Source organism: Thalassotalea marina, from assembly GCF_014656435.1.
In the GTDB taxonomy this organism is placed as follows: Bacteria; Pseudomonadota; Gammaproteobacteria; order Enterobacterales; family Alteromonadaceae; genus Thalassotalea_C; species Thalassotalea_C marina.
In genome coordinates this window covers 57,672-115,342 of record NZ_BNCK01000002.1, presented here as the reverse complement: position 1 = coordinate 115,342, position 57,671 = coordinate 57,672, and the positions used below count along the sequence as shown (strand labels likewise).

Here is a 57,671-nt window from a genome sequence, read left to right as displayed (position 1 = left end):
CACAGAAACAGACCATTGTTCATCGGAAAAACCTAGCTCAATGGCTGCATTAAATTCATCGTATGCTAGAGGCGCTTGAAAATGTTCGGCAAAGTCAAATGCACCAGCATTAGCGGAAATGTTTATTTGAAGCTTTTCATTTAACAGGTGTAATTCCCCAGACAATTGCTCAACACCAGGAATGCCCTGTTGGTATTGGGTGTTAACCCCACTAAACTTAGCGCTTGCTTGAAGTTTGTTATCGACTTGTTTGATAAAAATATTTTGCAAAACACCCTGAGGAGACAAGCCCTCTACTAAATCTAATGCAGCTTTCTCTTTGATAAACAAAGGTAAAAGATCAGTAACACCTGAAATATCAGCAGAGCTGATATAGCCATTAAAGCCAGATAATTGCTTATTAAACTCAACAGTTAGAGGTTGCCAAACATGCTCATCTGAAGTCACCATCAAGTCAGAGGTATAGCCACTGAGAGCGTTATTGGATGCTAAGTCTTTAATCACTAATTGCCCTGGTGATATAGCAAATAGTTTTTCAGCCTCTTGCCAAGTCCAAGTCACTTTGTTTTCACCCAAATCAACTAATAGTCGTTCAGCCTTACCTTTGGTAATGGTTAACCAAGCATTAAAGTTAATCGATGAATGAGTATCTTGCTGGTCTATAGCAAAAACGCGATCTAACCAAGGGGTAATGTCTAACTGATTAGCTTGAATATACAGCTGACCATGCATCTCTTTTAAGGTTTCGCCGGTGATATTTAAATCAAGTTGCAGGTTATTGGAGGTAACACCGTCGAGTACAACACTGCCTTTAGCTTTATGCTGTTTACCTTGATTGACCCAGAATAATTCATCAATCAAAAACGTTCGATCACCATTGGCGGTTTTAACAATAATTTGGCTGTTATCAACTGAAAACTTGCTGATTTGATGAAGGAAAAGTTTAGACACGTTATTAAGTAAATCAGAGTCGCCGCTACTTGTCGTAGATAACACATCGCGATCTAATAAAACTTTTACCCCATCTAAGGCAAAATCTTTAGTCACTAATTGACGTTGCTGTAAAGACCGCCAAAAGTCGAGTTGAACGTTAAAACCTGAAATAAAGACTTCTGTGCTGTCAGTTTGCAATACACTAACGTTTGAAGCGACAAGAATAGGACCAGAGCTTTGCCAACTCATGTTGAGAGAGCCTATGGCAATATCACTACCATAAGTTGAATTGATATAATCTTGCAGCTCAATGCGATAGTTATGGGCATACGGTAAAAACAAGCGCAAACCACTGATCAGTACAGCAAAAATCACTAATAAAATAGCGATTATTTTATATACTCTATTTAGCCAGCGATTTGAAACTTTAGACATACTCATAAAGTTACGCTTTCCTACCTTGTGGTTGTACGTTTAATCTAATGATCGATTACATCATAACTACGTCGAACTGTTCTTGATTATACAAGCTTTCTGTCTGAACTTTAATTTGCTTGCCAATAAACACTTCGAGCTCAGCTAAATTATGATATTCATCATTAACTAATGACTCACTCACTGCTGGTGATGCATAAACAATAAATTTATCGGCATCATAAGCACGGTTTACACGAACAATTTCTCGTAAAATTTCAAAACAAACCGTTTCAACCGTTTTTAAATGACCTCTACCATTACACACGGCACATTCGTCACATAAAATATGTTCTAAGCTTTCGCGCGTGCGTTTACGTGTCATTTCCACCAAGCCTAGAGCAGAAAACCCACTAATACTGTATTTAACTTTGTCTTTAGACATTGCCGAATCTAAGCTATGTAATACTCTATGTTTGTGATCTTCATTAGTCATATCTATAAAGTCGACAATGATTATACCACCTAAGTTCCTTAACCTAAGCTGACGGGCAATTGCCTGAGTTGCTTCAATGTTGGTGTTAAAAATCGTTTCTTCTAAATTCCTATGTCCAACAAAAGCCCCAGTATTAATGTCTATGGTGGTCATAGCCTCGGTCTGATCGATGATCAAATAGCCACCAGATTTTAATTCAATTTTTCGATGTAAAGCGCGCTGAATTTCATTTTCAACATCAAATAAGTCAAAAATAGGACGTTCACCAGGGTAATATTCCAAGACAGGAGTCAATTCAGGGACAAACTCTTGTGTGAACTCACCTAGCTGGTCAAAGGTCAGTTTGGAATCAACACGAATGCGCTCTAATGACACACCAACAAAGTCTCGGATCACCCTAAAGGCAAGTGATAAATCTTGATAAATGGCAACCTTGGTTTGTTTACGCTGTTTACGTTCAAGTACCTTAGCCCATACACGACATAAAAACTCAGCGTCATGTCTTAGCTCTTCGTCGCCTGCGCCTTCCGCGGCAGTACGCACGATAAAGCCATGATCATCTTCACAATAAGGCTGAACAATATCTCGTAATCGCTTGCGCTCTTCTATATCCTCAATGCGTTGAGAAATGCCAGCGTGGTTCGCATTTGGCATTAGTACTAAATAACGAGCTGCAATAGTTATATCGGTAGTGAGTCGAGCTCCTTTGGTCCCCAATGGGTCTTTAACCACTTGAACAACTATGTATTGTCCTTCATGCACCAAACTTCGAATATCTGGCACTTGTTCTGAGGATTGCTCTTCATTTAAAATCAGTTTGGAGTTGATATCAGAGGCATGTAAAAAAGCGGCTTTATCTAAATTAATATCGACAAACGCAGCCTGCATGCCGGGCAGCACTCGGATAACTTTACCTAAGTAAATATTACCCACTAACCCACGTTTTGCCTCTCTTTCGACGTGAACTTCTTGCAAAACACCATTTTCAATTAACGCGACGCGTGTCTCGCTAGGTGTCACATTAATCAGCAATTCACCACTCATGGTATTTCCCTGTTTTGTATTTAGACGTTTAAATGATGATGAACACCAAATTCTGCCAATAAATGTTTAGTTTCGACCAAAGGTAGCCCTACTACGGCAGAATAGCTGCCAATTATCGATTTAACAAATTGGCCTCCAATACCCTGAATGCCATATGCACCAGCTTTATCTTGCGGTTCACCTGATTGCCAATACTGGACAATATCTTGTTCTGTGAGTGTATCAAATTGCACTTTGGTTGAAACAACTAAGCTTTTACTTAATGTTCCTTTTACTACTGCAATTGCCGTATGCACTAAATGTTCGTTGCCCGATAGCATAGATAAATACTCTTGGCATTGTGCAAAACTTTCAGGTTTTCCTAAGATATGCCCATCAAAGGCGACACAAGTATCTGAACCAAGTACCGTAATATTTTGCTCTTGGTTGATAGCGATACAACGGGCTTTTTCTACGGCAAGGCGCTCTACGTATGAAGCAGGAGATTCATTTGCCATCACTGACTCATCGATATCAGGGCTTAAACAAGTGAAATCGTAGCCCATATCAACTAAAAACTGCTTTCTTCTAGGTGATTGAGAAGCCAATACTAAACGGCAAGATTGAGTCATAACAGCTCCGTTTATTTAATACTAAAATGTCGACGAATTTTTCTAAGCAATAAAAATGCCCATGGCCACAATACAATGGTTGTCAGTACAGGATATAAATAACTAGGTAAAAACACTACGTCTGTCAGCAAACGTTGTGACCAAAATACTAATAGATGGTACAACGCTGATACCACACCAACAATAAGCGCTTGTTGCCAAAGGGAAAAGTTTCTAATTTTCTGAAAATTCCCTACAACGATGTAAACACACAGCGCCATCGCTGCGGCGTGGATACCTAAAATAGAGCCTAGTAATACATCAAGTAAAAACCCCATAAACCAAGCAGTAATAACATTGACTCTGCTTGGCAGCGCCAAACTCCAATAAAGTAACACAACGAGCACCCAGTCAGGGCGAAACGCATCAACACTTAACGGCAATGGCATTATGGTCGCCACTAACGCCACTAACAAAGTGAATATGATCATTATGCCATTATGAGCCAGCATTATTATCTCCTTCAGGCTCTGCTAAATCTTCTTTAGACGAGAAAATTGACGTAGGCTTTTCTGGCCACAACAACAACATATAACGTAAGCGATCGATATCTGCGGTTGGTTTACTTTGTACTTGAGCAAAAGGTCTTGATTCGTCTGTACGCACCGCTCTTACTTCTGCAACTGGATAGCCTTCTGGAAACTTTCCACCCAAGCCTGAAGTCACTAACAGATCACCTTCTTTAATGTCTGTTGTATGAGGAACAAAGTTATGAGTTAAGCGATCAATTGTTCCGGTGCCATTTGCTAATAACCTTACACCGTTGCGTTTGATTCGCACAGGAATAGATTGAGTCACATCAGTAATTAAAATCACGCGGCTAGAAATGGTCCCCACATGCAATACTTGGCCAACAATACCTTTTTCGGCGATAACGGGTTGGCCTTCAAATATTCCATCGTTAGCCCCACGGTTTATCACTACCTGGTGTGAATAGGGATCGGTATCAACTGAGATGATCTCAGCGACCATTTTTTTGGCATCTTTGCGTACAGGTGAAGCGAGCAAAGCGCGAAGCCGCTCATTTTCTTGCTTGATAATTTCAAGCTGCATAGCCTGTTCTTTAAAAATCAGTTCGTTAGATTTTAGCTGTTGGTTTTCTTCAATCAACTGGCGACGAGTCGCAATATTTTCCACCGCCCAATCGATCGCTTGTTTAGGTGTAGAAGCAATATACTGCAACGGACTGACCATAGATTGCAAATAGCCGCGAATAAACTCAAAGCTATTCATTTTATGGTCAAAAAATATTAAAAGCGCAGAACAAAACAGCACCAAAACGAGTCGGTGCTGTGCAGAAGGTCCATGTTTAAAAATAGGATTCATCGAGAATTAGCTTCTCAGGGTAAACAACATAAAATTCCTAGTTTTAGATAACTTGAAACCAAGGCTAAACATTGGCTCAAGTTATCACCAAGGGTTATTCGTAGGCGAAAAGATCTCCACCGTGCATGTCTATCATCTCAAGGGCTTTACCGCCACCACGCGCTACACAGGTTAGTGGATCATCAGCAACAACAACTGGAATACCCGTTTCTTCCATTAATAAGCGATCTAAGTCTTTTAATAAAGCGCCACCGCCAGTTAATACCATGCCACGCTCTGAAATATCAGACGCTAGTTCTGGTGGAGATTGCTCAAGTGCCACCATAATCGCGCTAACAATACCCGTTAATGGCTCTTGCAATGCTTCTAAAATTTCGTTGCTATTTAAAGTAAAACTGCGAGGAACACCTTCAGCAAGGTTTCGACCACGAACTTCAATTTCCACCAGCTCTTCACCAGGGTAAGCCGAACCAATTTCATGTTTGATTCGTTCAGCTGTCGCTTCACCAATTAAGCTACCGAAGTTTCTGCGAACGTAGTTGATAATTGCGTCGTCAAACTTATCACCACCGATACGAACTGAAGAAGAGTACACGACACCGTTTAATGAAATAATACCAACTTCTGTAGTACCACCACCGATATCAACCACCATAGAACCTGTCGCTTCAGATACTGGCATGCCAGCACCAATAGCCGCAGCCATAGGCTCATCAATAAGATACACTTCACGCGCACCAGCACCTAATGCAGATTCACGGATAGCACGGCGTTCAACTTGTGTAGAACCACAAGGAACACAAACTAAAACACGAGGACTTGGGCGTAAGAAGTTGTTGCTGTGCACTTGTTTGATAAAGTATTGCAACATTTTTTCCGTGACGAAGAAGTTCGCGATAACACCATCTTTCATCGGACGAATCGCTTCGATATTGCCAGGTGTACGACCTAGCATTTGTTTTGCTGCTGTACCTACTGCAGCAACACTTTTTGAACCGCCTGAGCGATCTTGACGAATAGCAACTACTGAAGGTTCGTTAAGTACAATGCCTTGTTCTTTGACATAAATAAGGGTGTTGGCTGTTCCCAAATCGATTGATAGATCATTGGAAAACATACCGCGTAATTTTTTAAACATGTGGTCTCTATGTCCTTGCTACCTGACGACAACAAATATTGTTGTAGCATAAAGCGATTTTTTTTCTAATTGCCGCTAATCATAACCCAGACTTTACAAGATGTGATGCCCGAAACCGAAAAAAATGGCAGTTTTTTTACATTTTTTTCGGTATTTAGTTAAAAAGTCGTTAATTGCCTACTTCACGCCAAGAAATTATGCGGTCATTGCCGCGAAATAAACCAAATTGCAACTCACTTATTGGGTTGTCAGTAAAATTAGAGTTCCCTTGCCAATCATATTGCAGCCATTCTGGGACTTGGTATTCAAACTTGAGCTTTGGGGTATTATTCTCGCCAGCAGCATCAAATATAACCTTGTTAACAAGCCTACCTTGATCAAACTGAGTATTGGTACGAATGGTTGCGCCCTTAGTGTTGCCATAATTAAAACTATTCAGTTCAACTAGACGATATTCGCCATCAGCTAATCCACCACTGTAAATCGCTCCTGATTTTCTTCCTGTTGGAGAACTGATTTCGATCAACGCGGTACAGTTATCTAATTCATTTGTCTGCCAAGTGGTGCCATCCCAAAACTCCACTTGCATATTAACTGGCAACACTGACGTTTCAGGGCCATAGGCATTTTCAATCACCCAGCGGCCAAAACGAATTTTGCTATCTGTTGTACTAAAAGCTTTTGCAGTAGGTGTGCCCACCTCGGTCAACATATCAAGGCTTTTTAGCGCAACGCCATCTGAATCAACAACTTTGATGCCAAAGCGCATTTGATCAAAGGGGCCGTCCACTTCACTCGCTTTTCGAGTAAACATGCCAATGTTATCAACCACACTCTTGTACTCGCCTTGAGACCAGCCACCGTCAAAGCCAATTAGCCGTTCTGTAGGTGCGTTACGATTAATATTATCTTGGTTATTTTCTGCAACGAGGGTCACGGTTGATTTAATATAATCTCCAACATAATTTTTGGTTATTCCGGGGGTATTAAAGCCGTTTTCCGCAATCACTCGGTAACCTAGTTCTAACATTGGTTGCGACATATAGGTCATATCACCGCAAGCATTTTTTACCTCCGTCACCAAAGGCATGGACTTTAGATCTAGCGTAAAATGGTCAGGGGTAAACCGCCCAATAATCTGCTTACCAAAAGCCACAGATCCAGATGTATTATCTTTAACATAGAGTTTTACAACCCCTACTTCACTGTACGTTGCTTCAGCACTATTGCCTGAGCTAGTGTATTTTCCGCCCGTCATTTCGTATGTTTTTGGAAAGGAGTCTGAAACAACAAAAGCACCAACCTGACTTCTCAGGGCAATGCCATTGAAGGCAACTAAATCTCCTTCACGGGTTGAGCCAGCTGCTCCCACGGGGTCAAGTGGTCCAATTCGCTCAAGAGCAAGGCCAATTTGCCGAGTAAAGCTTGGCGTTTGCGTATCCTGAGCGTTTACCGCCGTTATAGTTAAATCAAAAGGTTTACCGGCTGCATGAATATTACTCCCTGTATGATCTGCACTGTCGAGGGAGTTACCACCTGAATTAGCTTCAATAATAAATTTGTCAGGTCTAACGTATAAACCTTGTGAGCCAGTTAAAGTAACAGCAGGGTTTTCAAGTGTTGCTGGAATTGTATGTGTTGCATGTAAAACAATGTCTGTCGCATCGTAATATATATTGGTTGGTAACTCAGCAAAGGATTGAGCATTAAAAGAAAGTGGTATCGAGGTATAACCATTGCCAAGCGTGCTAATTTCTTGACCATCAATAGTGTATTTTAAACTGCCACTAGGTACTTGTACGGCAAATCCAATATCTCTTTGTCCAGCGCCAGTGAAGTATGGCTGGCATGCACCTGTGCCATCATCTTTTACCGCTTGAATATTAACATTTGGACTGCCCATAGCTGCACCTGCTACTTCCATTGGACTGCCATTAACCATGTTAAATCCTGAGATGGTAAATCCAGCGTTATCAAATTTAAGATTACAATCACTAACATTGCCGTTATTACATCGATAACCATTAGCTGCTGCTACGCCAGCATTATTGATAGATAACGTCGCTATTTCAGGCACGGTATATTTGAGGTCGACTGATGTGTTACCGGAAAAATTAACAGGAATTGTTACACTATGCCCACTGGCTCCTGTGGCGACTAAATTAAGCGATACTGCGTCTGTCGACTCTGTACAACTTGTACCAAAACTATTGGTGCATGCTTGAATGGTAATTTGTTCTGATGCACAAGTTAAACCATGGCCATCATGGGTAATTAAGTAGTGATCAACTGCTGGCGCAACTGCACCGCCACAAAAGCCATGTCCGGTGATATTATCTGCATCACCGCTGTTGTATACAAAAACACCGTCTTTATCTACAGATAAAGAACCACTGGCTGAAACAGATCCAGTTATATAGTTATCTTTATCTATCGATATTGAACCTCCAGCATAAATATGAGCATTTATCACAGAATCTTTAGCTATCGAAATACTGCCTGCTGCAATAATCATTACATTAGAAGGTGCTCCCCCCGCATTGATTCTCGTCTCTTTGGGTATAGAGACACTGCCAGCAAAATACAATACTGCTGTACCACTTCCCGAAAAACGAACAACAGCCCCTTTTGACAGCCCCCAGCTAATATGTTCGTAAACTCCATCGCTAATATTAGTTGCTCTAAATGAGCCTGAAGGCGACACTCCAGGATTAGAAGGTACGGTAAAGTTATTTATTGGAGAACAAGTTCCACCGTTACAACGGGTATTTTTGCCAATAGACGTAGAGCCTTTGGCACTAAATGTTGTAGGTCCTGGAAAAACTGCCGAACAGGAGGGACCACTATCGGGTATTGTTGGCGTTGTAGCGAACTCACAAAAGTCATGTGGGTTAAAACTGCTATTAGACGCTTCAAAGTTCAGTGTTACATCTTCATCAATTTCTAGTTCACCTGAAGTAACAGTTAAGCCACCATTAATGGTCACATTTTCTTCAATCTCGACCTCTTCCGTGTCAGCATAAATATAAGCATTAATGATCGCGCCTTCACCTATTTCTAAAGAACCATTGTATACAACAATCAATAAACTACTTGGATCTCCCCCCACGTTAATACGTGCATTTTCTGGAATTTCTATTTCATTGCCTTGAGCATTGAAATAGAGCACGGCAGTGCCACTTACCACTGACACAGAGTTAACACTGCTGTGCCAGGAGCGATAAGCGTTATAAGAATAATCCTGAACAGAGTTAAGATAAAACGTTCCCAAATTTACGGTGTTGCTAGGCAAAGTAGGGCTTCGTTTGTTGTTTATTGCTACTAATGCACAATTTGATGAGCCATTACACCTTACGCTGTCTTCTATTTCGACATCAATACTTCCTAAACCGGCGATTGGTCTGGGACCAGGGAAAAAGTCACTACATTGGTTGGCATAAAGCATCGATGTGCTAATTACCATCAGCAAAAATGTTAAGACAATTTTAGTTTTCATATGTCACTTCTACTTTGCCTATGTCAATCTTAGTTACTAGATATTGCATAATGAAAATTACAATAAATATAGCGCTACTTTATATCCTGAGCTTGTACTTCTATTTCTCTAGCCACTTGAATACGCCAAGGCCTAGCGCCGACAGTACAACTCCCTTGGCTGGTCACAAGATAATAATCAGTTTTATTTAAACAGGTAATTGCTGCCTGGCACCCTTCTAACCCATTTATATGGTTAAAAGAGATTACCGGAAGGTTGTCACGACATTCAGCACTGCCACTTCCGCTTAATGGAAACAGTTTTTGCAAGTGTAGTTGCATACCACTTTGCGCCGCTTGGAATGCACGTGTCCCCACAACTTCATAAACAACACTTTGCGCACTTGTGCTATTCATTCTAACCAGTGCGACGCCTAATAAACTTAACACAATGATAATAAAAATAGCGATAACTAACGAACTGCCTCGGTGTTTACTGTACTTATCTTTAAGGAACATTAGGCACCTGAATTTCTGACGTTATTGAAATAGGTTCATCATTTGCTTCATTAACAAAATTTAGCATAAACCTTACCAAACCATTACGCTGTAAACTGGTTTCAATGACTTCCACACTAGAAGTAGGCATAGAAGTGTTAATATTAACCGCCAATTTATCAGCTAACGTAATACCATTACGAGTTAAGGTCGTGCCAACAAAACAAAATGTAGTTTGTGTATTAATAAAATACATGCGCCTGGTTGGTGAATCTGCTGTAAATTGCACTAAACCAAGTGATTCCGTTTCTAGATTTAGCTGCCAAATTGTTAAACTGGTATTTAAATCATTAATACCGCCGCTTTGTTTAATACGAAACTTCTTACCACTGTCATTATCATAGTCACTAGCATTAAGGCCATAAACTACAGCATGTGTAGCGTCTAAAAATCGGTCGTCATAACCATCAAAATTTTTAATGGTAACGCTACTTCTTGCGGCTTCTGGCTCAACAGGAATATCGATATACGCAGCGACCGCGACAATAGGATAAAAACTTAAACATTGGTTGCCACTGATGGTTTCTAACTTTAACGAATTAGGTGCAGCGTGACGAATTTCCCGCTTTAATCGCTCTAACACGAAGCGCGCGCCTGATATGAGTTGATCACGTTCCTTTGCATCTAAATACATACGTGTGCTGTATTGCATAAAACTAGTGGCACCAACCGCAACGATGCCTAAAATAATAATCACAGTGACCATTTCAATCAGAGTAAAGCCTTTTACATGTCGCTTTTTACCGCTTTTCACCATCAAAAATTACTCCTGTAAGTAGCAAAGACAAAAGTCGCTTCAAGTGGTGTTTTAACCGTTACCGTGATCAATTTAGCTGTGTATCTGTTGTCATCTGTATCACCAGCTTCCAAGGTATTACCGTCTAAATCACTGTCATTACCGACAGTCACTAAAACTTGGTAGCCATCAATCGTTTGTTCAAAGCCGTTGTAGTCATCAACATCATCATATTGCGAACGATTTGACTCTCCTGACTCACTTCCCATGTTCGAGCTGCAGTCAAGTTGGCACCGCTCGATACCGCCTGACATATCAGAACGGTCGTCAAATGCTCTATTTTGAATTTCACTCAACAATGACTGGGCTATTTCTGACGCTTTAACTTGCTGTACCAAGTCGGCACTTTGCTTATTTGCTGGTGCAATTAAAGAAGTTAATACCGCAAAAGCGATACTGAGTACAACAATGCCGACAATAGTTTCAATTAAGGTAAAGCCATTAATTTTGTTCAGCATAAATGTATCCTTGCGCATTCACTTTTACGGTTATTTTTGGCTCATCTGTGGTTGCGTCATTGTTAATCTCGATGGAAACATCACAAGGTGCAGAACAACCGGTAGCTATTGGTTGTCCCATAGCGTTAAAGCGCAGATACCAAGGTGTTGTAGTGTTAGGTGAAAAACTGATTTGATGAGCATCATCGACAATAACACTGGTGTGTCCATCAACGCCCGCCCCATATATATCTTGGTCAGCTAATATATTGGGGTGACAACTATCAATGCCAGAGGCTCTGTCTTTTAATAAGCCAATACGTTTATTTTCAATTATTAATGATTTACACAAATCAAACGCTTGTTGCATGGCTTTAAGTTGCACCGCTCGTAAGGTCACTATCAATTCGTCTTTGTAGGTATACTCTTCAAAACCGCGAGAACTAAACCAACGTGGAATTACAGTCGCTGATAGTATTGCCAATATAATGATCACCACAACTAGCTCTATCATGGTAAAACCTTTAATGTGCCGATAACTCATCGCCCTACTCCAAACATTGGTTGAAACCAACGACAGCAGGCGAGCTACTGGTAGCGGCAAAGTAATGCACAATGCAGCTATCATTGATTGTTGTTGGTTGGGGTGAACGTTCTTTAAAATAGAACAACATGGCTAGATTGTCTGACGACTTACTGTGCTTAAAATAGTTCACATCCAATCGAAAATAGCCATCCTGCCACAATGTAATATCAGATAATGGATAGCCGTATGATATTGGCACAAGTTTACCATCAACCAAAACAGATGCGTTTTGTTCTTGGTGTAAGTCTTTTGCTAAGGCCTTGTTATAAATCAGTGTTCTACTGCTTTCGATACCGCTTTTTAAACCCGTTAATGTGGCATTTTTCGCATCTAGCTGTAATGAGACAAACTTGGGAATAGCGACAATGGCCAATATGCCAATCACAACAATCACTATCACTAGTTCTATCAAGGTAAAGCCGCGTGCCGCCATCTGATCACTCAATGCCACAAGTATAGTTATCAGCATATGATATTTTTGAATAAAAAACCATGTTAAAACAAGGTGGTTGCGGGTTTAACTTGTACTTGTCGCCAAAGCCACTTACCCTAAAGAAAATTTTAAGCCTAAATCTACCGTGACCCTTTTTCGAAGCCTGAAAATAAGCCTTGTCCTCTACTTTGTGTTCGGCATGAATTTATTATTACCCACCATGGGTGGCTCAGGTTTGTATTTGTCTTTTAATATCACCAGTTGGCTAATGGTGGTGTTAATAATCACCTTAGGTTTTATCCAAGTAGCTAAACAAAAAACCGTTATTTACCACAAAAGTTTTGTTTGGTTATCGCTTGGCACAGTCCTGTTGTTGGTGCCTTTTCTGTATAACGCACCTTTTCAAGACCACATGGTGTTGCGCATACTGGCAGTAGTTGGCGGCATTATGTTGTTTTTTACTTGTTGCCAGTTTAAACAGCTTCGAGATAACCCAACACAGATTTTATGGCTGGTATTGATTGCAGCTACCATTCAAATCACCATAAGTTTTGGACAAATATTTTGGCCTAATCATGCCTTATATGCTTGGTTTAACCCTGACGTTCAAAAACCATTTGGCCTGTTTTTGCAGCCAAATGTCATGGCCACCTTTTTAACAACAACAATTGGTATTGGAATTTATTTGCTATCAGAAAAACGATATAGCAGGAAAATAACGACATGGATTTTTTTACTACTGGCTAGCGCAGCATTTATTTTGCCGTTGTTAGATTCTCTTTCTGGGTGGTTAAGTTTAGTGCTTGTTACTGTGTTGTTATTGCCTAAAACTTTTCGATACAACAAGACAATGGCATCTATGCAGTTTTTGGTATTGCTAGTTTGTTTATTGCTAAGCCAAACATTTTTCGTTAAATCACAGCAGCAAACGCCCATTAGCCAAGATAACAATATTTCAGTACGCCAAGATATTTACCTGACAACATTAAAGATGATCGCGGATAAACCTTTTCAAGGCTATGGATACGGTAGCTTTGAACGCGCTTATTTAGACTATTACAATGCGATGAAAGTTGAGCAGCCAATGTTAAACCCACCTCTGCTCAAGCTAAATCATCCACACAACGAAATATTATACTGGGTGGTGGAAGGTGGCATAGCCGCTGCGTTAGCGATGATATGTTTTGTCATCGCTTACTTTACATTATTTAACACTGACAGCCGTTTCTGTTGGCCACAGGTGTTAGCGTTGTTAGGCCTAGTTAGCCCAATAGTTTTTCATGCCATGGTGGAAATACCGTTTGATAGCGCAGCTAGTCATTGGCACTTACTGATATTTTTGCTGTTTTTTACCTTAGTAACGGGCAATCAAAGTTTAAAAAGCCAAACCTTACCATCAGGTATATTGCCGGTTACTGGAGCGCTATTAACCGCGGGCTTTTTTGTGCCTTTTTTATTAACCACAATGCACACACTTTTAATTATTGTTAAACATGAAGTAAGCGGTTTTCAAAAAATAGAAACCTTTAAAGAGATAATAAACCCGCTACCATTACGCGAACGAATGTTACTTCATGTAAATACGCATAAATACCTAAAAGGAATTAAAGAAAAAAAACCAGAGTTACTAGTCCAATATATTCAATGGGCAAAACAGCAACTAAGATTTAAACCTCGGATTGAGATTTATCGAGACTTGCTTTTGTGTTTAAAAATTCTTCAACGCGAAAGTGAATATCAAGCATATTTGAACGAAGCTCAAAAGACCTATCCGAATGAACTCCACTGGCTTGCAACAAAAAATAAAACTATTAATTAAAAAAGCCACGTTTAAGCGTGGCTTTTTCGACGAGTATGTCCTACTAAAAACTTAATCACAATTTGTAATATTACTATCGATGACAGGTCGAATGCCTACACCATTTACATTAGTAAGGTTATAAATTACTTGGCAAGTGGTAGCTGTTGCAGCGTTTTTGTGACTTGCAGTCCAAATGTTGGTTGTAGTTGCTGAGACAAAATCACCATCATTTGAAAAATCGACTTGCAACAATCTGCCAATCTCATCATTTGCTGGCCATCCATATACAAGATCGATATCGCCAACACCTGCGATGTTAACCGTTCCAGTCACTCCAGTTTGCCCTTGAACTAACGCTTTGGCGTATGTTAAATCAGCCGCTGAGTTAACCGAGGCTTCTAAGCCTTCTACAACAGCACCTTTTGCATCGCTAGTTAAATCAATAAACTTTGGCGCAGCGGTAGCCGCTAAAATGCCAAGTATGACAATTACGACGACTAATTCTATTAAGGTAAAACCTTTTTGTTTGCTAAGTGATTTCATGTGTACATCCTTCAATTTTATTTAATTCTAGTTGTTTATTGTTATTTCAACAAAGCTGTTAGCCGGCTGATAAGTAAAGAAGTTGGCCGCTGAATCAATGCCTGTCGCAGTATAATTACCGTTAGTATCTTTTGGCATGGTCTCTTTTAAATAATAAACACATAAGCTGGTAGCATTACTGCCTGTTTTTGCCACGTAGTATTGCATTGACTTGTCTGTGTTTAATGTTGAAATGTCTGAAGTTGTTTTTGGCGGCTGTTGTAAAATACTATTCCAAATATCAACGCAATTTCCCGCATCAAATCCAGTACCTAAACCTGCGCCATCGCCAGAAACAGCTGTAGATGCAACCACATAACCAGGTCGTACTAAATTGGTGGCAGTGTTATTCTCTGTGGTAAGTAACAATTCAGTACCATCGTAACTTACAACATTTAGACCTGAAGAATTTTTTGGTCGACCTTCGGCTTCCCACTGAGCACGAGCTAATGAAACGGCAGTGGCAAAGCCTCCCGCCATACCTTCAATATTGGCTTCTTTAGCTTGATCTGTTAAATCCAAAAATTTGGGGATTGCTGTCACGGCTAAAAAGCCAAGGATAACAACAACTATTACCAATTCAATAAGCGTAAAACCCGATTGCTTTTTCATACCAACCTCAAACAAGATCTATTAAGTTCAATTTTTTATGTATTCAATAATGAGTCATCGACTCTATGTTTCAAATTATAACGTCGCTAAACGCACGACTTATCACATTTTTCTTATCGACTACCTTCTACTTTACCTGTAGTTGGGAAATAGTCAAAGTATTGTCCCGACGGTAATTGGTACCGACAAAAAACTGATTCAATTCGCTGCTCGTTATTTACTTCGATTGCAGCAACTACTTGGTTCATAAATGTTAAATCTGGCTGCATTATTGCCTGCCATGTTTTGACACAATGTCCCTGTTCAGGAGAGTAATCAACCCAGCCTTTTTCATTTACTCTTATCTGTAATGTTTTACCCTTAGGTGTTACAACCTTAGGCTGATTTTCCATAAACCACTGCGCTCTTATCGAGGTGACTTTACTACTAAAGGTATTTGCCAATGACTCAAAACCAACCTGAGTAATTTCCCCTTCTTGCCGAAACGCGTAATAGATAAAGATTGCCATTAAGCCAGCCACCATAGTAATAATCACTATGTTTTCACCCATGGATTTTTCGCGTTTATTTGTTTGTCCTTGCCTTGTCATCATCACCCCTTAAAGGCTGACATCATATCCCACATTGGTGTAAATATACCTAGCGCTAATACCAATACCATAGCAGCTACAATGGCGATTAAAATAGGTTCAATTTTCGCCGTCAAGGTTGATAAATCGTAATCAACTTCTCGTTCGTAATATTCACCTACTTCCTCGAGCAATTCATCAACACGCCCGGTTTCTTCGCCAACTGCGATCATTTGTAATACCAAAGGGGTAAACAGTGTGCTAGCAACAGCCGAACGCAATAAACTTTCACCACTTTCAATTGCACTTCTCATGGCGACAATCTTTTTTGCCATATAGGTATTATCAACAGCCTCTGATACCAGCGTTAAACCTGTTGTCATAGGCACACCGGCTTTTAACACAATAGCAAAACTGTGTGAAAATCGCGCTAGAATAGAGCGTTCAATAATGGAGCCGACTATGGGTAAGCGGGTTTTGAGTTTGTCCCAATTTAACTTACCTTTTTCTGTTCGAACATAAGCACGGATACCAAATACCAAGGCTAATATGCCAATTAACATATGCGGCCAATAATCAAGAAAAAAGTTGGAGCTAGCAATAAGCGCTCGTGTTGCCCACGGCAGTTCTGCGCCCAATTTAGAAAACATATCAGCAAAAGTGGGAATAACAAAAATGTTCAGGATGACCACCGCAGCGGCAATAGCTATCAAAACAAAAGACGGATAACGCAAAGCGGTTTTAATGCGCTTTCTGGTTTCTTGCTCGCGCTCAAAATAAGAGGCTAACTTGGCAAACGCTTCTTCAAGTTGTCCAGTATTTTCACCAACATGAATTAACGATACAAACAGCGGCGAAAAAAACCTTGGGTGCTGATTCAATGCAGATGAGAGAGCATAACCACCTTCAAGCTGTGCAGCTACTTGGTGTAAAACCTCTTTTAATTTGGCGTTACTGCTTGAATCTGCCATGCCGTGGATAGAGCGCAATATGGGAACACCTGATCGCACCAATGCATACATTTGTCGGCAAAATACAATTAATTCATCCAAGGAAACTGGCGCGCTGCCAAATAATTCAGCAAGGTCGATACCAGCAACATCACCTGCTGCACCTGATGTTTTTTTAGCTGGCTCAATTTTTAATGGAATAATCTGTTGGCGTGACAATTGTTCAGCGACCGCCCCTGCGTTCGCTGCTTCAATTTTGCCCTTTATTTGGGCTCCAGCACTGTCTCTACCAACAAAATCAAATGAAGCCATCGTTATCCGCTTACTTCAACCATTTCAACAAGTCGCAACACTTCTTCAACACTAGTAACCCCCTGACAAGCGTACTCATAAGCGGCAAGTGCTAATGGCTTAAAGTGAGGATGTGCTTTAGCATGTTGAGTAAATGCTTCAGCATCATCTCTTTTAAGTGCTGCCATCATAGGTTCATTAAGTTCTAATAACTCAAAAACACCAATTCGCCCTTTATATCCAGTATAGTGGCAAGACTGACAACCTTTACCATTTTTAAAGCTCGCTTGTTCAGCGCCGTCGCCAGCCAGATGGGTTAACCAAATTTTTTCCTGACTACTTGGCTGATAATCTTCCGAGCATTTATCACAAACACGGCGTACTAACCGCTGGGCAATTACCGCCCTTAACGAACTTCCGACAAGAAAGCCTGCGGCCCCCATATCAATAAGCCTTAAGGCACTGGTGATAGCGTCGTTGGTATGCAGTGTAGATAACACTAAGTGACCAGTTAATGCACCACGAAGGCCAATTTCAACGGTTTCCTGGTCTCGCATCTCCCCCACCATGATAATGTCGGGATCTTGTCGTAGTGAAGTTCGAAGTACACTGGAAAAACTCAGGTTAATTTTACTGTTAACCTGTACTTGGTTAACCCTTGGTAAGCGATATTCCACAGGGTCTTCTACCGTAATAATTTTTTTGGTCGATTGATTAAGCTCACTGAGCGCGCCGTACAAGGTGGTTGTTTTACCACTACCCGTAGGCCCTGTTACCAACACCATACCGTGTGGTCGAGTGATCTGATGGCGCACACGCTCACACAAGTCAGCTGGCATACCCGTTTCGTCTAGTGATAATAAACCTTCGGTTTGATCCAATAAACGCATAACCACCGACTCACCATGTTGCACTGGCATAGTCGACATACGCACATCAATGTTGTGACCTTTTAACTGCAAGTTAAAACGACCATCTTGTGGTAAACGTTTTTCAGAAATATCTAAACCAGCCATTAGTTTTAATCGTAACACCATGGCTGCTGCGATTTTGCTCTCTTTTAAAATGTTTTCTTGCAAAACACCATCGATACGTTGCCTGATCCTTAACAGTTTTTCATCAGGTTCAATATGAACGTCAGATGCTCGCATTTGAATGGCATCTTCAAATACTGACTGCAATAATTTACCAACCGTTGCATCACCACCTTCATCTAAAAAGGTATTACTGAGTTCAAAGTCGGAAGACTGTTCGTACTCTTCTTCCAATTGGCTGGCAAATGATTCTATATCTGCCGTTCGACGATACAGGCCATCAAATGCTTCAAATAGCTGAGACTCCATTACTACCGCAAGTTTAATTCTGCGCGGCGCTAACAGGTCTTCAAGCTGATCTAAGCCACTTAAATCGGCAGGGTCGCTCATGCCAATCAATACGGAGTCAGTATCGTATTCAATAATAATGGCGCGTAATCGACGAGCATGTATCTCAGGCAACAGGCTAGCAACTTCGGTCGGGATCCTACGCTGGCTTAAATCTAAAAATGGCACATCCAATTGCTGAGCTAAAAACTCCAACAATTGATGTTCAGATAAATAACCAAGCTCAATTAACGTTGCACCTAGCTTTCGACCTGTCGATTTTTGACTATTAAGCGCCTGCATCAATTGTTCATTAGAAATGATATGTTCATGCACTAAAAGGTCGCCCAAGCGCATTTTTAATTTAGGTGCTGCCATGGCTGTTATTCTCCTAATGCCGTCAATCGCTGACGGATAAATTGTTGTGCATTGTCAGATAAGCTTGATGTCGCCAATGCCTGACGATAAGACTGCTTGGCTTGTTGAAATTCACCTTGGCTGTCTAAAGATGCGCCATAACCGAGCCACCATTTGCCTTTTGTTGGCTCTAAAGTAGTAAGCTTTTTAAAGGCGTCTGCAGCAATATCATGCTGTTTATTTTGTTGTGCTGCTGCAGCTAACACAGATTGATAATCAACTGACTCAGTGTGTGATAATGGCAATAAACTATTTACGGCTTGGCTTACATTATTTTCTTTTAAATAAATTCTCGCTTTCATCAAACGAAATTCAGCATATTCAGGCATTAAAGCAATGCCCTGTGTCAATAAATTGTGTGCAGCACTGTAGTCTTGTCGGCCAAACCAAAGGGCTGCTAACTGCTTGCGCGCGATATTGTGACTAGCATCAACCAGTAAAACTTCTTCTAACAAAGCTTCTGCTCGCGATGTATTACCTTCATTGATATTGACTTCGACACGACGCATTTTCTGCGCCACCAATTCTTCAGGCGTTAATTTTTTATGGGAAATGCTTAATGAAGATTCTTCTTGCTGAGGTTCCACCTTGCTAATAACTTTATCTTCTGTTGGCGCTGACTTTACCGCGACTTGCTGATCTTCTTTAACAGGCACAGTAACCGTTTGAGCTGGCGTAACAACTGTTGTATCTACTGTTTTGTTATTTGCATTCGCCACGTTAGTTTGTTCTGTGCTTTCTGAACTAACGGGCGTATTTTGCTCGATTTGTTCGAGGTCAGTTTTAGCACCCCTTATATCTTTTGGCTTTGTTGTCTTGGGTGCTACAGCGTTTTGTACTGTTTCGCTTACTTTAGGTTCAGTTGTAGTACCCGAAGTGGAGTTAGATTCTTGGTTAATTTTTGAAACTAGCGCAGATTCGCTATTTGTTGTCGCCCGATTAGCTTCAACTTTTTGAGTCATCAGTTGCCATGCGATCACTAACAGCACCAGCAAAATGAGCGCAAGGAAGATTAACGTTAAGCGATTTTTATTACTACTTTTTGGCTGAACGCCCCCAGAGCGTACACCTGTTGGAGATTGTTCGGCTTGACGTCCATCCAGATCTTTTAGCATTTGGTTGATGACACTCATAGCATTTTTCCTAATAAAAGTGCTCCAATCATCGTTAGCCCTAAAATACTAACCAGCAGCCATTTTTGCTGCAAAAATGAATAATGATTAGACGTTGCCTCAGTATCTTCAACCGCTAAGTTAAGATGTTTATTGGTAATTTCATAGGTGCCTTGACCATAACTTAGCATCATCATTTTGTGGCACAAAATATTGACCACGCGCGGGATCCCTTTTGAAATGCGAGCAATTTGCTGGCATAGCTTTGCATCAAACAATTTAGCACCTTTGTAGCCTGCAACCTGAAGCCTATGCTCAATATAATGACCAACTTCCTCAGCATTCATTGCTCTTAATCGATAAGAAAATGTAATTCGTTGTTTTAGTTGCCTAAATTGTTCTTCACTTAGTCGTTGGTCTAATTCAGGCTGAGCAAATAATACTACCTGTAGTAATTTGCGTGTTTCGGTTTCTAAATTAGTAAACAAGCGTAATGCTTCTAAACTTTCCGCTGGTAGCGCTTGTGCTTCATCTAAAATTAGCACCACGGAGTGACCCGCTTGATGTAGCTCTAATAATTTGTGTTGGATGCGCTGTGTCAACAATTGTGCCGACATTCTTTGAGCTTGTTTAACCCCTAATTCACAAGCGACAGCTCGGCGTAACTCATCTGGCTGTAAATAAGGATTAGGAATATAGGCTGTAACAAAATGCGCAGGAATTTCGTTTAATAACTTTCTACACAGCAAGGTTTTACCTGTGCCAACTTCACCAACAACTTTTAAAAAGCCTTCTCCTGATTGAAGTGCAGTCATCAGCACTTCAAATGCCTCATAATGTGGTGCCAACCCCAAATAAAAACTGGTATTTGGAGTTAAGGTAAAAGGAAGCTCTTTCAGACCAAAATGGTAAAGGTACATGAATCACCTATTGACCTGATTCGTCCCCTTCCGGGAACCATTGTCTGAGCAATTGACGAGCATCTTGTAGTTGGTTCTTCCAAGTATCTTGGCCTATGACAACAGGCTTTAACATAATCACCAACTCTTTTTTCTGAGTTTTTTGAGCTTTGTTTTTAAATAGCTCCCCCATAAATGGAATATCACCTAATAATGGCGTTTTAGATTCCATATCCATTTTGGTTGTTTCAATTAGGCCACCAATAACGACAATTTCGCCAGACTTGGCACGTACAATGGTATCGGATTCTCGAACGCTGCTTTGTGCCAGTGGCAACGCGTAGTCTTGATCGCCTAACCTAATAGTTTTAACTTGCTCATCGGTTAATGTTACCGACGGGTGCACATGTAAAATAACTTCGCCTTCGGCATCAATTTGTGGTGTTACATCTAACGCAATACCAGAAAAGAATGGTGCTAACTCTACTTGAGGTGTGGTAGTCGTTGCTGTGCCTGTTGTTGTAGTGCTTGAAACTTCAGTGACGTAGTATTCGTCTTCACCTACTTTTATTACCGCTTTTTGATTGTTAGTGGCGGTAATTCTTGGGCTTGAAAGTACCTGAACATTCCCTTGAGATGAAAGTAGTTTGATCACGCCGGAAAAGTCGGCATTGGTAAACGCTAAACTTGTCACGCCGCCAATAGTAGCAGAAATGTCATTTCCACTAATACCACCGTTTGATGAGAATGAAAAATCAGTGCTGCCAATATGCCCCAATACGTTGCCCCATTGAATGCCTTGTTGATAATCATCGTTTAAAGTAACTTCCAGTATTTTCGCTTCAATTATTACTTGGCGACGCAACTGATTTTGGGTGTCTTCTATAAACTTTTTAATTGATGCAATCTCGTCAGGTAAAGCTCTTACCGTAACCAATCCTGCCTGCGGAGAAACAATTACCGAACGACCACCATCATCACCTATTAACGCGGTTAATGTTTCCTCTAATTCCTTCCAAAAATCTGACTCATTTTCGGTATAAATGTTTGTGCCACTATTGCCACGCTGGTTATTGTTATTATTGCCGCTGTTATTATTGTTATTTGATCTGTTGTTATTGGCACTATTACGATTACCATTATTACCACTGCCGTTATTTGGATCATTTTCAGAAACGCCGCCAGAGTTAATACTCGTACTTGATGAACCAAACCTTTTAACAAACAAGTAGTTCAGTGGAATAGTTTCGGTTCTTATTCCAGCAGGGAAAACCTTGATAACCTTACCTTGCTGGCGAATGTCATAACCATATAAACTCTGCACCACATCGAGTGCTTCATCCAAAGTGACGTCTTTTAAATTTAAGCTGATGCCACCACTGACATTCGGATGTAACACCACACTGTAAGCTGAATCCTCAACGAGTGAAACAAAGAAAGTATGTACATCAACATTACGTGCAGCTATGTCTAAACGACGTTCAGATAATAAACCTTCTCTGGCCTTACTTAAATTTTGTGCAACCAACTCCTGCTGAATAGAAGATGGCAATTCTGTTAATGGTTGAGGTGCTGCTTTGGATTCAGAATCAGCGATAGCTTTGTCTAAAGCAGAAGTTACATGAGTTGGCTGTGGTGGTACTGACTGACAACTAGCTAACAAAGCCACTGTAGCGCTGGCGAGTATAGTTTTAACTTGATGTGTTACGGTAATCTTATTTTTCATTTTGCGCATTCACCACTTGTGTAAACATGGACAGTTTAAGCTCGTTGTCATCCGACACTAACAAAACATAGCTATTGGTAATCTTTGATACCTGATACTGCCCAATTTGGTCGCCCTGCTTTAACAGCTTATCATTAACCACCGCTGTTAACCGCTCCCCTGATTTTATAATACTTTGTAATTCTAATTTTTTATTTTTGTTGTTAAGCACTGAGCCCGCTGCTATTCGATTGCTTTGCAATAAAGGGCGTGTTGGATCAGTTGAACCATAAGCTACATTAACTAAGCTGACAGCACAAAATAAGATCATAAATTTAAACACCCATAAACTCCTTACGTGTACTCAAACTATATAAGGTTATCTCTAACTCACCTTTTGGGTAGTGCTTTATTTCATAGTCAAATGTTTGCCAAAAAAATGTCCATTTCATCTGCTCAAGTTGAGTAAGGTAATCTCTTAAAGAGAAATAACCACCAGATAGAGTGAGTTTCATACCATGTTTATACAAGGTCAGCGTTTCTTGTTCTGTTGATTTAGCTTTATCGTCAGTATTTTTTTGTTCTCCAAGCTCGATAATTTGGGGAGCAAACATTTCAAACTCAACCAAGTTAACCTTTGCACTTGCATCAAGCAGTTCTATTAACGCACCGCGCATTTGAATTGGGTTAATTAAGTCGGACGCCAACAACATAAGATTAGCATCGACTTGCCCCATACGTTGTTGATGTAAAGCAATTTGTTGACGAATGGTTTCATTTGGATCGTTATTTAACGCCTGTTCTAGTATAGCAATACTGGCTTTTTTCGATTTTATTGTTGTAGTAAGTGAAGCCTTTTCACTGTTTAATTTGTCGATATTTTGTGAGTTCGGCTCAATGACAAAATTAAACAGGATAAAAACAATCGCAATTACCCCAGTTGCAAATATTAGAAATTGCTCCCTTGGGGTAACTGTTTGAAACTTTTCACTTAACTGTTGCCATTGTTGCATCACTTGTCCGACTCCTTGTTGCTTTTATCGGTACTGACAACAAACTCTGTGTGATTATTTTCGTTTTCTTTTAAGCTTAGATGCCCAAACGTTTGACCTGACAAAAACGTTGAAGACTCAAAACCCGCTAGCCATTGTGGAACACTCGCAGGCTCTTTTGCTACACCAGAAAAGCGATATAAATCTCCACTCATAGTAATTCTTTCTAAGCTAATATCGTTAGAATGTAATTGAGCCAGTTCACTCATCGCTTGCGAAAAACCTGAAGCTCTAACTGAAGATGAATCCGTTAATTGCTTGTGTAACGCCTCTTTGTTATTTAACAATAGTTTTAATGTAGCGAGCTGTTCAAGTAACAAAGGGTCAGCCTTGTTATTAGCGACCTGCTGTTCCAAAATTTGTTGCTGACTAACTAACTGTTCTTGTTGTTGCTTTAATAAGCTCACATCTTGTGTTAGTCGATCGGCAGTGATTTGACTCCAAATACTCCAAACCAACATCAAAGCAAAAAGAAACAACCAAAACGCCACGACCTTAGTTAACGTAATCAAAGGTTGCTTTGGAATTAACTCAGGTTGAAGTAAATTAATGGTTAGCTTAGTCACGAGCTCACCTCACCTGATATTTTCATTCGTGTTGCACCAATTGCCGCGGCAAAGCTACGGTATTGCTCAAATCCCTCGGGCATACTGAATATATTAACTGGCACATTAGAGTTTTCTGCCAAGCGTCTTGCAATGTAGCTTTCGCTTTCTATAGGCAATAAAACATCAATTTGTTGAATCGGCGCTTGTTTAAGTTGGCGTTCAAAATAATCAGCAGAGCGTTGTATTTCAATACTTAATGTATCAATTGTGCCCATATCTAATTCAACTTCACTTTTATTGCCAATAGTGGCCATACCGCGCAATCGACGTTGGAAAAACAAGCGCCCTTGCTTAACAATTAAGATCAGCATGTCTTCATTAGGCTGTTGACACAATAATAGTTTTGCGTGTTCTTCTGCCGGCACAATGCTAGCAAATGCAAACTCTTCTATGGAAATAGCCTCAACAAAAACGTCACCTTGAGAGAGTTCTGCTAACCAAGGTTGTATTTCTTGTTTGTTGGCACACACCACATTAATTTTTTCTTGGCCACTAATATTGAGTACACCGTCATAATAGTCAGTGATCATATTTTCTGGTGATATTGTTACCAGGTCTTTAACCTGCCAACGTAAAGCGGTGTTAAGCTCTTCTGCAGGTAGAGCAGGTTTATCAAGTTGTACAATTTGATTATATTTCGAAGATAATATGAGATGGCACAGCCCAGACAATGACTGATGTTTTAAACGATTAAAGCTGGCTTCATAATCGCCATCTAGAACATCAACACTACCACATTCCACCTTATAGCCCTTTCCAATTGAGCAAAAGTGAATGCTGTTTTGTAGCATACTAACCCCTATTACTCCTTCGGGTTTCGCAGGCTTAATTAGACTTTTAAAACGTGAAATTATTGACATTAATCGTTATTATTATTGAGTAAAAATTTAACGGCCTAATTTTATTATCCCTGAATGTCGCCGAACCGCAAGTTTTTTAACCGAATTTCAATAGTTAATCCCATTTAAGTGGGGCGAAATCAATAAAAGGTTAATAATGTAACTTTCTTGTGTGCCTATGTTCAGTTATCTGTAGGACTATTGCCTCTCAATGACACTCTCCCCTGTTGAACAGCTTAATTCCCCCTTGTTTAATAAACATGATGTCAGCGTTTTTGTAAAACGTGACGACCTAATACACCCAATAATCTCCGGTAACAAGTGGCGTAAACTGCAATACAATTTAGCCGAAGCAAAAAAACTAGGTTACAAAGGTGTGATAAGCTTTGGTGGTGCCTATTCAAATCACTTACATGCCCTCGCTTTTGCCTGTCATCAGCAAGGGTTAACCGCAAAGCTCATCATTCGAGGCGAACCTAGTTATGCTCAAAACTACACCTTACGATGTGCTAAACATTGGGGCGCACACCTTTTGTTTGTTGACAGAGCAACCTATAGGCGCAGAACTGACCCAGAGTTTAGAGCTCAGCTTTCAAATGATTATCCCGAATTGATGTTGATTCCCGAAGGTGGCACTAACAGTCTAGCGTTACGCGGCGTTCGAGAGGTAATGACAGAACTAGAAACTCAACAAACGTTTGATACTATCATGACACCGGTGGGCAGCGCAGGAACTTTATCGGGCCTTATCTGTGGCGCCAAGGGCCAGCAAGTGTTAGGAGTAGCAGTATTAAAACAAGCCCAGTATCTTGTTGATGAAATTCAATCTCTACTAAAAACACAAAAATGTAGTTACAACAATTGGCAATTGTTAACTGATTATCATCAGGGAGGATACGCCAAGTTTTCACAACAAGATTTAACCCGAATTCAAAATTTTATGAAAGAAACAGGCTTGCCACTTGAGCCCATCTATTCTGGTAAAATGATCTGTGCTTTTCTAACACTACTTGAGCAAGGCTTCTTTAACAAAGGTCACAGGATAATGTTGTTACATACTGGTGGCTTGCAGGGGCTTTACGGCTTGGCCGAACAGAACCGAATCAAGGCAGATGAATGGCCTTTGCCACATGAGATACCGGCTCGGTAAAGTAATGTCCTTGTCCACCTTCAACACCTAATTTTATCAAGGTACTCCACTGTTCAAACCGTTCAACACCTAAAGCATAAATTGCGATATTTTGCTGTTGACATAACAAAGCGATACTTCTGACAAAAATTTGGTTCTCTACGCTCTTGTCAATATCGTGGACGATACTTGCATGTAACTTGATGAAATTTATCGGACAGTGTTTTAGGTACTCTGCCGCTGAAATATATTGTCCAACTTTATCAATCAACAGCCGCACACCTAGTTGATTTAGCGTATTCATGATTGTTGCAAGTTGTCCGACATTATTGACTAAATGGTATTCAGTAATTTCGAATATTAATTGCGAAGCTACATTGTGATATTTAGCTAAAATATCTAAAAGTTTTGGAATAAATTTTTCATCCAGCAACGATTCTATTGATACATTAACGCTGCAGTCATCTCGCATATGTTTATCATAAGACAGCAAACGACAAACTTGCTCAATCAGTATAAGATCTATCTGTTTAATCAGCCCACATTTGACCGCCATTGGAATAAATACACGAGCATTAACTAAGGTTCCGTCAACATCTCTAACCTTTGCCAAAACTTCGTGATGCAGTGGGTTGTGGGATTTTGTCGATACTACGGGTTGAAAAAATAATACAAAGGCATTGTGACTTATTGCTTTTTCTAAAAAAGTCCGCCATTGCAAAGAACCTTTTGCAGTAACATGTTCAACTTCACCTGGTTCATACATAAACCACTGCGAAGGGCCTTGCAATTGCGCAGTACGAAGTGCCATATCTGCTTCTGACTTTATCTGATAGCTATTTTCATCATTAGAGAAGTAGCTTACCCCAATATGAACAAAACACTCCTTTTCTATGCCGATAGGCAAAGGAATACTCGATATAGCTTTAACTAAGCGCCCTGCTAACCGTTCCGCCTCAGTAAAATATATTCCGGGAATAATGAGCGCTAATTCGTAGTCACAACGCCTTGCGATGTATGCGCCCGAGATCTTTTCAGTATGTTTACTAATGTTTGAAATAACTTGCTTTAATAGTTGTTTAACGTGCAAGTCACCATATAAGGCCTGTATTTGATCTGTTTCATTTAACTGAATAAAAAATACCGCCCCTTGGATATCCTCTTCTTTGAGTAACGCCTCTAATCGATTATTAAAAAATTCTCTATTGCCAATACCTGTTGCCGGATCGATAAACACTTGACTACGTATTTCCTGATCGAAGGTAAAATCTACATTTTGTGAAGATTGCCAGTCTTCTATTAACTTATTAATTGTTGTAGCGACTATACCTTCGGATTGAACAGGCTGGAAACTGCCGCATATCGAGCTCATATAAGCCCAATTTTCAAGCATTAGCTGATGAGCTAAAATCGGTTGAATATGTTTGGAATAAACTAAGTAGGCGCCGAGATTAATTACACCAATGATAAAGAACATCAATGCTATCGAATATCGATCGATAAAAGCGCAAATAACGGCTAAGACGCTACAGACAGCAACTAACACAAACAGCAAACGCGGTACCCAAGTAAAAAGCCGTTCTATTGGCGAAGACATTGTTAGTTAATTTTCTGTAAAGTGATAAAGCAAAGTGTAGTCAAAAATAGTAAATAATGTATTTTTGCAAGCAATAAAAAAGCGCCACGCCAATAAAGGCAGTGACGCTTATTTCAATTAACAGAAATCTTACGCTTCAGCGATAACGATTACTTTAATTGAAGTGTCTACATCAGTGTGTAAGTGAATAGCGATTTCGAATTCACCTGTTTCACGGATGCTACCTAAAGGTAAACGTACTTCAGCTTTAGCAACTTCAACGCCAGCTTCAGTGATCGCATCAGCGATGTCACGAGTACCGATAGAACCGAATAGCTTACCTTCGTCACCTGCTTTAGAAGCAATTGTAACTTCAGCTAATTCAGTGATTTTAGCAGCACGTGCTTGTGCAGCTGCTAAGTCTTCAGCTAGTTTTTTCTCTAAGTCAGCGCGACGAGCTTCAAAGTGCTCAACGTTAGCTTTAGAAGCAAAAACTGCTTTGCCTTGTGGTAACAAGAAGTTACGAGCGTAGCCAGACTTAACTGTAACCTTGTCACCAAGGCCGCCTAATTTAGCGATTTTGTCTAGAAGGATTACTTCCATCTTAGTGCCCCTTTAGGTTACTTGTGTAAATCAGTGTAAGGTAATAATGCTAAGTAACGTGCACGCTTGATCGCACGACCAAGTTGACGTTGATATTTAGCACTTGTACCAGTGATACGGCTAGGAACAATTTTACCACTTTCAGTGATATAGTTTTTTAACGTAGCGATATCTTTGTAATCGATTTCGCTAGCGCCTTCCGCTGAGAAGCGGCAGAACTTACGACGTCTAAAAAAACGAGACATGGATTTCTCCTAATTAATTTTTTCTAACTGTGAGGCATGCACTACAAGAAGAGAATTACCATTTCTTGATTCGTGGCGGTTTAAAAATCCCGACACTTTAATTACATGTCCCACAACAAATTCACGCGTTAATTGTGATAGTTCACCTGTTGCCACCACTTGAATACGAACAAATGCTTGTCTATTTAAGCCTGCCTCTTGTTGAATCGACCTATGGTCAATTACAAATTGGCAATGTTCAATCCCCGCAGGGCTGATTGAATATTCTGGTTGTTTAACCAATTCTCCAATCAAAATTAGGCAATTACTTACCACAGATTACTTATTCTTCGCTTGCAGCTTCTTCAGTAGTTTCAGCTTCAGCAGGAGTTTCAGCAACCTCTTTCTTAGCATCGCGACGGTCATCTTTAGCAGCAGCCATAGGTGATGCTTCAGTTACCGCGCCTTTTGTACGCATGATCATGTTACGTAGAACAACGTCGTTATAACGGAAAGAAGTTTCTAGTTCATCAATAACTGCTTGTGGCGCTTCTACGTTTAATAAAACATAGTGTGCTTTGTGCAATTTGTTGATTGGGTATGCTAATTGACGACGACCCCAGTCTTCTAAACGGTGGATCTTGCCTTCTGCGCCACTGATTAAGTCAGTGTAACGCTGAATCATACCAGGTACTTGTTCACTCTGATCAGGGTGAACCATAAATACGATTTCGTAATGACGCATTACGAGCTCCTTACGGTTGTAGCCTCTTATCTGGCTCAGCCCAGTACCAGTATTAAGGCAAGGAACAAAAAAGTTCAGGCTGATTTAAGGTCGCGTATTGTAGGGAATTTAACCAAGGAAGGCAAGCAGAAAAACACGCGCCATAGCATTGAATTTATCTCGCTTGATAAAAGTTTAAATAAACTGAGTTTGAACCTTGGTGATCTTTATCGCTAAAGGCGATAGGAAAGTCATTTTCGTTATTATTAAATTTCTTAATTTTTTTTAGATAACAGTCAGTTGTCATATTGTCTATGCACTTAGCCGCAACTTTTGCAAACAAATACGCATTTAAATATCCTTCTAATTGCACCCGATCGGTACTAGAAAAACCAGCTGCTAGCATATCTTTTCTAAATTCCTGGCAATATACAAAGTCACATACCATGGGATCAGGAAATACTTCGGTAACTAATACATTGGCAGGCTCTTTAATGCGATTAAATAGATCTTTACTAGATATAAAAGAAACGGTAGTAAAAAAAGGCCTAAACCCTTTTTTATTTGCCTTGTTTATTAATGTCGCAAACGGCTGATATGTTCCAACAAACGCAATTGCCTCAACCTGTTGCTCTAGCAAAATTTGTAATGCAGTCTCTATATCTAGCGTATTTCTGCGATAACGAGTAGTTACTACAGGTGTCAACCCATAACTATTTAATGCGTCTAAGTACCCTTGCTCCACTGAGTAGCCAAACTGGTCGGCTTGTATTAATAGCCCAATTTTTGAAATTTTCTTTTCTTGTACTAAATATTCAATTTGTACTTTTGCTTCTTGAAAATAACTCGCACGAAGGTTAAAAATATTTGACGATGGTGGAAATCGCAAAAACTCTGCGCCGGTGAAAGGTGTTAAAAAAGGAAGCTTTAGCCTTTTTAACATTGGAAATATGGCATGAGTTGTAGGAGTGCCTACATAATTAAACAAAGCAAAAACGTCTTTGTTCGCAACAAATTGTTGCGTGTTTTGTAGCGTATTAAACGGCTCATAACTATCATCTAAGCGATGTAATTTAACTTCGTAGCCGGGTAAGAGTTGCTGCTTATTCACTTTATTAAAATAAACTAAACTTCCCTGATTCAATCGTGTACCTAATTGGGAAGCAGGGCCTGATGTAGCGTTTGATACTGCTAACACCAGCTCTTTGTGTGACTTTTTAGCAACGGCAACACCACACATAAAAATCAATGCAAATAAAATACTGAAATACAACAACGGTTTATGCATATTGGGTATTAAACAAAGTCTGACACATTTATTATTTACCTATTGCTCCCACCAGTTCTTCGCTCGATTGTTCAGAGTCATTAAAACACTTCAACTATCACGCCTATATACTCAGGAAATATGCAGGTAAATTTAGCTTAACTACGCTAATGACTATTAACTAAAAATATCAACCATCAGCCACTCTTATCACATCATAGCATGCTATATTCATAAGTAGATGTTTTTATCATCTAATAATTAAAGTGTAGCACTTAGAATTTCTCAAATTTTTTTATGTTCTACTCTAAAAGCCACTGCGCTCTATTTAGGCACATAAAATAAATGATGACTTTTATGCCCCAAATAAAATGCTTTAAACGCACAAACGTATTGTTAACATGCATTTGCTTAACTTGTTTGCCTTTGTGTTTATACGCCGAGAATATAAGGGTATTAGGAGCACAGTCAAAAGAGGATGTGGGACATAGCTACTTTATTGAATTGCTACAACTCATCATTGATAAAAGTAGCGCTAAATATGGCGCCGCAGATCTAACGGTTATCAATATTGCCAACACTACCCATGGTAGGAGCTTAATATTGTTAGAACGTGGAGCAGTAGATGTTTTTTGGGCAGGAACCAACACCCAAAGAGAAGCTCGATTTATTCCTGTTAGAATTCCTCTATTTTTTGGTTTGCTGGGTTATAGAGTATCCATTATTCATCAAGAAAATCTTCAAAAGTTCGATACACTAAAACAACACCCAGAACAGTTAAAACAACTAGTTGCCTGTCAGGGTGAGCACTGGCCTGACTCTGATATTTTAACTGCGAATGATTACAAGGTGATGCGTGTGTCGAGATTTGAGCTCATGTTTACCATGTTAGCTAACCAACGATGTGATTATTTTCCCAGAGCTATTTTTGAGGGATATGGGGAATTAGAAATCGCTAAAAAAACCTATCCTAATCTAATAATGTATGATCAGGTCATTTTACATTATCAATTCCCAATATATTATTTTGTTAATCAAAAACGTCCTGATCTCGCAGCAAGACTAGAATACGGTTTGCAACAAGCAATAAAAGAGGGGGCACTGCTAAGCTTAATGCAACATCATGAAATGACTAAATCTCTTTTCCCTTTAAGCCAGTGGAACAACAAAAGTTATATCGAATTAAAAAACAAGGATTTACCAAAAGAAACACCAGTAAATGATGTTTCTTTGTGGATTAATCTACATGATATAGGCTCGGAGAAAAATTAACGACGCTGCCTAACAATTTCAAACAAACAAATACCAGAAGCTACCGAAACATTTAAACTCGATACACTACCCGCCATGGGTAACTTCACTAGTTGGTCGCAATGTTCTCTTGTTAACCGACGCATTCCTTTACCTTCAGCTCCCATTACCAACGCCATAGGACCATCGAGTTTAACATCGTAAAGACAGGTTTCTGTTTCTCCTGCAGTACCAATGATCCAAACCCCTAATTGCTGTAACTGCTTCATTGTTCGCGCTAAATTTGTCACCTGAACCAGAGGAACAGTTTCTGCAGCACCAACGGCAACTTTTCTCACCGTCGCGGTTAAGCGAGCAGCATTATCTTTTGGCACTATTATCGCCTGAACACCAGCGGCATCGGCATTACGCAAACAAGCGCCCAAATTATGAGGATCTGTTACACCGTCCAAAATGAGTAAAAATGGCAACTCACCTCTGTCGTGAGCACTGGCCAATATATCTTCGATGTCATTTTCAGAATAAGTTTTCCCAGGTGTTACACGAGCCAATACCCCTTGATGCTGTTCACCTTTGCTCTTTTCATCCAATACTTTTCGTTGCACGAGTTGACAGGGAATACCATATTTTCGAGCTAAATTGATGATGGGCATTAAACGCTCATCATCTCTGCCCTTTAATAAAAACAATTCAATAAAACGCTCAGGCGCTCTCTTGATAAGCTCATTGATTGCGTGAATACCAAATACTATTTCTTCGTGTTTTGCCATGAATGTTTAACCTTTACCTTTAGCACGCTTACGAGCATTTTTTCCTGGTCTCGATTTTTTAACCGATTTCTTTTTCTTTTTACTCGAATCATCTGTTTTTTGTGAGTTTTTCCGTAAACCTTTTTTAGCATTTTTTCCGTGAGGTTTACCTTGCTGCTCTTTGAATTTTATAGGTTTAGCACTGGAAATTTTGGCGTTTTCTCCAGATAGCACTAGGTCTATTTTCTTTTCATCCAAATTAACCGCTGCCACTTTGACTTCTAAAACGTCACCGACGCGAAAAACATTTCCCGTTTTTTCACCACTTAAGCACATTCTTACATCATCAAAGTGGTAAAAATCTCTACCTAACGAGGTGATATGAATCAGTCCTTCAATGTGTAAATCCTGCAAACGAACAAACAAACCAAAGTTAGTGACTGTTGACACCACACCTGTAAACAAGTCACCAACGTGATCTTGCATAAATTCGCACTTAAGCCAATCTGCGACATCACGAGTGGCGTCATCTGCTCTACGCTCTGTCATTGAGCAATGCTCACCTAATTCAAAAATGGCAGCTTCATCATATAAATGTTGACCGACATAGGCATCCGTATTTTCGCCTTGTTCTATCGCTTGCTGGTGCAAAATTGCTTTAATAACACGGTGAATCACTAAATCAGGGTAACGACGAATTGGTGAGGTAAAATGGCTATAAGACTCTAACGCCAAACCAAAATGCCCAATATTATCACTTTGATAAACCGCTTGTTTCATTGAGCGTAACAACATGGTTTGGATCAATTCTTGATCAGGACGCTCGGCAATTGCTGCAATTATATCGCTGTAGGTACTAGGCTCTGGAGAACCATCTTCATTCTTTAACAGTGGTATGTGCACACCAAGTTCAGCTAAATATGAAGTAAATGCGGCAAACTTTTCTTCACTTGGCTTGTCATGTACACGAAATAATCCCGGCTTTTTATGTTTTTCAACAAATTTAGCAGTCGCCACGTTGGCTAAAATCATGCACTCTTCAATGATTTTATGTGCATCATTTCTTATAAGTGGCTCTATTGATTCTATTTTTCGCTGTTCATTAAATATAAACTTGGTTTCTTGAGTTTCGAACGCAATTGCACCACGGTTGGTGCGAGCAGCCATTAACGACAAATACAATTGGTAAAGGTGTTCTAAATCAGGAACAAGTGATTGGTACTGGGTTTTAAGCTCTTCATCACCCGCTAATATTGCCGCTACTTTGGTGTAAGTAAATCTTGCGTGAGAACGCATCACCGCAGGATAAAACTTACTTCCTGATAACTTGCCTGAGGCGCTTATTGTCATTTCGCAGACCATACATAGTCGATCTACATCAGGATTTAGCGAACACAAACCGTTGGACAGCTTTTCAGGTAACATTGGAATAACTTGGCTAGGAAAATAAACCGAATTTCCTCGAGAAATAGCCTCATTATCTAACGCTGTTCCTGGGCGCACATAATAACTAACATCGGCTATAGCAACCCATAAACGCCAGCCACCTGACTTTTTCGGTTGACAATAAACCGCGTCATCAAAATCTCGTGCATCTTCGCCATCTATAGTGACTAGAGGTAAGTGCCGAATATCTTGGCGTACTAATTTAGGCTCTTCTTCCACTTCATCAGCAATGAGTGACGTTTCTTCGATAACCGCTGTTGGCCATTGATGTGGCAAGTCATGTTCACGCAAGGCAATTTCAATTTCCATACCTGGCGCCATGTGTTCACCAAGTACTTCAACGACCTTACCCACAGCATTACTTCGCTTACTTGGTCTTTGTACTATATCTACCAACACGATTTGGCCGTGCCGTGCACCACCTCGCGCTTTGGGATCAATTAAAATATCTTGTTTTATTTTACTGTCTTCTGGGACAACAAATAATATATTGTGCTCAACAAAGAATCGGCCAACAATACCTTGTTTTCTCGGCTCAATAACATCAAGAATTTTAATTTCCTGTCGACCTTTTCGATCCGATCGATCAACGACAATTGCTTCAACAATATCGCCATGAAACACGCGTTGCATCTCATGGGATGAAACATACAAGTCTTTTACTGGCGGCGAACCAGCTGGAACATCAGGAGTAAAAAAGCCAAAACCATCGCGATGACCGATAATTTTTCCCGTCAAAATATGATTTTTAGGCGCAATAGCATATTGCTTGAACTTGTTAAATATCAGCTGACCTTCATTTTCCATTGCGCGTAAACGCCGTTTAAGCCCAACAATATGTTCTTCTTTTTGATATTTAAATGTTTTGCACAGTGCTTTAAATGTCATCGGAGTCACTGATTTCTCAATCACTTCTAATAACATTTCCCGACTGGCAACAGGATGTTCGTACTTGTCCGCTTCGCGGTTTTGATATGGATCTTTAATGAGCGTTATTCTTTTGTTAGAGCCTTTGTTTGATTATATCTTACTTCCTCAGCAACACGTCAAATTTCTGTGAAAGTTTAATGATTTTTATCGACAAAATACTAAAACTTTCCTTCTTTAGCAGCGGTTACTACCCGTTCCGGCATTTTTTCAGCCAAGCCAGTTAATAAAAGAGAAATTTTCTGATGGGTCTTTTTGTCGTCTGTGACTGAGTGATGTAGTTGAGAATAAAGTTCGGGATAATCTAACGGACTACCAAAACCTTGATTGTATATTTCCGCTAGACGAATTTGAGCCTTCAAATTGTTCAAACTTGCCGCCTCTTTGAGGAAAATAATTGCCTCTCTTAAATCCTTTTGCATAAATTTTCCAATATGGTAGTAACGACCCAATTGCTCCAAAGCTTCAGGTAAACCCTGTTCAGCAGCTTCACGCATGTAATGAATACCTAAAGGAATGTTTTTCTTTACACATACACCATAGGCCAACATATCTCCCCACAAAAATTGAAAACCTGGTTTATTGGTTATTGTTGCGCGTGCTTCAATGTCTTGAACCAGTTGGCATTCATCTATAACGATCTGACTTAAATGCTTATTTTCTTTAATTAAATCAAGTAAAACATCATCAGTATAAACTTGTACCGCTTTTAACTTATCTGCATGTGCTTGCTGCAAGTTTAAAGCTAAAATAAACAATGCAAAGAAAAGTGAACGCATATGTAATGACCCAGTAGTGCTAAAAATAAACTCAAAGATTAGTTTGCTATAATGTTATCGGCATAGTGTCAAAAATCTATAGCCATTGGTATTGGTTCGCTGCAAAATTAGTACCAAAATTGCCACTTAGATTAGTTGCATATCAGCCAATAAAAGCTTATACAGTTTAATCCATTTACCACTCACTTGGGTCTAAGCGCAGTATGATACAAGAGCTAAGTATTACAGACTTAAAGGTGGGTCATTTTGTGATAAAAATTGCCAAACAAAAAGGCAAATATCACTTAACCCACGCAGATTACATCAAAAGCGATCTAGTCATTAAAAACCTAATCGCCAAGGGTGTAGAGTCGGTCATGGTGGATTTAGAAAAATCTAAACTAGCAAAAACATCTACAACAACTAAAAAGAAATCTATCATCGCAGATGTTTATGAAGCCAAGAAACTATTTGATGAATCTAAAGAAATCCAAAGAAAAGTATTTGCTGACGCGGTCAACGGACGCCCTTTAGACCTTGAAGCTATCACGGCTATTACTGAAAGCACACTCAAAGAAATATTTCGTAATTCAGATGCACTTGCTTGTGTCATCAATATCAGAAATAAAGACGACTACTTGTTAGAGCATTCAGTCTCAGTTTCGGTGCTAATCACTATCTTTGCTAAGTATTTGCAAATCGATAAACATATTGTAAAACAACTGGCAATCGGCGGCTTTTTGCATGATGTAGGCAAGATCATGATACCCGAGGAAGTGCTAAACAAACCAGACAAACTGACAGTAGAAGAGTTTGAGCTGATGAAGTCACATGTTGTACACTCAATTGACACTATTAAAGCAACACCCGGTATCTCAGATATCAGCTTGGAAGTCGCGGCACTGCATCACGAAAAGCTTGATGGCAAAGGCTACCCCTATAATATCCCAGGTGATCAAATATCAAAATATGGCCGTATCATAGCTATTTGTGACATATTTGATGCACTGACGGCAGCCCGCTGTTACAAAGATGGATACGATCACGGTAAGGCATTTGGCATCTTGCGAAGTCTGGTCGAAAAAAATCATTTAGACGGCCCTCTGGTCGAGTCATTTATTAACTGTATGGGGGCCTATCCTCTGGGTTCACTGGTCGAGTTAAACTCTCGCAAAATTGCATTTGTTGAACAGCACAATCGACAAGAACCCTCAAAACCTGTTGTGAAGTCTTTTTATAATGCAGCAAGTAAAGAATACTACGACGACGTCCAACTCATCGATCTTTCAGTTGAAAATGACTATATAGTGAAAGGTGTTAGCGCTGACGAATTATCATTAGATATGAATAAGGTCATTGAATTTCTGTTAAAGCAAGGTTAGTAGTCGTTACTAAAAGCTGACAACAGACTTCAAAAAAAAGAGCACCTTAGTTTGTGCTCTTTTTTGTTGATATTTCGCTAATGCTTATGCTGCATTCCTTATTTGTTTCAAACGACTAAACAAAGATGTTTTTTCCTCTTTCGCTTGATACTCCCTATTTTTATCTCTTAGAGCGATTAAACAAGGCGTTAATACCAAAGTCAGTAGTGTCGCAAATGCCAAACCACCAGCAACAACAGTAGCTAACTGTGTCCACCATTGAGTTGATGGTGCACCAACAACAGCAGTTCGATTAAAGAAGTCTAAATTTACCTGCATCACCATAGGCAATAGGCCTAAAATGGTGGTAACCGTAGTTAACATTACAGGCCTTAAACGCTGCGCACCGGTACGCAGTATGGCATCTATAGTGTCGTGGCCTTCTTTTCGTAACACGTTGTAGGTATCTATAAGGACGATATTATTATTTACTACAATACCCGCTAACGAAATTACGCCAATTCCCCCCATGATAATACCAAACGGTTTTTGCACCAGTACGAGGGCAAAAAAGACTCCTATGGTAGAGAAGATAACCGCACTCAGTATAAGAAACGCTTGATAGAAGCTATTAAATTGTGTGACCAGAATTATCGCCATAACAAACAAAGCAATACCAAACGCATTAACTAGAAACTCTTCTGATTCTTGCTGATCTTCATTTTGACCTTTAATTTGTACATCAACTCTAGGGTCAATTCCAAGCTCGGGAAATTTTTCTTGTAATGCCGGCAACTCAGTATTTAATTGAGCCCCGGTAACTAAGTTCGCCTGAATAGTAATAACACGTTTACCATCTGTTCTATGAATCGTATCCACTTTAGGTGCAGGAACACGCTCAACAAAACTACTAATAGGTACCAACCCTTTATTGGTTTTAATGCGCAAAGTGTCTAATCGGCCAATACTGCGCTTGTCTTCAGGAAACCTCACTCGAATATCAAGTTCGTCATCAACATCATCTGGACGATACTCACCAAGCTTTAGACCGTTTGTCACCATTTGTACGGTGGCACCTACAACAGCAGCATCAGCACCATAGGTAGCGGCTTTTGCCCTATCAATATTAAGCTGCCATTCTATACCTGGTTTAGGCGCAGAATCTTCAATATCGGTAAATTTACCTGATAATACCAAAGCATCACGGATCGACTTAACTGAACCATCAAGCAATTCAGGAAAACGAGAACTCAGTTCAATAACCAAGTCTTTGCCACTTTGCGGTCCGTCTTCGTTTTTCCTTGCTTCAATTTCAACGCCGGCAAGGTCAGCGGTTTTTTGGTGAATTTCAGCAATAATTTCGTCGGCTTTTCGTCTAAATTGCCAATTAACAAAATTCACTTGAAACGAGCCAACAATATCGTTGCCACCACTAAGGTTGTATAACGTTTTAATCCCTTTTACATCTAACACTCGTTGTTCAATATCTCGCATGATGGCATCTTTTTCATTCACAGATAAATCACCATGAGAGCGGACCACCATAGTGGCGCTGTTTGGTTCAACATCTGGAAAATACACAACGCCCAAACCAGAGGCGCCGTATAGCCACATGATGAAAATTGACATCACAACAGTTCCACCCAACACTTTCCACGGGTGTTTAATAGCTCGACTTAATAAACGGATATATTTTCCTGTAAAACCAGTCAGTAAAGTTAAGTCTCCTTGTTCAGCTTGCATCACTTGTTGCTGTTCTTTTTCACTGATAGGGCGAGGTTTGCCAAACACAGTACCTAGAGTCGGTACAAAAACCAGTGCCATTGCAAGAGAAGCTGTAAGAACGGCAATCAAGGTGATAGGAAGGTATTTCATAAACTCTCCCATCATGCCAGGCCAAAACATCAATGGAGCAAACGCAGCAAGAGTTGTTGCCGTGGATGCGATGATTGGCCACGCCATGCGCTTAGCGGCTAATCCATAAGCTTGTTTTTTAGATTTGCCTTCGCTCATTTCGCGGTCGGCAAATTCGGTAACAACAATAGCACCATCAACCAACATACCAACTGCCATGATCAAGCCAAATAACACGACGATATTGACAGTAAGACCTGATATAGCAAGCACCAAAATGCCAGTTAAGAAAGCACCTGGAATTGCAAATCCGACCAACATAGCCGTTCTCGCACCCAGCGCAGCAATAACGACAATAACAACCAACAATACAGCGGATAAAACGTTATTTTGCAAATCACTTAATGTGTCTTTAACATCAACCGATTGATCGCCCACGTAATCTACTACAACCTGCTCAGGCCATCGTTGCTGTTTTTCGTTTATCAGTTGTTTCACTTTATCAACGGTAAAGATAATGTTTTCGCCTGGGCGTTTTTTTACCTCTAATGAAATTGAGCGCTGGCCATTTAACCGAGCATAAGTTGTAGGATCTTTGTATGATCTTCTAACAATCGATACATCTTCAAATGTGATGACTCTGTCACCATCAGCCTTAATTGGCAATTCTAGTAAATCTTCAACAGTTTCAAATACCGAAGGTACTTTGATGGCAAAACGCCCTTTCCCCGTATCCATAGTTCCTGCTGGAACTAAACGATTGTTTCTTTCTACTAGGTTATAAATATCATTTTGATCAAGCCCGTAGCTTTCCATCAACAAAGGATCAACGATGATTTCAACCATATCTTCTCGATCACCACCGACATCAACTTCTAGCACCTCTTTCATGCCTTCAATGTCATCTTTAAGATCACGAGCAAGAGTTAGCAACCCTCTTTCAGTGACGGGGCCAGATAAAATCACGGTAACTGCTGGTACTTGATTTGCCATTGTTACTTCATGTACTTCAGGTTCTTCGGTTTCAGACGGAAGTTTTGCTTTTGCTAACGTTACTTTATCGCGAACATCAGCAAGTGCCTCTTTAGGATCTAAGCCAGCAAGAAATTCTAAGGTAACTGAAGCATGCCCTTCACTGGCATTGGCAGTCATTTCTTTTATTCCCGCTATCGATTTAAGTTCCTTTTCCATTGGACGAACAAGCATACGCTCGGCATCCTCCGGCGAAATACCATCATGCACCATAGAAACATAGATCATGGGAATAGTGATGTCGGGATTAGATTCTTTAGCGATATTATTGTAAGTAACCGCACCTGAAATTAATAAAAGTGCAAATACCATTAATACGGTGCGGGTACGGGTAATTGCAGCGTCAATGATAGCTAACATAAATTTCCCTACCTTGCTGCTCGAATGGCTTCAACACGGTCACCTTCGCGAACAAAGCCCTGCCCTAGGGTAATAATCTCTGCTTGCTCACCAAAACCGGTAAGCCACATTCCGTCACTTTCACTTTTAACCACGTTAATAGGAGTAAAAACAACAATGTCGTTTTCAACAGACTTAACACCAATATTGCCTTTATTATCTAACGCAAGCAGTGCTGGTGATAATTTAATGGCAGGAACCTGCTCAAAACCTAGCTCTAACTCACTGCTGATCCCTGCTAACAATCTATAGTCAGGGTTTTCAATAATGGCTTCAATTTTAAAGGTGTTTGTATTTTCATCAGCAAGGCTAGCAATATATCGCAATTGTCCTTGAATAGGTTTTTCATTAAGTAATTTAATAGTTGCCTGTTGACCTACAGATAGTTTGCCAACTTGATTTTCAGTGACGAAGGCCCTCACCACAAGTGGATCTAAATCTGCAATAACTGCGACGTCATCGCCAATCTGTAGATAGTCACCTTGTTCTACGTAACGTGTATTTAACACACCATCGAAGGGTGCCTTAATATTGGTGTTATCGATAGCTATTTCTAAACGATTAATGTCAGCTCTAACTGCCTCTAAATTTGCCGCCGCAGTACTAAGTTGAACTTCACCTTGGTAGCCGTCAGCATTGAGCTTTTTGGCGCCTTGATATTCTATCTCTCTTTGTTTTAGTAGAGCTTTACTTCGAGCTAGTTGGGACGTTAAGTCGTTAAGAGCAAGCTTGACTATAACCTGACCTTTTTGAACTCTTGAGCCACGCTTTGCTAATACTTGTTCGACCTGCCCAAAAACTTCAGCTTTTAATGTGGCAATTCTGTCAGGCTCAGTACGTCCATACAATTCAATCGCATTACGCACCTTTTGCGCTCGCATCGTTTCAACTTGTACTTTAGGAATGATCTGTTTCTTGCTATTGAGTTTTTCTGGAGCATCAGCTTCTTGCGCTATACCGGATGCCATCCAAAGAATAAGTATAAGAGTAATTGCGATAGCAATGATGTAAGGGCGTTGAGCGAGCCAATCAAACCCAAAGCGTGCTTTGTTCATAAATCATCCTAAAATTTAAATACTTATCACGATAACTGCCGCATATAAGTAGTGACATTCCATATCATAAGGCAAATACATAAACGTTGAAGTACATCTATGAAGTCAGTATTTATTCAATTACTGTTCTTATAATACACAAACACAATATACAGGCAAGATAATCTACACCGATGAGTTTACTTCTATAATTTTACTAAGTAAACTGCCTAGTGTAATTTAAAATGCAAAAAAATATGACTCAACAAAGGTTATGAACGAAAAAACAAAGACTCGCAGCGAACTCAAACGTGAGGCCATTATTGAAGCAGCTAAATCGGCTTTTAAAGAGTATGGTGTTCAAGCAACAAGCATGGACAAACTAGCCGAGATAGCGCAAGTATCAAAACGTACCGTTTATAACCACTTTAGCTCTAAAGAAGAACTGGTGATGTATTTAGTGTCGGACTTATGGCAAAAAGCCGTTGCTAATGTTGCATTTGATTATCAGATTGACACGCCGTTAAACGAGCAATTATTAACCTGGGTTAATTACGAAATAAATTTGATATGTACACAGGAGTATTTAGATTTATCTCGCGTTGCCATAGGTCATTTATTTTATAATTTATCTGCTCTGCAAAAAGAAATGGAAAAACTTGCAGGACAAACAACCAGCTTACAGCAGTGGTTAAAGGATGCAAATGAACACGGACAGCTCTCTATTGACGATATTGAATATGCCAGCTTTCAGCTTCATAGTTTAATTGAAGGGTGTTGTTTTTGGCCGCAACTTACCGGATGTAAGCCTTTATTAACCGAGCAAGAAAAAAAGTTTGTTGCAGACGAAACGGTACAGATGTTTTTAGCGCGTTATCAAACAACTAAGTAAGCCACTTATTATACAGTGGCTTACCCATATTATTGATTAGATAGAGAAAGACGAACCACAACCACAAGTTGTTGTTGCATTGGGGTTGTTAACAAGGAAGCGACTCCCCTCAAGGCCTTCGATGTAATCAACCTCACCGTCAACTAAATATTGAAGGCTCATAGGATCGACCACCATAGTGACCCCTTTTTTCTCAATTGTCATATCGCCTTCGTTAACACTTTCGTCAAATGTAAAACCGTATTGAAAGCCAGAGCACCCACCACCTGTTACATATACTCGTAACTTCAAGTTGGGGTTTTCTTCTTCTGTGATCAACGCCAATACTTTACTAGCAGCAGCGTCAGTAAATTTTATTGGTAATTCAGGATTAGACATAGATAAACAATCTCATACTTACAAGGGGTGAATTATCTTAAACTTGACTAATTTAATCAAGTATTAGTGCAGTTGATTCTGCTATCGGCTCGACAAGTTCAGGCCAAGCATAGTTTTGCTCTACGCTGTTGTAATCTTGCCATTTTCCTTTTGGTAGTACCGCAGTTAGCACTAACTTTTCAGGGAAGAAATTTTCAGGTAGGGTGATATCACCTTCAATTATTTGAAAATACTGAAAACTGAATTTTAGCGATTTGTCTGCTATCGATGACACTTTACTTAATGAGAGCGATACCGGTTTTTCATCCATACTGCCAAAAAAGGTCATATCTACATAGCCCTTGGCAAATCGTTTTCGAATTTTTTGCTGTACGAGTACCACACGGAATCGATAATGGTTAGCGCTTGCCGTTGGTGTGATGACAACATCATCGACCACTAAACCATCGGCTTCTTTTTCTGGTGCCACCACTTTTTCGTAAAAGGCGAGCTGTTTTTTTAACTGAAATTGTTTTTCTTCAATTTCTTTTACTAAGTTTTGCGCACGTTGATTTGCCATACGCTCAACTTCAAGCTCAACCGATAATGTATTAATGTGTTTTACTTTTTCATCTAACTCAGCATAAAGTGAGCTCAAACGCTGCTGTTGTTGCTCTAAGGTTTGCTGTTGATAAGCATGGAAAAAGTTACCTACCCTGTAACCACAATATAAACAAGTGACAATTAGGGCAAGCAAAAGCAAGGTCGCTCGAAAGGTACCTAATCGCTTGAACAGTATATTTAAATTAAACTTTGCTAACCAACTCATTTCAACAGTATGATGTAACCTAAAACAACGGCAAATACACTACGACAAAGTCACCTATGATCACTAGCTTATCGTTAAATAAGCAATTAGCTCAACCCAAGACATCTTGGCAGCTCTGTTTGCTGGCGGCGCTAGGAGGTGTGGCATCGGCATTGCTGGTGACCCTTTTCACCTTAGTAATCAAAGGGCTTCAATATTTATACAGCCACAATGTTGCGCATTATATCAACTCTGAGTTCCTAAGTCGTTTATTAATACCTATCATTGGTGTATTAGTTATTCTTTTGTTGGCAAAAGTCACTGGATACAAATACTTAAGAACAGGGATCCCCTTTGTTTTGCACCGATTAAAAGTTGCCTATGGCGTCATACCATTTCGCAATACCTTTAATCAATTTTGGGGCAGTTCTATCGCCATAGCCAGCGGTTTTTCTGTAGGTAGAGAAGGGCCAGCAGTTCATTTAGGGGCAGCTTGCAGCAGCTACATAGGTAATAAACTTAATTTACCATTTAATACAGTGAGAACCTTATGTGCCTGTGGCATTGCTGCCGGCATATCTGCAAGTTTCAATACCCCGATTGCAGCGGTTATTTTTGTCATGGAAGTCATTTTACGAGAATATAAAGTACATATATTCATTCCCATCATGATTGCAGCCATTGTTGGTTCAACTATTACAGAAACAATTTATGGCCCAGCACACCAATTTGAATTTTTTGATAAGATTCAGTTGGACCTTTTGCACTACCCAGTATTAATTTTGTTTGGGGTAATTCTTGGTGTGCTTTCTTTCACCTTCAATAAAAATTTAACGGCACTGATTCAGTTTTCCAGTAAATTTTCATTAAGCAAAAGGTTACTATTAGCTGCAGCAGTCACAGGACTAATTGGCGCTTATTTACCTCCAGCAATCGATACTGACCTTCATATCAGTATTTTGACCGACAGCTCTTTTGATTCTGCGTATTTTTTAGTGGCATTACTTTTGGCAAAAATACTAATGACCATTATTGCCCTTGGCCTTGGTATTCCCGGTGGTGTAGTAGGGCCAATTTTAGTAATAGGGGCAATTTCAGGAGTCGCTGCAGCTGGGGTTATTTCAGGTAGTTATGCCTCACCTGATTTAGCTGTAGATATGGCGCTAATGGGAATGGCAGGATTTATGGCTGCGACGTTAAACGCGCCGTTAGCTGCTTTATTGGCGGTGGTGGAATTGTCTAATCAAATAGAAGTAATTGCGCCAGCTATGGTTGTTATCTCTACGGCATGTGTATTTTCAGGGCAATTTTTCAGAAACAGAAGTGTCTTTGTTATGCAGCTAGAAGTTCAAAAACTGCTTTACAGGCAACCACCAATTGAAAAGTCGTTACAACGTATCGGCGTGTTGGGCATCATGCAAAGTAACTGTAGTGTTATGGAAAACAGCGACGAACAACACCTAATTTCCGAATATAATGCCTCAGATGGGCAACAAGTGATCATCACAAAAACAGCTGACGCAAAACCTAAATTTATTTGGCATCAGGCTAGAGTATCTGAAGACAACGTAGTCAGTAGTTTTGACCAGCATGTCTTAATTCCAATCAGTAGCCGCGCAACACTTTCAGAAGCATATTCGGCTTTAAAAGATATACGTAAAGGTGGCGTATACGTATATCACGACTCCCCTGATAAATTTATTGGGATAGTGTCGTTTGCACAAATTAGAAAATATTTACTTGAAGGAACCACTTCTCTATGACAATTTTATGGTTAAAAGCGTTTCACGTATTTTTTATGGTAGCTTGGTTTTCTGGAATTTTTTATTTACCTAGGCTTTTTGTCAACCATGCGGAAACCGACAATGCTGACGTTTCAACTCGACTCAAAGGCATGGAAAAACGTTTACTTTATTTTGTTACGCCATTTGCCGTTTTAACTATCATTCTTGGGATTTCACTTATCTATAACTACGGCTACGATTGGTTTAAAACTGCAATTTGGTTACATATAAAAATTACCCTGATTATAGTCTTAGTTATTTATCATCTGTATTGCTTCAAATTAGTCAAAAACTTTCAAACAGATAAAAATAAAAAGAGCCCGCGCTTCTATCGTATATTTAACGAAATACCGGTGCTTATCTTGCTTAGTGCGGTATTGTTAGCCTATTTAAAACCCAGCTTTTCGTAACAAAAACTGACATATAATAAAGAATGTATAATTACTGGCGTTAGTCCTCGCTAAGGCTAGTTTTATACATTCTCAATATTGCAGTTCTGTGTTATATTCGCTGCGTTTTTTCTCACGCTTTTAGCTAACGTTTTTGGCGTACATTGCTGCGCTAGGCTAAATGCTCTAAATGCTTATTGTTTAGGAACGATCATGATGACCTTCGAGGGCAGCCACATCCTCTCAGTTTCGCAATTTGACCGCGAAGCTATTGCCAAAATTTTATCTGTTTCAGCACAAATGATGCCGTATGCTATGCGACATAAACGTTGTCATGTGTTAGACGGTGCTATTTTAAGTAACTTATTTTTTGAACCAAGCACTCGCACACGTGTAAGTTTTGGCACGGCTTTTAACCTGTTAGGTGGTTTTGTAAGAGAAACCGTAGGTGAAGAAAACTCCTCCTTAAGTAAAGGAGAGTCTTTGTTTGATACTGCAAGGGTGATCAGCGGTTATTCCGACGTAATTGCCATGCGTCACCCGCAAATGCACTCAGTTAGTGAGTTTGCAGAAGGTAGCAGTGTGCCAGTGATTAATGGCGGCGACGGCGCAAACGAACATCCAACACAGGCATTGTTAGATTTATTTACCATTGAATCTGAAATGAAACCTCACGGAAAGACGCTTGACGGACTAAATATCGCTTTAATGGGTGATTTAAAACACGGTAGAACAGTTCATTCATTATCAAAATTACTTAGTCTATACAATAACGTGCACGTAACCATGATAGCGCCAAACGCACTTCAAATGCCTGACAACGTTATTTCAACGCTTGAAAATGCTGGCCATAAAGTTACGTTAACAGACAAGGTTGAAGGCAATTTAGCGTGTGACGTTATCTATCAAACCCGTATTCAACAAGAGAGATTTGCCAGCCAAGACGAAGCCGACTTGTATCGTGGTCACTTTAGTTTAAACAAAAAGGTATATCAGCAGTTTTGCCATCAACATACAGTGATCATGCACCCTCTTCCCCGAGACTCAAGACCAGAAGCAAATGAACTTGATGTCGATTTGAACGACTTAGATAATTTAGCTATTTTCAGGCAGGCACAAAACGGCGTGTTGGTGCGTATGGCATTGTTTGCACTAACGCTAGGCGTTGAAAACAAGCTTACTCAATACGAAAAACCAGTGACTTGGTTTACGACAAAATCAGCATAAAACTAGGAAAACAAATGAATAAATCAGAACAATTGTTTGAACAAGCCAAAAATACCATTCCTGGTGGAGTGAACTCGCCCGTGCGAGCATTTAACGGCGTTGGTGGTACACCTTGTTTTATTAAAAAAGCTGATGGCGCCTATATGTATGACGCCAACGATAAAAAGTACATTGATTATGTTGGTTCTTGGGGACCAATGATCTTGGGCCATAACCACCCAAAAATAAAACAAGCAGTAATTGAAACAGCAGAAAATGGTTTAAGTTTTGGTGCGCCTACTGAACTTGAAATTATCATGGCCGAAAAAGTTAAAGCCATTGTGCCTTCAATGGAAAAGCTAAGAATGGTGAGTTCTGGCACTGAAGCGACCATGAGTGCAATTCGCTTAGCAAGAGGTTATACCGGAAGAGATAAAATTTTAAAATTTGAAGGTTGTTACCATGGCCATGCCGACTCATTACTAGTCAAGGCGGGGTCTGGGGCACTAACCATGGGGGTTCCTAATTCACCAGGCATTCCAGAAGATTTTGCTAAACACACCTTAACCGTTAGCTTTAATAACCTTGAAGAAGTCAAAGAAGTTTTTGCGTCAATTGGTGATGAAATAGCCTGTATTATTGTAGAGCCTGTTGCCGGAAACATGAACTGTATCCCACCGGTAGAAGGTTTTTTACAGGGGTTACGTGATATTTGTGACCAATACGCTTCAGTGTTAATTTTCGACGAAGTGATGACAGGTTTTAGAGTCGCTTTAGGTGGCGCACAAGAGCACTATACCATCACACCTGACTTAACAACGCTTGGTAAAGTCATCGGTGGCGGTATGCCTGTTGGTGCTTTTGGTGGAAAGCGCGAAATTATGGATTATATCGCTCCAGTAGGCCCAGTGTACCAAGCTGGTACATTATCAGGTAACCCTATTGCTATGGCAGCCGGTTTGGCAGCACTAAATGAAATGTCAACTCAGGACTTACACACTGATTTAGCAGCCAAGACGAAACAACTTGCACTTGGTTTTAAAGCAGCAGCCGACAAACACAAGATTGCACTTTCAGTAAATTATGTTGGAGCTATGTTTGGTTTTTTCTTTACTGAAGAGCCGATTGTAACGACCTACAAACAAGCTACAGAATGCGACGCGCAACGATTTAAACTGTTCTATCACATGATGCTTGATGAAGGTGTTTATTTAGCACCTAGCGCTTTTGAAGCGAGCTTCCTATCAACCGCGCACTCAGCGCAAGATATTCAAGCTACTATAGATGCAGCAGAGCGCTGCTTCGAAAAACTAGCCAATCAGTAAAACTAAAATGGCCTAAAGTAAACACACTTTAGGCCATTGCTACTGCAACTTTAGGTCTCCACTTTTATTGTGGATAATTCAGACTGTAGCCACTCTAAGGCTTGCTGCCACCCAAGCTCTAACCCTGAAAATATTTGACAATTCCATTGATCCATAGCGCGTAATTTTTGTAAATTTTCGGTGATATCTTTTGTATCTTGCGAATAGTAAACAAACGCTATTGCTTTCATATGCTCATAAGAAGCAACGCTTAATTTAGCCTCGTACGAATAGGTATAATTATTAACCCGATTAACCAATAAACCAAAATCGTCGGTAATATGTGTTTGAACAAATTGATGACATTCCTCAATCATCTCTAAGTTCATTTCTATACCTTCATCGACTACGACTTCCACAATATTGTCACAAAGCAGAGTAAAATAACCGAAGCTCAGTCGATACTTCATTTTTACTCCCCATCAATACAACGTTAGGACTTATAGTTTTTCTACGTGTTACGTCATTTATAACACAATATTAACCTTAGTCGTCGTCCGCTAAATAAGCAAACTTAAATGCAAATAATAATCGTGAAAAATTGTAATCGAAAGCTGAACAACTAGCGGATATTAAATTCTTTATTGCCGTACCTTTTGGCAAACTTTTTAATGGGTAATTCATTGCAAGTAAGTTCGGCGACATACATTTTAGTTTTCTGATGTTTTTCCATCGCAAGTTTCAATACTTCGTTTGATGTAGCTGCGGCAATACAAAGCTCTGTTTCTACATTGCCGACCTCTTGACTAAAAGTGAATACTTTTAATGTATCTGATACGTCATTTCTCACCTGATACTTTTCAACAAACTCCTTGATAGGTATGCCATTACACGCTAAAGCATTCATCTGGCGCATAGTCAGATCATATTTCTTTTGCAATGCTTTAATAGTCATAGAAGTCTTTGTTGCGTCAATACAGGCTTGGCTTTCTTTTTTGCCATCTGCATTAATTAAGGTTTCAGCCTTAAGATGCCCCGAAACGCATACGAGTAGTAACAAAAATAACGGGTATTTCATTGATTTGCTCCATGATCAACAGGTGGTACAAATCAACTATAGACTATTTAACAAAAATCATAGGCAAAAAAAAGCCAGCTTGAAGCTGGCTTTTTGCAATATATAAAATATTAACGTTTTGAAAATTGAGGACGTTTACGCGCTTTGTGTAAACCAACTTTCTTACGTTCAACGCGACGAGCATCACGAGTAACAAAACCTGCTTTACGAAGGTCGCTACGTAGAGCTTCATCATATTGTAATAATGCACGAGTGATACCGTGACGAATTGCACCAGCTTGACCTGTGCTACCACCACCAACAACAGTGATGTTAAAGTCAAACTTGTCTGCTAATTCAACTAATTCGATTGGTTGACGAACAACCATACGAGCAGTTTCACGTGCAAAATATTCAGAGATGTCACGCTTGTTAATTGTAATTGCACCACTACCAGCTTTCATGAACACACGAGCAGTAGAGCTCTTACGACGACCAGTACCGTAATATTGATTATCAGCCATTGCTTACAGCTCCAATAGTTGTGGTTGTTGTGCAGCATGCTTGTGCTCAGGGCCAGCATACACTTTAAGCTTACGGTACATTTCACGACCTAAAGGACCTTTAGGAAGCATACCTTTAACAGCGAACTCAATTGCACGCTCTGGCGCTTTGTCAATTAGCTTTTCGAAGCTAATTTGCTTTAAACCACCAGGGAATTCAGTATGCGAGTAGTAAATTTTACCTTTCGCTTTGTTACCAGTTACTTTAACTTTCTCTGCGTTAACAACTACGATGTAGTCGCCTGTATCACAGTGAGGAGTGTACTCTGGCTTGTGCTTACCGCGTAAACGGAGAGCAATTTCAGTAGCGATACGACCAAGAGTTTTATTCTCAGCGTCCACTAAAAACCATTCGCGTTGAACGCTCTCTGGCTTAGCTACAAAAGTTTTCATTTGAAAAACCCATAATTAAAAATGTTACTAAAAAGCAACTTTACGTTGCCGTTCATTAAGGCTACGCCATTACCCCTTCGAGTATCGAGCCCTTTGTTTAGTGTTTGGGAAAAACAACATAAACAAAATGTAACGTTAGGGAGCGCAGGATTATACAGAAATATTTTTCAGAGATCACGTATAAATTTTAATCTTTTATATAATTTTTTTACCCTTACAAATAGAAAAGCCAAATAAACACTCAATGTCTATTTGGCTTTATTCAAAATGGGGCTATTTAACACCTAAAAATGGATTACCGCTCCGGCAAACACGCCTTTAAATTCAAGGTCTGTGTATAGGTTATCAATATCTTCAAGTTTCAAACTAGTTGCTCGATAACCAAGTGTTAAACTAACATCAACCGCAAGGTTATCTATTAGCTCATAGCTAATACCAGCTTGATAATCATGTAACGTATGATCTTTGAATGATAAAAAGTTACCTTCGGCAAAAACGCTAAAGCCTGTAAACGGCAAACCAACTGTTGTAGAGGCGTACAGCATAGGGATAATTTCGTCAGTTTTTAATGTCCCCTTTACCGTAGATGTATTGCCTGACGTAGAAATTGTTGAGCTCACAGCAATATCACCTTCAAAATCCCGACCTGTTAATCCTATATCAAATGAAAACAATCCATTATCAAAGATTTCATAGTACAAGGTGTAGTCTACATAGCTGACATCAAAGTTTGAATTTACAACACTTCCAGCAGTAAACGCTTGGTCAGCAAATTCAATATCTCTGCTCAGTGTAGCAACACCGGTTGAGTCGAGTGACGTTGCAGAGATTCTTGCATTAGGGATAAATGGGACGGGGTGCTCTACGGCTAAAAAATAGCTGCCTTGCTTTTTATCTTTTAAATTGAAATCAACTTGATTTCCACTTTCACCAAAAATCCCCGAAGCATTGCTGTCCCATACTTGGCCACCAATATAAATACCTAAAACATCTGCTTGTGCACTTGTTAATGTCAGCGCTGTTACCAATGCAGATACAATTTTTAATTTCATTTTTTTATCCTTGACTAAGAAGGTCATTTAAATCAATTAGTGCAGCATTAGCACGTGAAATATAATTTGCCATGACTAATGAATGATTTGCCAATACCCCAAAACCATCACCATTTAAAATCATTGGGCTCCAAATTGTTTCTTGGCTAGCTTCTAATTCTCGAATAATTTGCTGCAAACTCACGCGGGCATTTTTCTTTTCCAATACATCTTTAAAATCTATCTCTATAGCTTTTAAAAAATGTAATAGCGCCCAGGTCGCTCCACGAGCTTCATAAAATTCATCATCAATTTTCCACCAACTGGTTTTTAGTTCCAGACTAGAGGCATTGCGAGTTGACTGCTGAGCAACATTATCGCCTGCTAAATCAACATTTAATTGTTCTCGGCCAACACTTGCACTTAAACGTTGAGAATAGCTACCTAACCTTTTAGTTACTTCTTGTAACCAATCGCGCAAATTGTCAGCTCGAGCGTAAAATTGCCCCGATTGTGAACTAACATCGGCTAATTCTTTGCGATATGCATAAAGTGCAGCAACAGCCTTTTGGTATTCATTTTCAGCACTGGGCATTGCCCAGCTTCTATGGTTTATATTAAGTTGAGGCTGTGCAATTTTAAGATTAGCATTTTCCATTGACTGAGATTGAGAGCGACTGAATTCTTGACGCATGATTAACGCCATATCTCGAATCATCTCTAATGCGCCAAATTCCCATGCAGGTATATTGTCTAAAAATACTGAAGGTGGTAACGCATCATTCGCCAAATAGCCACCCGGCTTATTTACTAAAGTTTCCGTGACTCTAATTAAAGCCGTTGTTGTAGCATAGCCAACCACGGGAGATACATTTTGTGCCTGCGCATCTTTAGTTACCTCAGCTTTTATATCAAATTGCTCAGGCTCAAAACTCCAATAGACACCAAGCAAATATAATAAAAATATAAAAACTGAAATGCCGGTGATTATTGTTTTAGAAGATAAATTTAATGTCATAAGGCTCTCCTAGTGATGGTGTTCATGTGCCTTTTTCTTTTGTTTTTTAATACTTTGCACAGGTAGTTCAAGTTCAACTTCATTTTTATTGTCAAATATAAGGGTAAGTTTTACCGTTTGCTCTGGCACTAATGGCTTTTCAAGATTAAAAATCATCAAGTGATAACCTGAAGGTTGTAAAACAGTAGTATCATGGGATTTGATCAATAAGGACTCTACCTGTCTCATTTTCATCATGCCATCAGCCATCGTATGCTCATGGATTTCTATTCGATCACTAATTGCGCCCTTAACAGCTACCAATTTCACATCATTTGCAGAGTGATTAGCAATAGTCATATAAGCAGATGAAATTTTTGTACCAGGAATAGTCGCACGGACATATGCTTCTGAAACATCTATGTTTTGAGCAGCCATACTGCTTAACACATAAAAAAGAGAAAAAGTCAGAGCAAACATTTTTAGCAGTGAGTTTAGGCTATTTTTAGCAGTTAACTTATTCATATTCTTACTATACATCCTTGGACTTTCATACTATGGTTACCTTGGTATTGTAACTAAGCTAACCACAAATGAGTAACTTAATTCTTTCAAATTTACAAAATAGTGTTTTAACCATAACAATTAACCGTTTTGATAAAAAAAACGCATTAAATTCATCAATGTATTTGGATTTATGTCAACTTTTATCTGAAGCTGATGCAAATCAAGACGTCCACTGTGTTTTATTTCAAGGCAATCATGAGTGCTTTTGTGCCGGAAATGACCTTGCAGATTTTATTAAGCACGCAAACGATGAAGAATTAGCTGCGTTTAAATTTGTCAAATCACTCACTACATTTTCAAAACCAATGGTTGCTGCCGTTGCTGGACCTGCAGTTGGCATCGGCACTACTATGCTTTTACATTGTGACATGGTCGTGACAACAGCTGATGCTAAGTTGAAACTCCCCTTTAGCCAGCTAGGCCTTTGTCCAGAAGCAGGATCCAGCATACTATTACCCCTTAAAGTGGGCCATAATATCGCCTTTGAGTTACTCGTATTGGGCGAAACATTCAGTGGTCAAAAAGCTGCAGAACTAGGCATTGCTAATACTGTATGTTCACCGGAAGATTTATTGACTACTGCACTAGATATTGCAAAAAAAATAGCCAATCAACCCGCCGATGCCGTTCAAACAAGTCGCGCATTGATGAAACTAGCAACCCAGCCAGCTTTAATTAATGCAATAGAGCAAGAAGCTGTGGAGTTTTCACGTTTAGTAAAAACACAAAGTTGCCAAAAAATCCTCGCTTCATTTTTTAACTAACATGTAGCACGAGCTTTGTTTAACTGGCTCGTGCTTCGTTTTATACATTACCCTTGATGTACTGTTTTTTTGTTTCCAGTGCACAACCAAATAACACCTGCAATCAAAAAGATAGGCCAAAACGCGCCAACCATTGCAAAGATTATTGCACCAAAGATCAATACCCCAATGAATATGATTGAGCCAAATACACTCAATACAATGGCAACCGCAACAAGCATTAAAACGACAACGACAAGTGCTGAAATACTAATTGCTTTTAATGGCTCTATTAATTCATCACCCATATATACATCAATATCAAACAACTCTATGAGACTTGTGCCTAGCGCGTAGGTGATAATTAACGTAGCGATGATTGCCAAAATCAAAGATTTAAAAAAAGACATAATTCTCTCCTATCAACTTGGCCCAAGCTCTATATTTGTTAGTGTCTATTGGGTAATAAAATCGAAGCAGTAATATATGCAACTGCAGTTACAACAGGAAACGTGAAAAGCGATACCACTGCAGCAATACGTACGCCCCAAGAAGGCAAATCATAATGGCGAGCAATGCCGCCACACACTCCAGTTAACTTATTGTTAATGTTATCCTTTGTTAACTCTTTACTTTTCAAATAAGAACGTTGATATCTCATGTTCACTTCCTCATAGTTAATTACATCAATCAACATGTAATGCCTCTAAACAATTCAAAGTTTGTTGAGGCATTCATGTGGTTATGCCATGGGGGTTATTATTGATTGCTCACTTTTTTCTTAAGTGCAGCTAACTCATCTTCAACTTTATCGTCTGCCTGTAATGCGTTGATCTGACTAGCAAGGTCTTGATTTGAGGTCATGTCATACGCTTCAATTTGTGCTTCAACTTCTTCGATTTTTTGCTGGTAGCGTTCAAACTTCCCAATAGCTTCATCAATGTTGTACACGTTGGTTGTTTCGCGAGCCTTTAATCTTACTGTTGCTGATTCTTGTCTCAGCTTAAATGCATCTTGCTTACGCTTAGCTTCCGATAACTTCTCTTGTAAACGATGACTGTCTTCTTGTACGGATGTTAAGAACGCATCAATCTGTTCTACATCTTGTTGCAGTTCTTCTAGCACTTGTTGGCTTTTGTTTTTTTCTACTAAAGCAGCTTTAGCTAAATCATCTCGCCCTTTTGTAATGGCAAGCTCAGCCTTTTCATGCCAATTAGCCATGCTCTTTTCTGCATCTCTGACTTGTCTTAACAAGGTTTTCTTTTCTGCAATGTGTTTTGCAGCGGTCGCACGTACCTCAACCAAGGTTTCTTCCATTTCCTGAATAATCAGTTTGATCATTTTTTCAGGGTCTTCAGCCTTATCTAGCAAGCTATTAATGTTTGCGTTGATAATATCTGCAAATCTAGAAAACATACCCATAACACTTCTCCTACTATTCCGACTGTGAACTTTGTTTTGATTGGTTAGTTGTTTTGCTCAACAAAATGCTTTTGTTTGCTGCTGTACGTGGCAACACTTGATCTAATTGAGCTTTAATACTTTTTGACAGTGCTGATGAAACTTGTTTTGTAACTTGAGCAGCTTGAGACTTAACAGTCTGCGTTAATGATTGTTCAATGCTGATTTTATAATCGGCTGCATAAGCTGACGTTCCAACTCCTAGAACTAATGAAGCTAGAATTAACGACAAACGTTTAGTGTTCATTTTGTGCTCCTTTCATGGCAAAACATGTTAATTACATTAGGCGATTTCGCCTGTTGAGTAATACATAACAATTGATGTGCCAAGAAAGAAAAAAGAATGTATAGCTATGTTTTTTAAAGATTATTTGGCAATGGCATCATGTACCACCACCAATAAGACATATTATGTCACACTAAGATATGGTTAATATGACCAATGTATTGGTGATATTAACCACATTAAACAAATCTAGGCTATTTGATAGGTAACTCAGCTCGTGAACCCCACTCAGCCCATGAGCCATCATATACTGAGAGAGTTTGATACCCGCTTATTGTTGCAGCAAGGGCCAAGACACACGCAGTAACTCCTGAACCACAAGTGAAAACCATTGGTTTATTGTCAGGATTAACCGCTGAAAATTGTATTTTTAAAGCATTGCGATCTTTAAATACCCCATCATTGAGTAATTCCGTGAAAGGTATATTTACTGAATTAGGTATAGCCCCTTTCCTGACTCCCCTTCTTGGCTCTTCAACTTTTCCAAGAAATCGTTGTGCGGCTCTAGCATCAACAACTAGTGATTTATTGCTTGAAAGGTTTTGCACAAGATCACTAGTATGTGAAAAATACTCTGGCCGTAAGTTCAGTTTTACATTGCTAGGCTCTGTTGCTTGGTAAAAGGCACGATTGGTTGCATAACCATTTTCAATCCATTTAGGCAGACCGCCGTCTAGCACGGCAATGTCTGAGATCCCTACCGACTTGAGCATCCACCATGCTCTAGGCGCAGAATATAAGCCAATATTATCGTATACGACAATTTTGGTGTTTTGTTGTATGCCAAAAGATTTTAGTTTTTGCTCAAACGATTCTTCATCGAGCATAGTATGCGGAAAAGGATTAGTGTGGTCGGAAAATTCATTATCGATATCAAATCGTTGGGCACGATTAATCACTTGATCTGGCCAGCCATTATACTTTACTTGCACTCCACCAACGGGCGGCATACTGGCATCTAAAATAACAAGATCGTCATTATCAATTATTTGATTAAGTTGTTCACATGAAATGAGGTGTTCAAAACGAGTCATCGCCCTTACCTATTCGCAAATAAAAATAAGCTAGCGAATAAGTTAAGACATGTACAGAAACTATTAATTGGTTACAGTAAACAATTGGCAGAAGTTTCTATATTTCACACGCCGCCAATTGTTTATTTTGCTTTTTTGAAGACTCAACCATCCGTATCAAAAAAGAACATAACAGCAAAGCTATTGAAGGGATCAGGGTGATTAATGACACGGTAAATATGCTTAACATTGTAACTCTCCTTATAACTGTTAATACTTAAGACGAGGTTACAGTTACAAAGGTTGTGCCAAAGCATCATAAAAAACACAAAGCATTGTTTTTAAAGTGTTTTAATTTTTAACAATTTCACCCGTAGCTGATACAAAAAATAATTAATAATTTTAGTTGGTTTAATTAACTAATATTTAGCGATAATTTTCACATAGTGAATAATTTCAGTAACTAGCTAATACTTTTAAATTCCCGCAAATGGGAACCAGTTTCTCGAAATCGGGACATTTTCCCCACTATTCACGTACTAAGCTGAACGCTTCTTTTAAAACTTTACTGTCAGCGTTTTCTCTACCAGCATTTTCACTTAAATATCGGCGGTATTGCTTGGCACCAGCTAGCCCATTACATAATCCCAACATATGGCGAACAACATGCCAAACTCTTCCACCATTTGCTACATGGCGATCAATGTAATCAGACATATGTGCGATTACCTCTGCTCTAGAAATTACCTGATCATCACATTGCCAAACAGATTGATCAGCCTGTGACAACATATAAGGATTTTGATAGATCTCGCGTCCAATCATAACACCATCGATATGTTGTAGGTGCTCGTTCACTTCCGTATAAGTTTTGATGCCACCATTAATAGAAATATCAAGCTCTCTAAAATCATTTTTAATGTCATAAACCCGCTGATAATCCAGCGGAGGCACTTCACGATTTTGTTTAGGGCTTAATCCACTTAACCATGCTTTTCTGGCATGAACAATAAAATGTTTACACCCTGCTTGTGAAACCGTATCGATAAATTGGTGTAAGAACTCGTAACTATCCTGGTCATCTATTCCTATTCGTGACTTAACAGTAACAGGAATATTGACTTTATTTTGCATCTGGTTGACACATTCAGCAACTAACTGAGGCTCCGCCATTAAACAAGCACCAAAACGGCCATTTTGTACTCGATCAGAAGGGCAACCTACGTTAATGTTAATTTCGTCATAACCTTGCTGCTCAGCTATTTCAGCACATTTGGTCATGGCTTCAACATCACTACCACCAAGTTGCAATACAAGCGGATGTTCTTCTTCGTTAAACCCTAAATAATCACCTTTACCAAACAAAATAGCCCCTGTAGTAACCATTTCAGTATAAAGGACAA

Annotated in this window: 60 protein-coding genes (2 of these 60 cut by a window edge); 10 read left to right on the top strand and 50 right to left on the bottom strand. The window is 39.6% G+C overall.

The features are described 5' to 3' along the window. From IE199_RS03875 to IE199_RS03820, 12 genes are all read right to left on the bottom strand, one after another. On the bottom strand, positions 1–1,374 hold the 5' end (the start) of the coding sequence (locus IE199_RS03875; RefSeq protein ID WP_189767450.1) for a YhdP family protein. Its footprint begins 2,604 nt before the window's first position; 1,374 of the gene's 3,978 nt are visible here — the first part of the coding sequence; its start codon is at positions 1,372–1,374; its stop codon lies beyond the left edge, outside the window. 49 nt (positions 1,375–1,423) lie between these two features. Further along, positions 1,424–2,887 (bottom strand): ribonuclease G, encoded by a 1,464-nt coding sequence (gene rng / locus IE199_RS03870; protein ID WP_189767447.1) that lies wholly within the window; start codon positions 2,885–2,887, stop codon positions 1,424–1,426. 20 nt (positions 2,888–2,907) lie between these two features. Then, complete coding sequence (locus tag IE199_RS03865) at positions 2,908–3,498, bottom strand: Maf family protein (RefSeq protein ID WP_189767445.1); 591 nt, start codon at positions 3,496–3,498, stop codon at positions 2,908–2,910. Between the two features lie 11 nt (positions 3,499–3,509). After that, positions 3,510–3,989: a rod shape-determining protein MreD gene (gene mreD, locus IE199_RS03860; protein WP_189767443.1), complete on the bottom strand. Its 480-nt coding sequence runs from the start codon at positions 3,987–3,989 to the stop codon at positions 3,510–3,512. Next, entirely contained in the window at positions 3,976–4,863 is an 888-nt protein-coding gene (gene mreC, locus IE199_RS03855) for a rod shape-determining protein MreC (RefSeq protein ID WP_189767441.1), read from the bottom strand. The genes mreD and mreC overlap by 14 nt, the downstream gene beginning before the upstream one ends. A 94-nt stretch (positions 4,864–4,957) precedes the next feature. Continuing rightward, positions 4,958–6,001, bottom strand: coding sequence for a rod shape-determining protein (locus IE199_RS03850; protein ID WP_189767439.1), 1,044 nt, complete (start codon positions 5,999–6,001; stop codon positions 4,958–4,960). A 169-nt stretch (positions 6,002–6,170) separates the two neighbouring features. Beyond that, positions 6,171–9,497, bottom strand: a complete 3,327-nt coding sequence (locus tag IE199_RS03845) for a DUF6701 domain-containing protein (protein WP_189767437.1) — start codon at positions 9,495–9,497, stop codon at positions 6,171–6,173. Positions 9,498–9,571: 74 nt separating this feature from the next. After that, on the bottom strand, positions 9,572–9,994 hold the full coding sequence (locus IE199_RS03840) for a pilus assembly PilX N-terminal domain-containing protein (RefSeq protein ID WP_189767435.1): 423 nt from the start codon (positions 9,992–9,994) through the stop codon (positions 9,572–9,574). Continuing rightward, positions 9,984–10,790 carry a PulJ/GspJ family protein gene (locus IE199_RS03835; RefSeq protein WP_229854564.1) on the bottom strand — a complete coding sequence of 269 codons (807 nt, stop codon included), beginning with the start codon at positions 10,788–10,790 and terminating at the stop codon, positions 9,984–9,986. Before IE199_RS03835 ends, IE199_RS03840 begins: the two co-directional genes overlap by 11 nt. Further along, positions 10,790–11,287 (bottom strand): type IV pilus modification PilV family protein, encoded by a 498-nt coding sequence (locus tag IE199_RS03830; protein WP_189767431.1) that lies wholly within the window; start codon positions 11,285–11,287, stop codon positions 10,790–10,792. Before IE199_RS03830 ends, IE199_RS03835 begins: the two co-directional genes overlap by 1 nt. Continuing rightward, positions 11,271–11,810, bottom strand: a complete 540-nt coding sequence (locus IE199_RS03825) for a type II secretion system protein (RefSeq protein ID WP_189767429.1) — start codon at positions 11,808–11,810, stop codon at positions 11,271–11,273. Before IE199_RS03825 ends, IE199_RS03830 begins: the two co-directional genes overlap by 17 nt. Positions 11,811–11,814: 4 nt before the next feature. Further along, positions 11,815–12,321 carry a prepilin-type N-terminal cleavage/methylation domain-containing protein gene (locus IE199_RS03820; RefSeq protein ID WP_189767427.1) on the bottom strand — a complete coding sequence of 169 codons (507 nt, stop codon included), beginning with the start codon at positions 12,319–12,321 and terminating at the stop codon, positions 11,815–11,817. A gap of 163 nt (positions 12,322–12,484) precedes the next feature. Here IE199_RS03820 and IE199_RS03815 point away from each other — a divergent pair, with 163 nt between their 5' ends. Further along, on the top strand, positions 12,485–14,104 hold the full coding sequence (locus IE199_RS03815; RefSeq protein WP_189767425.1) for a PglL family O-oligosaccharyltransferase: 1,620 nt from the start codon (positions 12,485–12,487) through the stop codon (positions 14,102–14,104). Positions 14,105–14,155: 51 nt separating this feature from the next. On the opposite strand, the gene IE199_RS22150 is transcribed toward IE199_RS03815, so the two are convergent. The 12 genes from IE199_RS22150 to IE199_RS03755 all read right to left on the bottom strand — a co-directional run bounded on the left by IE199_RS22150 (position 14,156) and on the right by IE199_RS03755 (position 25,035). Beyond that, entirely contained in the window at positions 14,156–14,629 is a 474-nt protein-coding gene (locus IE199_RS22150; protein ID WP_189767424.1) for a pilus assembly FimT family protein, read from the bottom strand. Between the two features lie 27 nt (positions 14,630–14,656). Further along, positions 14,657–15,280 (bottom strand): type II secretion system protein, encoded by a 624-nt coding sequence (locus IE199_RS22145; RefSeq protein ID WP_189767423.1) that lies wholly within the window; start codon positions 15,278–15,280, stop codon positions 14,657–14,659. Between the two features lie 113 nt (positions 15,281–15,393). Further along, positions 15,394–15,870, bottom strand: coding sequence for a hypothetical protein (locus IE199_RS03800; RefSeq protein WP_229854523.1), 477 nt, complete (start codon positions 15,868–15,870; stop codon positions 15,394–15,396). Between the two features lie 2 nt (positions 15,871–15,872). Further along, positions 15,873–17,111: a type II secretion system F family protein gene (locus IE199_RS03795; RefSeq protein WP_189767421.1), complete on the bottom strand. Its 1,239-nt coding sequence runs from the start codon at positions 17,109–17,111 to the stop codon at positions 15,873–15,875. 2 nt (positions 17,112–17,113) lie between these two features. Then, a complete protein-coding gene (locus IE199_RS03790) occupies positions 17,114–18,829 on the bottom strand; it encodes a GspE/PulE family protein (RefSeq protein ID WP_189767420.1) in 1,716 nt (571 codons plus the stop codon). Positions 18,830–18,834: 5 nt separating this feature from the next. Continuing rightward, positions 18,835–20,001, bottom strand: coding sequence for a tetratricopeptide repeat protein (locus tag IE199_RS03785; RefSeq protein WP_189767419.1), 1,167 nt, complete (start codon positions 19,999–20,001; stop codon positions 18,835–18,837). Then, positions 19,998–20,900: an ExeA family protein gene (locus IE199_RS03780; protein ID WP_189767417.1), complete on the bottom strand. Its 903-nt coding sequence runs from the start codon at positions 20,898–20,900 to the stop codon at positions 19,998–20,000. Before IE199_RS03780 ends, IE199_RS03785 begins: the two co-directional genes overlap by 4 nt. A gap of 7 nt (positions 20,901–20,907) precedes the next feature. After that, positions 20,908–22,605, bottom strand: coding sequence for a pilus (MSHA type) biogenesis protein MshL (gene mshL, locus IE199_RS03775; protein WP_189767415.1), 1,698 nt, complete (start codon positions 22,603–22,605; stop codon positions 20,908–20,910). Then, positions 22,595–22,927, bottom strand: coding sequence for a hypothetical protein (locus IE199_RS03770; protein ID WP_229854522.1), 333 nt, complete (start codon positions 22,925–22,927; stop codon positions 22,595–22,597). Before IE199_RS03770 ends, mshL begins: the two co-directional genes overlap by 11 nt. Further along, positions 22,920–23,600, bottom strand: coding sequence for a type II secretion system protein M (locus tag IE199_RS03765; protein WP_189767412.1), 681 nt, complete (start codon positions 23,598–23,600; stop codon positions 22,920–22,922). The genes IE199_RS03770 and IE199_RS03765 overlap by 8 nt, the downstream gene beginning before the upstream one ends. Then, complete coding sequence (locus IE199_RS03760; RefSeq protein ID WP_189767408.1) at positions 23,597–24,202, bottom strand: PilN domain-containing protein; 606 nt, start codon at positions 24,200–24,202, stop codon at positions 23,597–23,599. Before IE199_RS03760 ends, IE199_RS03765 begins: the two co-directional genes overlap by 4 nt. Further along, positions 24,199–25,035 carry a hypothetical protein gene (locus IE199_RS03755; protein WP_189767407.1) on the bottom strand — a complete coding sequence of 279 codons (837 nt, stop codon included), beginning with the start codon at positions 25,033–25,035 and terminating at the stop codon, positions 24,199–24,201. Before IE199_RS03755 ends, IE199_RS03760 begins: the two co-directional genes overlap by 4 nt. 259 nt (positions 25,036–25,294) lie before the next feature. Between IE199_RS03755 and IE199_RS03750 the strand changes: the two genes are divergently transcribed. Further along, positions 25,295–26,233: a 1-aminocyclopropane-1-carboxylate deaminase/D-cysteine desulfhydrase gene (locus tag IE199_RS03750; protein ID WP_189767406.1), complete on the top strand. Its 939-nt coding sequence runs from the start codon at positions 25,295–25,297 to the stop codon at positions 26,231–26,233. Here the strand turns inward: IE199_RS03750 and IE199_RS03745 are convergent. From IE199_RS03745 to IE199_RS03720, 6 genes are all read right to left on the bottom strand, one after another. After that, positions 26,187–27,809: an EAL domain-containing protein gene (locus IE199_RS03745; protein ID WP_189767405.1), complete on the bottom strand. Its 1,623-nt coding sequence runs from the start codon at positions 27,807–27,809 to the stop codon at positions 26,187–26,189. The two genes, IE199_RS03750 and IE199_RS03745, sit on opposite strands and share 47 nt — an antisense overlap. 129 nt (positions 27,810–27,938) lie before the next feature. Beyond that, positions 27,939–28,391 carry a 50S ribosomal protein L9 gene (rplI, locus tag IE199_RS03740; RefSeq protein ID WP_189767404.1) on the bottom strand — a complete coding sequence of 151 codons (453 nt, stop codon included), beginning with the start codon at positions 28,389–28,391 and terminating at the stop codon, positions 27,939–27,941. A 17-nt stretch (positions 28,392–28,408) separates the two neighbouring features. Beyond that, complete coding sequence (rpsR, locus tag IE199_RS03735; RefSeq protein ID WP_074500237.1) at positions 28,409–28,636, bottom strand: 30S ribosomal protein S18; 228 nt, start codon at positions 28,634–28,636, stop codon at positions 28,409–28,411. A 9-nt stretch (positions 28,637–28,645) separates the two neighbouring features. Then, positions 28,646–28,933 (bottom strand): primosomal replication protein N, encoded by a 288-nt coding sequence (priB, locus tag IE199_RS03730; protein ID WP_189768355.1) that lies wholly within the window; start codon positions 28,931–28,933, stop codon positions 28,646–28,648. Positions 28,934–28,958: 25 nt separating this feature from the next. Next, positions 28,959–29,360, bottom strand: coding sequence for a 30S ribosomal protein S6 (rpsF, locus tag IE199_RS03725; protein ID WP_189767403.1), 402 nt, complete (start codon positions 29,358–29,360; stop codon positions 28,959–28,961). Between the two features lie 154 nt (positions 29,361–29,514). After that, entirely contained in the window at positions 29,515–30,627 is a 1,113-nt protein-coding gene (locus IE199_RS03720; protein ID WP_189767402.1) for an ABC transporter substrate-binding protein, read from the bottom strand. A 459-nt stretch (positions 30,628–31,086) separates the two neighbouring features. On the opposite strand from IE199_RS03720, the gene IE199_RS03715 reads away from it, so the two are divergent. Beyond that, on the top strand, positions 31,087–31,878 hold the full coding sequence (locus IE199_RS03715; RefSeq protein WP_189767401.1) for a transporter substrate-binding domain-containing protein: 792 nt from the start codon (positions 31,087–31,089) through the stop codon (positions 31,876–31,878). On the opposite strand, the gene rlmB is transcribed toward IE199_RS03715, so the two are convergent. The 3 genes from rlmB to IE199_RS03700 all read right to left on the bottom strand — a co-directional run bounded on the left by rlmB (position 31,875) and on the right by IE199_RS03700 (position 35,716). Then, positions 31,875–32,627, bottom strand: a complete 753-nt coding sequence (rlmB, locus tag IE199_RS03710; RefSeq protein WP_189767400.1) for a 23S rRNA (guanosine(2251)-2'-O)-methyltransferase RlmB — start codon at positions 32,625–32,627, stop codon at positions 31,875–31,877. The two genes, IE199_RS03715 and rlmB, sit on opposite strands and share 4 nt — an antisense overlap. A 6-nt stretch (positions 32,628–32,633) precedes the next feature. Then, positions 32,634–35,039, bottom strand: a complete 2,406-nt coding sequence (rnr, locus tag IE199_RS03705; RefSeq protein WP_373304769.1) for a ribonuclease R — start codon at positions 35,037–35,039, stop codon at positions 32,634–32,636. A 101-nt stretch (positions 35,040–35,140) separates the two neighbouring features. Further along, complete coding sequence (locus IE199_RS03700; RefSeq protein ID WP_229854521.1) at positions 35,141–35,716, bottom strand: tetratricopeptide repeat protein; 576 nt, start codon at positions 35,714–35,716, stop codon at positions 35,141–35,143. A gap of 245 nt (positions 35,717–35,961) precedes the next feature. Between IE199_RS03700 and IE199_RS03695 the strand changes: the two genes are divergently transcribed. Next, on the top strand, positions 35,962–37,119 hold the full coding sequence (locus tag IE199_RS03695; RefSeq protein WP_189767398.1) for an HD-GYP domain-containing protein: 1,158 nt from the start codon (positions 35,962–35,964) through the stop codon (positions 37,117–37,119). 84 nt (positions 37,120–37,203) lie between these two features. Here the strand turns inward: IE199_RS03695 and IE199_RS03690 are convergent, their stop codons facing one another. Together IE199_RS03690 and IE199_RS03685 are read right to left on the bottom strand one after the other, a co-directional pair. Then, positions 37,204–40,344 (bottom strand): efflux RND transporter permease subunit, encoded by a 3,141-nt coding sequence (locus IE199_RS03690; RefSeq protein WP_189767397.1) that lies wholly within the window; start codon positions 40,342–40,344, stop codon positions 37,204–37,206. Positions 40,345–40,352: 8 nt separating this feature from the next. Continuing rightward, positions 40,353–41,438, bottom strand: a complete 1,086-nt coding sequence (locus tag IE199_RS03685) for an efflux RND transporter periplasmic adaptor subunit (protein ID WP_189767396.1) — start codon at positions 41,436–41,438, stop codon at positions 40,353–40,355. A 253-nt stretch (positions 41,439–41,691) separates the two neighbouring features. Here IE199_RS03685 and IE199_RS03680 point away from each other — a divergent pair, with 253 nt between their 5' ends. Beyond that, complete coding sequence (locus tag IE199_RS03680; protein ID WP_189767395.1) at positions 41,692–42,309, top strand: TetR/AcrR family transcriptional regulator; 618 nt, start codon at positions 41,692–41,694, stop codon at positions 42,307–42,309. Between the two features lie 36 nt (positions 42,310–42,345). Here the strand turns inward: IE199_RS03680 and erpA are convergent, their stop codons facing one another. Together erpA and IE199_RS03670 are read right to left on the bottom strand one after the other, a co-directional pair. After that, entirely contained in the window at positions 42,346–42,687 is a 342-nt protein-coding gene (erpA, locus tag IE199_RS03675) for an iron-sulfur cluster insertion protein ErpA (protein WP_189767394.1), read from the bottom strand. Between the two features lie 52 nt (positions 42,688–42,739). Continuing rightward, positions 42,740–43,495, bottom strand: coding sequence for a DUF6776 family protein (locus IE199_RS03670; RefSeq protein WP_189767393.1), 756 nt, complete (start codon positions 43,493–43,495; stop codon positions 42,740–42,742). A 56-nt stretch (positions 43,496–43,551) separates the two neighbouring features. On the opposite strand from IE199_RS03670, the gene IE199_RS03665 reads away from it, so the two are divergent. The 4 genes from IE199_RS03665 (at position 43,552) to hemL (ending at position 48,178) form a co-directional block, all read left to right on the top strand. After that, positions 43,552–45,237, top strand: coding sequence for a chloride channel protein (locus IE199_RS03665; RefSeq protein WP_189767392.1), 1,686 nt, complete (start codon positions 43,552–43,554; stop codon positions 45,235–45,237). Continuing rightward, entirely contained in the window at positions 45,234–45,668 is a 435-nt protein-coding gene (locus IE199_RS03660) for a CopD family protein (RefSeq protein WP_189767391.1), read from the top strand. Before IE199_RS03665 ends, IE199_RS03660 begins: the two co-directional genes overlap by 4 nt. Before the next feature lie 192 nt (positions 45,669–45,860). Then, positions 45,861–46,874 (top strand): aspartate carbamoyltransferase, encoded by a 1,014-nt coding sequence (locus IE199_RS03655; RefSeq protein WP_189767390.1) that lies wholly within the window; start codon positions 45,861–45,863, stop codon positions 46,872–46,874. A 14-nt stretch (positions 46,875–46,888) separates the two neighbouring features. After that, positions 46,889–48,178, top strand: a complete 1,290-nt coding sequence (gene hemL / locus IE199_RS03650; protein ID WP_189767389.1) for a glutamate-1-semialdehyde 2,1-aminomutase — start codon at positions 46,889–46,891, stop codon at positions 48,176–48,178. Between the two features lie 50 nt (positions 48,179–48,228). Here the strand turns inward: hemL and IE199_RS03645 are convergent, their stop codons facing one another. From IE199_RS03645 to IE199_RS03615, 7 genes are all read right to left on the bottom strand, one after another. Continuing rightward, the gene (locus IE199_RS03645; protein ID WP_189767388.1) at positions 48,229–48,627 is read right to left on the bottom strand and encodes a hypothetical protein; all 399 of its coding nucleotides are present in this window, start codon (positions 48,625–48,627) and stop codon (positions 48,229–48,231) included. 152 nt (positions 48,628–48,779) lie between these two features. Beyond that, entirely contained in the window at positions 48,780–49,235 is a 456-nt protein-coding gene (locus tag IE199_RS03640; RefSeq protein ID WP_189767387.1) for a hypothetical protein, read from the bottom strand. A gap of 110 nt (positions 49,236–49,345) precedes the next feature. Further along, positions 49,346–49,738, bottom strand: coding sequence for a 30S ribosomal protein S9 (gene rpsI / locus IE199_RS03635; RefSeq protein WP_189767386.1), 393 nt, complete (start codon positions 49,736–49,738; stop codon positions 49,346–49,348). A 3-nt stretch (positions 49,739–49,741) separates the two neighbouring features. Next, positions 49,742–50,170, bottom strand: a complete 429-nt coding sequence (rplM, locus tag IE199_RS03630) for a 50S ribosomal protein L13 (RefSeq protein ID WP_189767385.1) — start codon at positions 50,168–50,170, stop codon at positions 49,742–49,744. Positions 50,171–50,454: 284 nt separating this feature from the next. Further along, on the bottom strand, positions 50,455–51,222 hold the full coding sequence (locus IE199_RS03625) for a TIGR04219 family outer membrane beta-barrel protein (RefSeq protein WP_189767384.1): 768 nt from the start codon (positions 51,220–51,222) through the stop codon (positions 50,455–50,457). 4 nt (positions 51,223–51,226) lie between these two features. After that, positions 51,227–52,219, bottom strand: a complete 993-nt coding sequence (locus tag IE199_RS03620) for a DUF2333 family protein (protein ID WP_189767383.1) — start codon at positions 52,217–52,219, stop codon at positions 51,227–51,229. A gap of 9 nt (positions 52,220–52,228) precedes the next feature. Continuing rightward, positions 52,229–52,723, bottom strand: coding sequence for a copper chaperone PCu(A)C (locus IE199_RS03615; RefSeq protein WP_189767382.1), 495 nt, complete (start codon positions 52,721–52,723; stop codon positions 52,229–52,231). Between the two features lie 68 nt (positions 52,724–52,791). Between IE199_RS03615 and IE199_RS03610 the strand changes: the two genes are divergently transcribed. Further along, positions 52,792–53,529 carry an enoyl-CoA hydratase-related protein gene (locus IE199_RS03610; protein ID WP_189767381.1) on the top strand — a complete coding sequence of 246 codons (738 nt, stop codon included), beginning with the start codon at positions 52,792–52,794 and terminating at the stop codon, positions 53,527–53,529. Positions 53,530–53,576: 47 nt separating this feature from the next. On the opposite strand, the gene IE199_RS03605 is transcribed toward IE199_RS03610, so the two are convergent. The 6 genes from IE199_RS03605 to dusA form a co-directional block, all read right to left on the bottom strand. Next, complete coding sequence (locus IE199_RS03605) at positions 53,577–53,918, bottom strand: hypothetical protein (RefSeq protein WP_189767380.1); 342 nt, start codon at positions 53,916–53,918, stop codon at positions 53,577–53,579. Between the two features lie 38 nt (positions 53,919–53,956). Beyond that, a complete protein-coding gene (locus IE199_RS03600) occupies positions 53,957–54,169 on the bottom strand; it encodes a PspC domain-containing protein (RefSeq protein ID WP_189767379.1) in 213 nt (70 codons plus the stop codon). A 98-nt stretch (positions 54,170–54,267) separates the two neighbouring features. Then, complete coding sequence (pspA, locus tag IE199_RS03595) at positions 54,268–54,930, bottom strand: phage shock protein PspA (RefSeq protein ID WP_189767378.1); 663 nt, start codon at positions 54,928–54,930, stop codon at positions 54,268–54,270. A 13-nt stretch (positions 54,931–54,943) separates the two neighbouring features. Further along, on the bottom strand, positions 54,944–55,216 hold the full coding sequence (locus IE199_RS03590) for a hypothetical protein (RefSeq protein WP_189767377.1): 273 nt from the start codon (positions 55,214–55,216) through the stop codon (positions 54,944–54,946). A 233-nt stretch (positions 55,217–55,449) separates the two neighbouring features. After that, positions 55,450–56,289 carry a sulfurtransferase gene (locus IE199_RS03585; RefSeq protein ID WP_189767376.1) on the bottom strand — a complete coding sequence of 280 codons (840 nt, stop codon included), beginning with the start codon at positions 56,287–56,289 and terminating at the stop codon, positions 55,450–55,452. A 507-nt stretch (positions 56,290–56,796) separates the two neighbouring features. Further along, positions 56,797–57,671: the 3' portion of a tRNA dihydrouridine(20/20a) synthase DusA gene (gene dusA, locus IE199_RS03580; protein ID WP_189767375.1), read on the bottom strand. It continues 103 nt past the right edge of the window; 875 of the gene's 978 nt are visible here — the last part of the coding sequence; its start codon lies beyond the right edge, outside the window; its stop codon occupies positions 56,797–56,799.

What these genes read in the sequence shown, in the direction of transcription:
- IE199_RS03835 (WP_229854564.1), bottom strand. Translation starts at nt 10,790, where the DNA reads ATGGTGAAAAGCGGTAAAAAGCGACATGTAAAAGGCTTTACTCTGATT.
- IE199_RS03845 (WP_189767437.1), bottom strand. Translation starts at nt 9,497, where the DNA reads ATGAAAACTAAAATTGTCTTAACATTTTTGCTGATGGTAATTAGCACA.
- IE199_RS03795 (WP_189767421.1), bottom strand. Translation starts at nt 17,111, where the DNA reads ATGGCTTCATTTGATTTTGTTGGTAGAGACAGTGCTGGAGCCCAAATA.
- IE199_RS03620 (WP_189767383.1), bottom strand. Translation starts at nt 52,219, where the DNA reads ATGACATTAAATTTATCTTCTAAAACAATAATCACCGGCATTTCAGTT.
- IE199_RS03850 (WP_189767439.1), bottom strand. Translation starts at nt 6,001, where the DNA reads ATGTTTAAAAAATTACGCGGTATGTTTTCCAATGATCTATCAATCGAT.
- IE199_RS03815 (WP_189767425.1), top strand. Translation starts at nt 12,485, where the DNA reads ATGAATTTATTATTACCCACCATGGGTGGCTCAGGTTTGTATTTGTCT.
- IE199_RS03820 (WP_189767427.1), bottom strand. Translation starts at nt 12,321, where the DNA reads ATGCTGATAACTATACTTGTGGCATTGAGTGATCAGATGGCGGCACGC.
- IE199_RS03865 (WP_189767445.1), bottom strand. Translation starts at nt 3,498, where the DNA reads ATGACTCAATCTTGCCGTTTAGTATTGGCTTCTCAATCACCTAGAAGA.
- IE199_RS03665 (WP_189767392.1), top strand. Translation starts at nt 43,552, where the DNA reads ATGATCACTAGCTTATCGTTAAATAAGCAATTAGCTCAACCCAAGACA.
- rng (WP_189767447.1), bottom strand. Translation starts at nt 2,887, where the DNA reads ATGAGTGGTGAATTGCTGATTAATGTGACACCTAGCGAGACACGCGTC.
- IE199_RS03785 (WP_189767419.1), bottom strand. Translation starts at nt 20,001, where the DNA reads ATGAGTGTCATCAACCAAATGCTAAAAGATCTGGATGGACGTCAAGCC.
- IE199_RS03585 (WP_189767376.1), bottom strand. Translation starts at nt 56,289, where the DNA reads ATGACTCGTTTTGAACACCTCATTTCATGTGAACAACTTAATCAAATA.
- IE199_RS03660 (WP_189767391.1), top strand. Translation starts at nt 45,234, where the DNA reads ATGACAATTTTATGGTTAAAAGCGTTTCACGTATTTTTTATGGTAGCT.
- IE199_RS03645 (WP_189767388.1), bottom strand. Translation starts at nt 48,627, where the DNA reads ATGAAGTATCGACTGAGCTTCGGTTATTTTACTCTGCTTTGTGACAAT.
- IE199_RS03780 (WP_189767417.1), bottom strand. Translation starts at nt 20,900, where the DNA reads ATGTACCTTTACCATTTTGGTCTGAAAGAGCTTCCTTTTACCTTAACT.
- IE199_RS03830 (WP_189767431.1), bottom strand. Translation starts at nt 11,287, where the DNA reads ATGCTGAACAAAATTAATGGCTTTACCTTAATTGAAACTATTGTCGGC.
- IE199_RS03590 (WP_189767377.1), bottom strand. Translation starts at nt 55,216, where the DNA reads ATGAACACTAAACGTTTGTCGTTAATTCTAGCTTCATTAGTTCTAGGA.
- hemL (WP_189767389.1), top strand. Translation starts at nt 46,889, where the DNA reads ATGAATAAATCAGAACAATTGTTTGAACAAGCCAAAAATACCATTCCT.
- erpA (WP_189767394.1), bottom strand. Translation starts at nt 42,687, where the DNA reads ATGTCTAATCCTGAATTACCAATAAAATTTACTGACGCTGCTGCTAGT.
- mshL (WP_189767415.1), bottom strand. Translation starts at nt 22,605, where the DNA reads ATGAAAAATAAGATTACCGTAACACATCAAGTTAAAACTATACTCGCC.
- IE199_RS03840 (WP_189767435.1), bottom strand. Translation starts at nt 9,994, where the DNA reads ATGTTCCTTAAAGATAAGTACAGTAAACACCGAGGCAGTTCGTTAGTT.
- IE199_RS22145 (WP_189767423.1), bottom strand. Translation starts at nt 15,280, where the DNA reads ATGAAAAAGCAATCGGGTTTTACGCTTATTGAATTGGTAATAGTTGTT.
- IE199_RS03680 (WP_189767395.1), top strand. Translation starts at nt 41,692, where the DNA reads ATGAACGAAAAAACAAAGACTCGCAGCGAACTCAAACGTGAGGCCATT.
- IE199_RS03615 (WP_189767382.1), bottom strand. Translation starts at nt 52,723, where the DNA reads ATGAATAAGTTAACTGCTAAAAATAGCCTAAACTCACTGCTAAAAATG.
- IE199_RS03655 (WP_189767390.1), top strand. Translation starts at nt 45,861, where the DNA reads ATGATGACCTTCGAGGGCAGCCACATCCTCTCAGTTTCGCAATTTGAC.
- IE199_RS03605 (WP_189767380.1), bottom strand. Translation starts at nt 53,918, where the DNA reads ATGTCTTTTTTTAAATCTTTGATTTTGGCAATCATCGCTACGTTAATT.
- rplI (WP_189767404.1), bottom strand. Translation starts at nt 28,391, where the DNA reads ATGGAAGTAATCCTTCTAGACAAAATCGCTAAATTAGGCGGCCTTGGT.
- mreC (WP_189767441.1), bottom strand. Translation starts at nt 4,863, where the DNA reads ATGAATCCTATTTTTAAACATGGACCTTCTGCACAGCACCGACTCGTT.
- mreD (WP_189767443.1), bottom strand. Translation starts at nt 3,989, where the DNA reads ATGCTGGCTCATAATGGCATAATGATCATATTCACTTTGTTAGTGGCG.
- IE199_RS03600 (WP_189767379.1), bottom strand. Translation starts at nt 54,169, where the DNA reads ATGAGATATCAACGTTCTTATTTGAAAAGTAAAGAGTTAACAAAGGAT.
- IE199_RS03690 (WP_189767397.1), bottom strand. Translation starts at nt 40,344, where the DNA reads ATGTTAGCTATCATTGACGCTGCAATTACCCGTACCCGCACCGTATTA.
- IE199_RS03825 (WP_189767429.1), bottom strand. Translation starts at nt 11,810, where the DNA reads ATGAGTTATCGGCACATTAAAGGTTTTACCATGATAGAGCTAGTTGTG.
- IE199_RS03640 (WP_189767387.1), bottom strand. Translation starts at nt 49,235, where the DNA reads ATGAAATACCCGTTATTTTTGTTACTACTCGTATGCGTTTCGGGGCAT.
- IE199_RS03670 (WP_189767393.1), bottom strand. Translation starts at nt 43,495, where the DNA reads ATGAGTTGGTTAGCAAAGTTTAATTTAAATATACTGTTCAAGCGATTA.
- IE199_RS03755 (WP_189767407.1), bottom strand. Translation starts at nt 25,035, where the DNA reads ATGCTACAAAACAGCATTCACTTTTGCTCAATTGGAAAGGGCTATAAG.
- rpsR (WP_074500237.1), bottom strand. Translation starts at nt 28,636, where the DNA reads ATGTCTCGTTTTTTTAGACGTCGTAAGTTCTGCCGCTTCTCAGCGGAA.
- IE199_RS03610 (WP_189767381.1), top strand. Translation starts at nt 52,792, where the DNA reads ATGAGTAACTTAATTCTTTCAAATTTACAAAATAGTGTTTTAACCATA.
- IE199_RS03625 (WP_189767384.1), bottom strand. Translation starts at nt 51,222, where the DNA reads ATGAAATTAAAAATTGTATCTGCATTGGTAACAGCGCTGACATTAACA.
- IE199_RS03685 (WP_189767396.1), bottom strand. Translation starts at nt 41,438, where the DNA reads ATGAACAAAGCACGCTTTGGGTTTGATTGGCTCGCTCAACGCCCTTAC.
- IE199_RS03790 (WP_189767420.1), bottom strand. Translation starts at nt 18,829, where the DNA reads ATGGCAGCACCTAAATTAAAAATGCGCTTGGGCGACCTTTTAGTGCAT.
- IE199_RS22150 (WP_189767424.1), bottom strand. Translation starts at nt 14,629, where the DNA reads ATGAAATCACTTAGCAAACAAAAAGGTTTTACCTTAATAGAATTAGTC.
- IE199_RS03695 (WP_189767398.1), top strand. Translation starts at nt 35,962, where the DNA reads ATGATACAAGAGCTAAGTATTACAGACTTAAAGGTGGGTCATTTTGTG.
- rplM (WP_189767385.1), bottom strand. Translation starts at nt 50,170, where the DNA reads ATGAAAACTTTTGTAGCTAAGCCAGAGAGCGTTCAACGCGAATGGTTT.
- IE199_RS03750 (WP_189767406.1), top strand. Translation starts at nt 25,295, where the DNA reads ATGACACTCTCCCCTGTTGAACAGCTTAATTCCCCCTTGTTTAATAAA.
- IE199_RS03720 (WP_189767402.1), bottom strand. Translation starts at nt 30,627, where the DNA reads ATGCATAAACCGTTGTTGTATTTCAGTATTTTATTTGCATTGATTTTT.
- rpsF (WP_189767403.1), bottom strand. Translation starts at nt 29,360, where the DNA reads ATGCGTCATTACGAAATCGTATTTATGGTTCACCCTGATCAGAGTGAA.
- pspA (WP_189767378.1), bottom strand. Translation starts at nt 54,930, where the DNA reads ATGGGTATGTTTTCTAGATTTGCAGATATTATCAACGCAAACATTAAT.
- IE199_RS03745 (WP_189767405.1), bottom strand. Translation starts at nt 27,809, where the DNA reads ATGTCTTCGCCAATAGAACGGCTTTTTACTTGGGTACCGCGTTTGCTG.
- rlmB (WP_189767400.1), bottom strand. Translation starts at nt 32,627, where the DNA reads ATGGCAAAACACGAAGAAATAGTATTTGGTATTCACGCAATCAATGAG.
- IE199_RS03800 (WP_229854523.1), bottom strand. Translation starts at nt 15,870, where the DNA reads ATGACAAGGCAAGGACAAACAAATAAACGCGAAAAATCCATGGGTGAA.
- rpsI (WP_189767386.1), bottom strand. Translation starts at nt 49,738, where the DNA reads ATGGCTGATAATCAATATTACGGTACTGGTCGTCGTAAGAGCTCTACT.